We start from the raw sequence: 55360 nt of genomic DNA on the forward strand, positions 1-55360 counted from the left end.
TCGAAGAGGCCCTTCGGGTAGTACTCGATGATCAGCAGCACCCGGGTGAGGTTCTCGGCGAGCGCGTGGAAGGTGACGACGCCCTTCGTCGTCCCCTTGCCGCCCTCGGAGGTCCAGGTGATGCGCTGGTCCGGCACCTGCTCGGTGGTGTGCGCCTTCCAGCTGCGGCTGGACCAGAAGACCTTGAGCTTCCAGTCGGAGTCCGTGTCGTTCGCCACGGTGGCGCCCTTGACGCCCTTCGCGAACGTGGAGAACTCCTGGTACTGCGTCCACTGGTCGTACGCCTCGCGGAGCGGCACGCCCACGTCGACGTACTCCATGATGACCGTCGGCTTCTGGCCCGCGCCGCCCTTCTTGCGCTTGCCGCCGCCGATGTTCTGGACGGCGCCCTTCACGGAGTCCTTCAGGTGGCTGCCGCCGAGTTCCAGCGCGCTGCGCACCGGGCCCTTGCCCTCGGCGACCTTCTTGCCCGCCTGGGCCGCCAGCTTGCCGAAGCCGGGGCTCTTGCCCTCCGCTATGTCGTTCAGCTTGACGGTGGCGTCGCCGAGCCGGTGGCCCACGCCGACGAGCATGCGCTCGACCTGCGCCATCAAGTAGGCCTGCGCCTCTTCCTTCAGGCGGTCGGCGGCCGGGCTGCGCGTGATGTTGCTCAGTGGTGACTCAGCCATGGTCGCTGCCTCCCTTCGCCCTGCCGCCGCTGCGGGCCGACGACGACGCGGCCCTGCGGGCGGTGCCGCGCGCCGCCGCGGTGGACTTCTTCTGCGCGGTCTTACGGGCTGTCTTCTGCGGGCTCTTCTTGGCCGGGGTCTTCTTCGCGGCGGCCTTCGGAGCGGACTTGGCGTCCGGCTTCTCGTCCGGCTTCCTGGCGGTCCGCTTCGACGGCGCCTTCTTGCGCTGCGGCGACCGCTCGGGCTCCGCGTCCTCGTCCCGGTCCTCGTCCTGTTCCCGGTCCTCGTCGCGGCTTTCGGTGTCCTCGTCCTCGTCGGCGTCGTCCGCCTGGCCCGGCACCACGCCGGCGATGCGGTCCTGGACGCCGAGGGTGCGGTCGTGCAGCCGGTCGGCGAGACCTTCGAGCTGCCGGTTGAGGAGCGATCCCGTGGCCGCCTTGCCCACGCCCCGCATGTCCTGGCGGAGCTGGTCGCCGATCTCCTTGAACTGCGGGTTGTTCTGCAGCTGCTGGTTCACGAAGGCGCCCAGCGCCTTGGGGCTCAGGTTGAGCCGCTTGCCGGCCACCATGGTGCCGACGGCGAACGCGAACTTCGCCTTCTTCGTGCGACCGAGGACGTATCCCGCGCCCACGGCGAGGCCCACTGCCATTCGGTTCATTCTCAGAAGTCCTGTCCTGTGCTGTGCTGCAGTCGGTCGAGGAGCTCGTCCTCGCGCCGCTCGAACTCGGCCTCGTCGATCTCTCCCGCCTCCAGGAGCTCCTCGAGGCGGGAGAGTTCACGACGGATCGCCGAGGGGTCGTAGTACTGCCGCTCCGCCTCGTCGACCACCTGCCTGAGCACCCAGAGGGAGCCGCGGGCCGGGGCGAGAGGCAGCAGGAGCAGTTCACCGATCAGGCCCATGCCGTCACTCTCACTCCGCGGACTTGGCGGGTCCCGGGTCGACGAAGCTGTACGGGGGCAGCGGACCGTGCACCCTCAGGTCCAGGTGCGGCTGGGTGGCCCGCAGCTCCTCGACGGCCTGGAGGAAGCCCTCGGCGGACTTGCGGTTCACCAGGAACGAGATGTTCGCCAGCCAGCCGCTGCTCTCCGGGCCGTCCGCGACCGCTTCGGCGGCCGGTTCCAGGGCGCGCCGCACCTCGACGGCGTCGCTCTGCTCGCGGGCCCGCACGTTCGAGGTCACCATCTCGCCGAGCTGCAGCTTCTGTTCGTGGGTGCCGCCGCCCTGGCGCTGGTTGGCCTCGACCATCGCGCGCAGCTCCGGGTTCTCGGCGAGGACCTGGTGCAGTACGGCCTGTTCGTGGTGGGAGGCCTTCACGTTGTACTCGACCTTGCCGTCGAGGGTGCGCAGCCGCTCCAAGTAGTGGTCGGCCCGTTCGCCGAGCACGGAGGTGACCGTCTCGTCGTCCGGGGCCAGACTGCCGAAGCGCATCGGCAGCACGGAGCCCGCGGCGCCGGCCTCCGACAGGACGTTCTGGTGCGCGAGGAGGTCGCGCCGCTTGGGCTTGAGGTCCTCGGGGGCGTCGCTCACGATGGCGGCGAGCTCACCGCTCTTCAGGATGCGCACGGGGCAGGCCGGCCGGCCGATGCCCTCCATGCCCTCGGGCAGCGCCGGGTGGGAGCTGCTCGCGATGCCGTAGACGTAGGTGGTCACTCCTGCTCCTCCTTCCGGCGGGACGTGGTGGAACGGCGCTTCGGCCGGTCCTCGGTCTGGCGCTGGCCTTCCTCACGGGACTGCTTGAAGGCGTCCGATATGGTCTCGGCGGCTCCGGAGAGCGCTCCCTTGGACTTGCCCTTGGCGCCGGACTCGGTGATCTCGCCCACGAGGTCGGGCAGGCCGGGGTCCTTCTTCTTTCCGGTCTCCAGGTCGAGGCGGTTGCACGCCTCGGCGAACCGGAGGTAGGTGTCGACGCTCGCGACGACGACACGGACGTCGATCTTCAGGATCTCGATACCGACGAGCGAAACGCGTACGAAGGCGTCGATGACGAGTCCTCGGTCGAGGATGAGCTCCACGACGTCGTACAGGCCACTGGTGCCGCCTCCGCCGCCGGACTGTTGTGCCGGGACTACGGTCATGCCGACTGTGCCTCCTTGGGTCTTGGGTGCTCTTGTCCTGTCTTGGCTGTCCTGTCTTGGCTTGCCCTTCTCCGGTCCTGTCCTGCGCTGTCCGGTCCGGCCTTCCTGCTAGCGGCCGCCGGTGCCGCGGGGTTCGGAGCGTCCGCGCTCGTAACGGCGGAGCCGTCGGTAGCCCGTCAGCTCGCCCTGCGGGTCCAGCTGCACCTCGTAGCTCGCGAGGAGACTCATCGTGTCGGGGACACGGGAGAGTTCGAGGACCTCGATCTCCAACAGCCAGCCGTCTTCGGTGCGTTCGAAGGACGACACGGACTCGGGCGTCATGCCGGTCAGCTCGGCGAGCTGTTCCCTGGCGTGGCGGAGCACCGCCATGGGGCCGGGGAGCGCCGCCTTCTCACCGTCCGCGGCCTGCGACGCCTTCTCATCAGAAGTCTTTTCGCCTGATGACTTGTTGTCTGTGTCTTCTGTGGTCTTACGTGACGTATTGGCCATGTTCACCTCCTTCACCGGGTTACCCGAAGAGCCTTGGCCAAACGTGATCGCTGCGTGTCCGGCCAGGACGCCGGGCGGTCAGCCGCGCAGTGCGCGGAGTTTGCGGCGGGCGGGGCCGAGCGCGCGCCCGGAGCGCAGAACACCGGCCCACGGGTCGGTGCGGGCCTGCTCCACCGCGTTGTCGATGGTCCAGCTGCGGGCGTGCACCGCCGGGTCGTCGAGCTGTTCCCAGGCGATGGGCACGGCCACCGGGGCCCCGGGCTTGGCCCGCACCGAGAACGGCGCCACCGCCGTCTGCGCGTACGCGTTGCGCTGTACGTCGAGGTAGAGCCGGTCGCCGCGGTCCTTCTTGCGGGCGGCCGTGGTGAGCCGCTCGGGATGTGCTTCGGCGAGGGTGTCGGCGACGTCCTTGGCGAAGGCCCGGGCGTCGTCGAAGTCGTGGTGGCCGTTGAGCGGCACGACGACGTGCAGCCCGCGCGAACCCGTCGTCATCAGGGCGGACGGCAGGTTCATGTGGTCGAGCAGTTCGCCGAGGAGGCGTGCGGCGTCGCGCACCGCGCCGAAGTCGTCCGTCGAGGGGTCCAGGTCGAAGACGATCCGGTCCGGGCGGTCGATCCGGGCCGTGCGGGAGAGCCAGCGGTGCAGGGTGACGCAGGCCTGGTCGGCCAGGAAGAGCAGGGTCGCCGTGTCGTCGCACACGGTGTGGGTGACGGTGCCGCCCTCCTTGGCCACCTCGACGCGGGTGATCCAGTCCGGATAGTGGTCCGGGGTGTCCTTCTGCATGAACTGCGGGCCGTCGACACCGTCCGGGTGGCGCTCCAGCATCAGCGGCCGGTCGCGCAGGTGGGGCAACATGAAGGGGGCGACGGCCCGGTAGTAGTCGAAGAGGTCGGCCTTCGTGTGGCCCGTGCCGCCGTGGTCCCCCTCGGTGCCTCCGCCGCCCTTTCCCTTGCCGTCGAGGCCGGGGAAGAGGACTTTCTGCGGTCGGTGCAGCTCTACGGTGCGGCGGCCGGCCCGCACCGTCCGTACGTCGTTCATGGGGGTCCCTTCGGCTCGGTTCGCCAAGTGCGACGTGACCCGGCGAGTACCCAGCGTCAGGTCCGGTAGTCGCCCCGGCCGCACCGACACGGTGGTGTTCACCCTGGTCGGGAGGGTGGCTGACACCACCCGTAAACCGGGGGACGGCGGGCGTGCCGCACGGGCTCCCGGCCGGAAGGATCGGACCGTGTCGACCAGTCGTCCCGCTCCTGTGAGGCCCGCAATGAAGCACAGCTCTCTGACGCACAACACCCATGTGACGAACGCCTCCGGTCCTGACCGGCGGTCCCCCGGCGCCCCCGTCTCCCACCCCGCCCTGCCCCGAGTCCCCCGCCCCCGGCCCCGCTCCCCCGAACCCGGGCTCCTCGCCCGCATGCTGCCCGGCACCGACGAGCCGCCCGCGCCCGCCGCTGTCAGGGCGGCCTTCGCGCTGTGGCTCACCGCGGCCGCCGCAGGCGTCTTCGCGATGGTGCTCACGGTCGTCAGGGAGGCGTCCGGGGGCAGTGACCTCGACGCGTCCACCGGCGGGTTCATCGGTGGGTTCATCGGTGGGTTCACGGGAGGGCTCCTGCTGCGTATGGCGTTGTTCTCCGCGGTCGTCCTGGTCGCGGTGCGGCTGCGGCGCGGATCCCGCTGGCCGCGCTGGGCATTGACCGGCGCCCTGGGGGCGTTCGGGGCGCTGGCAGCGCCGACCCTGGCGGCCTGGCCCGACCGTTGGCCGGCCGGCACGGGGGTCGTGCTGCACCTGGCCGCCGCGCTCACGGCGACGGCGCTGATGTTCTGCCCGTCGGCCAATGCCTGGTTCAGGGCGGCCGGGCACCGATGATCGCGCTCAGGCTCAGCGGACCACGCCCTGCTCCACCAGGAGCCGCGCCGCCACCACGATCGACTCCGCGTCGATGCCGGCGGCGCGCAGCTGCTCCGCCGGTGACGCCGAGCCCGGCATCGTCCGCACCGCGAGCCGCACCAGGCGCGGCACCGGCCTGCCGTCGGTGAACGCGTCGAGGACCGCGTCGCCGAGGCCGCCCTGCTCCCGGTGGTCCTCGACGGTGAGCAGGCAGCCGGTGCGCTCGGCCGCCTCGCGCAGGGCGTCGCGGTCGACGGGCTTGACGGAGTACAGGTCGACGACGCGCACGGGGACGCCCTCGCGGTCGAGCGCGTCCGCAGCGGTCAGCGCCTCGTGGACGGTCACCCCCGCCGCCACCACGGTCAGCCGGTCCGCGTCACTGGAGCGCAGCACCTTGGAGCCGCCGACCGGGAACCTCTCGTCGGGTCCGTAGATGACGGGCGCGTCCCCGCGTGACGTACGCAGGTAGCGGATTCCGTCGAGTCCTGCCATCTCGGCGACGAGCTGCCCGGTCTGGTGGGCGTCGCACGGGTACAGGACGGTGGAGCCGTGCACCGCGCGGAAGAGCGCCAGGTCCTCCAGGCCCATCTGGGACGGGCCGTCCTGGCCGATCGCGACGCCCGCGTGCGAGCCGACGAGGTTGATGTCGGCGCCGCTGACCGCCGCCATCCGCACGAAGTCGTGGGCGCGGGTCAGGAACGCCGCGAACGTCGAGGCGTACGGCACCCAGCCGCGGGCCGCCAGTCCGACGGCGGCGGCGACGAGTTGCTGTTCGGCGATGTAGCACTCGAAGAACCGGTCGGGGTGCTCCTTGGCGAAGTACTCCGCCCGTGTCGAGTCGCCGACCTCGCCGTCCAGGGCCACCACGTCGCCGCGTGCGGTGCCGAGCGCGGTGAGCGCCTGACCGTAGGCGGTGCGGGTCGCGACGGCGTCGCCCAGGGCGTGGCGCGGCAGTTCGAGGTGGCCGCTGCGCACGGCGTGCAGCGTCCGCGCGGCGGCCGGCCTGCGCACCTCCACGCGAACCTCGTGTGCGCCGCCCAGCTCCTCGACGGCCGCTTCGGCGTCCGGCAGCGGCTTGCCGTGCAGGCCCTCGCGGTTCTCCACGGCGGCGACGCCCTTGCCCTTGACGGTGCGGGCGAGGATCACGGTGGGCTGTCCGGCGGTGGAGCCGGCTTCCTGGCAGGCGCGGTCGACGGCGTCGACGTCGTGTCCGTCGGTCTCGACCACATGCCAGCCGAAGGCCTTGAACCGGTCGGCGTAGGCGCTCAGTTGCCATTCGTGGCGGGTCGGGCCGCGCTGGCCGAGGCGGTTCACGTCGACGATCGCGGTGAGGTTGTCGAGGTGCTCGTACCCGGCGTGCTCGGCGGCCTCCCACACGGAGCCCTCCGCCAGTTCGCTGTCGCCGCACAGCACCCAGACGCGGAACGGGATCCTGTCGAGCCGCTTCCCGGACAGGGCCATGCCGACGCCGACGGGCAGCCCCTGCCCCAGCGATCCGGTGGCGACCTCGACCCAGGGCAGGGTGCGCGGTGTGGGGTGGCCTTCGAGGCGGCTGCCGTGCTCGCGGAAGGTGAGCAGTTCGTCGTCGGTGAGCGCTCCGGCGGCCTTGTACGCGGCGTAGAGGAGCGGCGACGCGTGGCCCTTGGAGAGGATGAAGCGGTCGTTGCCGGGGTGGTCGGGGCGTTCGAAGTCGTAGTGGAGATGGCGGCCGACGAGGACCGCCATCAGGTCGGCGGCGGACATCGACGAGGTGGGGTGTCCGGATCCTGCGGCGGCCGCGGCCCGGACGGAGTCGACACGCAACTGCTGCGCGAGCGCATCAAGTTGTGCGGTGCTGGTCGGCATCGGGGCCCTCCTCAGGCATCGGGGTCGTGGCATTCTCGGGCGGCGTGCTCCCCTTCGTCCGCTGGTGCGGCACGCGGGCCACCTCCGGCGAGGTGGACTCCAGCGGTACGGACCACGAGCGGACGAGCCCCAACTGCACGGCCTGGCGCGGCAGCAGGGAGTCCAGGAGCCAGTCCGCGGCGACCCGCACGCGGTTGCCGGGCATCGCCGCCAGGTGGTAGCCGCGGGTGACGGCTCCGGCGAGCGGCCCGGACAGCGGCACGCCGAGCGGGTTGGCGGCGGCCTGGGCGCCGCCGAGGTCCACGGTGAAACCGAGGTCGCGGTGGCGGTAGGTGCTCCGGGTGCCGAAGCCGAGCGACGCGGCGACGTTGCGTCCCGCCGTCGCGCCCTGGCGCCAGGCGTGCTGGGCGGTCATCGGGGTGAACTCGCCGGGCCTGGTCAGGTCGGGCACGGCCGCGGCGTCCCCGCAGGCGAACACCTCGGGGTGGCCCGGCACCTGGAGGAACGTGTCGACGCGCAGCCGTCCCCGCTCCAGCGGCCGGCCGAGTCCCGCGACGAGCGGATCGGGGCGTACGCCGACGCACCAGACGAGGGTGCGTGTGTCGACGGAGTCCCCGTCGTCCAGAAGTACTCCGTCGGATGTGGCCTCTTTGACGGAGGTCCCGGTGCGGACGTCCACGCCGCGCCGCCTCAGCACGCGGTCGGCGGTGGACGAGAGCCGGTGGTCGAGTTCGGGCAGGACGCGGTCGGCGATGTCGAGCAGCAGCCAGCGGGGCCTGATGCCCTGCCGCAGCGGCTGCCTGCGCACCAGGGCGTCCGTGAACAGGCGGCCGTGGGCGGCGAGTTCGACGCCGGTGTAGCCGGCACCGACGACCACGAAGGTGCAGCGGGCCCGGCAGGTCGCCGCGTCCGGCGCGGTCGCGGCGAGCTCCAGCTGGCGGGTGATGTGGTCGCGCAGGTACAGCGCCTCGGGCATGCCGCGGAAGCCGTGCGCGTGCTCGGCGACGCCCGGCACGGGAAGCAGCTTGTTGACGCTGCCCACGCTCAGGACGAGCCGGTCGTACGGCAGCTCACCGCGCTGTCCCTCCGGGTCGGTGTACGTCACCTCGTGCCGTTCCAGGTCGACGCCGTCGGCCTCGCCGAGCGCGAGGCGTACGCGCGGGAGCGTGCCGGAGAGGGAGACGGTGACGCGCCGCGGCTCCAGGACGCCCGTGGCGACGTGCGGCAGCAGCGGCAGGTAGAGGAAGTAGTCGGTCGGGTTGAGCAGGGTGATGTCGGCCTTGTGCCGGGTCAGCCGGGACAGGGTGCGGGCGGTGCGGTAACCGGCGAACCCGGCTCCGACGATGACGATGCGGGGTCGGCTCACGTGCGCCTCCGGAGGGTCGGGTCCGGCGCGGTCGGACCCCCCGCGTGCCCCTGCGCGGCGGACGCCAAACTCCCGCCCCGGGCCGCGGAATTCACCGCCGCGGATGCCGGGAGCCCGCCGGAGGGACGCCGCCCGAGCGCCGTTTGCCCCGGGCGCCCAGGGGTTACCCGCAGCCGTATTCATCCAGCTCCGCCGCCCACCGGAGGTGCAACCCCCCATGCCCGAGTACGGATATTTCCTGGCGACCGAGGAGTTCGGTCCCGCCGAACTGGTCGAGCAGGCCCGGATGGCCGAACAGGCCGGATTCCAGGCGCTGTGGATCTCCGACCACTACCACCCGTGGAACGCGGCGCAGGGGCAGAGCCCGTTCGTCTGGTCGGTGATCGGCGCACTCGCGGAGGCGGTGTCGCTGCCCGTGGAGACCGCGGTGACCTGCCCGACCGTGCGCATGCACCCGGCGGTCGTGGCGCAGGCCGCGGCGACGAGCGCGGTACTGACGGGCGGCCGCTTCCGGCTCGGCGTCGGCACGGGCGAGGCGCTCAACGAACACATCCTGGGCGGGCCCTGGCCGCCCGCCCACGTCCGCCTGGAGATGCTGGAGGAGGCCGTCCAGGTGATGCGGAACCTCTTCACCGGCGAGGAGGTCAACCATCACGGCACGCACTACACCGTCGAGAAGGCCCGCCTGTACACGGTGCCGGACGAGCCCGTGCCCATCGACGTGTCGGGCTTCGGCCCCAAGGCGACGGCGCTCGCCGCCCGTATCGGCGACGGCTTCATCACGATGACGCCCGACGAGACGCTGGTCTCCCGCTACCGCAAGGGCGGTGGCGGCGGCAAGCCGGTCAGCGGCGGCGTCAAGGTCTGCTACGGCATCGACCGCGAGGCCGCGGTGCGCCGGGCGCGCGAGCTGTGGAGCAGTCAGTTACTGCCCGGCGAAATGGCGCAACTCCTGCCGACGCCGCGCCACTTCGAGCAGCTCGACCCGCTGGTCACCGACGAGATGGCCGCCTCCTCCTTCACGTGCGGCGACGACGTGGACGAACACGTCGGCACGCTCGGCGCCTTCACCGACGCGGGCTTCGACCGCGTGTACGTGAGCCAGATCGGCCCGGACCAGCGGGGCTTCTTCGACTTCTACCGCACGAAGGTCCTGCCGCAGCTCCAGAGCGCCCCGCCCGCCACACCCGGGGACGGTGCGCTGCGATGACACGCACGACCCGGCGCCCCGCGGGTGCCGGCGAAAGCACCCGGCACCCGCTCACCACGCGTCACGACCCAGGACAGACCCGATGAACCACGAAGTTCCCCTCGAACGACCCGTCGTCTCCGCCTACACCGTGCCCGCCGACGCTCCGGAGGCCGACGGCACCTTCGCCTGGGACACCACGACCATCGTCGTCGCCGAGGTCACGGCGGGCGACGCGACGGGGACCGGCTGGACCTACGCCCCCGCGACCGTGGCGGCCCTGGTGGACGAGCAACTCACCCCCGTCATCAAGGGACTCGACGCCCTCGACATCCCCGCCGCGCACGACGCGATGACCCAGGCCGTCCGCAACACCGGCCGCCCCGGCGCCGCCGGGTGCGCGATCTCGGCGATCGACATCGCCCTGTGGGACCTCAAGGCCCGCCTCCTGGAGCTGCCTCTCGTACGCCTTCTCGGGGCGGCCCGCGACGAGGTGCCCGTCTACGGGAGCGGCGGCTTCACGACGTACCACGACACCCACCTGGCGGCCCAGCTGAACGGCTGGGTGCACGGCCAGCACATCCCGCGCGTCAAGATCAAGGTCGGCGAGGCCTGGGGCCGGTCGGCCGCCCGCGACGTGTCCCGGGTCCGCACCGCGCGCGACGTCATCGGCCCGCAGGCCGAGCTGTACGTCGACGCGAACGGCGGCTACACACGCAAACAGGCGGTGCGGGTGGGCCGGGTGCTCGCCGAGCACGGCGTCGGCTGGTTCGAGGAGCCGGTCTCCTCGGACGACCTGCGGGGGCTCTCGCTCGTCAGGGACGCCCTGGTGTGCGACGTGACGGCGGGCGGCTACGGCTACGACCTCCCGTACTTCGCCCGCATGATCCCCTCCGTGGACTGCCTCCAGGTGGACGCGACGCGCTGCGGCGGGATCACGGAGTGGCTGCGCGCGGCGGCCCTCGCCCAGGCGCACGGCCTGGAGGTGTCGGGCCACTGCGCGCCGCACGCGCACGCGGCGGCCGCTGCCTGCGTGCCGAACCTGCGGCACATCGAGTGGTTCCACGACCACGTGCGGATCGAGTCGATGTTCTTCGACGGAGCGCTCGACCCGACCGGGGGCGTGGTCCGCCCGGGCGGCGGCGTCGGCCACGGCCTGCAGCTGCGCACGGAGGACGTGGAGGAGTTCCGGGTCGCCTGAGAGCCGCGCTCTGTCCTGAGGGCCGCGCTCTTTCCTGAGAGCCGCGCTCTGATTTCCGGTCGCGTCGGGCCGGGGCGCCCTGGGAGGCTCGGCCCATGAGGAGAGACGCATGAGTGCGGGCAGGGGCGCGGAAGTGCTGCTCATCGGAGGCCGGTCGGGCGTCGGCAAGTCGTCGGTCGGCCTGGAGGTGGCGGCCCTGCTGCGGGCGGCCGACATCGGCCACGCCCTGATCGAGGGCGACCTCCTGGACGCGGTGCACCCGGCGCCGCCGGACGACCCGGACCGCTCAGGGATCACGGGCCGCAATCTCGCGGCGATCTGGGCCAACTACCGCGCGCTCGGCTGCGGCCGACTCGTCTACACGAATACGGCGAGTGTCCTGGCCGCCGAGGAACACCTCTTCACCCGGGCGCTGGACGGCCCGCGCCTCATCCGCGTCCTGCTGACCGCGACGGACAGCACGGCCGAGCAGCGCCTCACCGCCCGCGAGCGCGGCTCGGAACTCGAACAGCAGCTGCGGAGAAGTACGTTCATGGCCCGCCACCTGGACGAGCACGCCGTCCCCGACACACACCGCGTCACCACGGACGGCCGCGAGGTGAGGGACATCGCGGCGGAGGTGGTGGGCGTCACGGGGTGGGCGGGGCGCTGACGGGGCGGGGGCGGCGCCGACTCGGCGGCGGGACCCCCCAGGCCTACGTCCACGGCTACGTCGTATCGGTGACTCTGCCCGCGTCGCCGGAACTCGTTCGGGTTCAGGTGGTCCGGCGCGGCGGGGTCTCCGGCACCGGCGGGGCGGTGGGGGGCATCGGTGGGGCGTCGGGGACGCCGAGTCCGCCGGGCGGGGTCGCGGGGGCGGCGAGTCCGCTGCCGCCCGGCTCGGGCAGCGCCCCGGCGTCCCCGGCATCCTGTGCGTCCTTGCCGGGCTGCGGTCGCGCCGCGTTGCGCAGCAGGACCGCCGCCGCGCCGAGGAGTCCCGCCACGATGAGGGCCGCCGCCCAGTCGGGCAGGCCGAGGTCGATGACGAGGCCGACGGCCAGGGCCGCCGCGGCACCCGCGTAGAGGGCGGCGGCGCCGGACGCGGCGTACAGCGTGGCCTTGCGACGCTGCTTCTTGGTCTGCTCGCGCAGCTCTTCCCGCAGCTCGGCGCGGATCGTCCGGACCAGTTCGTCGGTCAGGCCCTTGTCGAGGCCGGTCAGTGGTTTCTCCGGGCTGGTCAGTGGCTTCTCCGGGCTGGTCAGTGGTTTCTCGGGGCCAGTCATGGCGGCCGGGTACCCGCTCCCGGGCCCACGAGACACCGCAGCGCGACCCGGACCCGCACGTGACGCGGGACACACCATGGCCGGTTGTCCCCTAGGGTAGGCGGGGCGTGATCGTCCGGATTCGCACCCGGGAAGCACCATCGGAACCACGGAGGTATCCATGTCCTCGAAGCGACGCCGCAAGAAGAAGGCCCGCCGCAAGAACGGCGCGAACCACGGCAGCCGTCCCCAGTCCTGAGGACGGCGCACGGCGAACGGAGGGCGGCACCGCACGGTGCCGCCCTCCGACGTGCGTGCGGGCGTGCGGGCGTGCGGCGGAAGGGAGTTGGGCGCTCTTCTCGCCCGAGGCGGTGGCGGCCGAACGGGCAATCATGAAATCGTTCCGACCATGGAGATCCTGGGAACCACGCTGCGGATCTGCGTCGAGGACCTGGAGTCCTCGGTCGCGTTCTACGAACGGCTCGCGGGCGGCAAGGCCCTGCGCTTCGAACGCGGCGGCGTCTCCGTCGCGGCGGTCGGCTGCTTCCTGCTGATGAGCGGCCCGGAGCACGAGCTGGAGGTGCTCCGCAAGGTCGCGGCGACCATCGCGGTCGAGGACGTCGACGAGGCGTACACGATCCTGAACGCCTCCGGGGCGCGGGTCGTCGCGGGCCCGGTCCCCACCCCGGCCGGCCGGAACCTCATCGCGATGCACCCCGACGGCTCCGTCTTCGAGTACGCGGACCGCCGCGTCACCGGAGGCTGACCCGCCGCCCGCCCGGCTATCCTCCACGGCGGGGCGGACGTCCCCCGGGGCCGCGGGCCCGGACCGAGCGGAGGACGGTGCACGTGGCGGGCAGTACGGCGAGCGGCGCGGCGGACGCCACGGCGGGCGGCGCCGAGCGGACGTCGCTGAGCGCCCAGGCGCGCGAGGCCGTCCGGCAGCGCATCGTCGACCGCCGCTACGCCCTCGGCGCCCGCCTGGTGGAGCGGGAGGTCGCCGAGGAGCTCCGGATGTCCCGCGTTCCCGTCCGCGAGGCCCTGCGCGCGCTGGTCGCCGAGGGCCTGCTGGAGCTGCTGCCGCACAGCGGTGTGCGGGTGCGCCGCCTGGAGCGCGCCGACGTACGGCATCTGTACGAGGTGTGGGAGCCCCTCGCCGTCCAGGCGTCCCGGCTCGCGGCCCGCCGGGTGGCGCGCGACGCCCCGGAGGAACCGCCGGGCCTCGCCGCGCTCCGGGCCACCCTCGACCACGCCGAGCGCGCGTCGGACGCGGACGACGGGGCGCGCGAGGTCGCCGCCCACACCGCGTTCCACGAGGGCATCGTCGCCCTCTCCGGCAATCCGCTGCTTGCCCGCACGATGGAGCAGCTGAGCTGGCAGCTCCAGCTCCTCTTCGGCATGCGCGCCGAGCCCGACCACATGCGGGCCCAGCACCGGCTCATCTACCGGCACATCGCGGCGGGCGACGAGGACACGGCGGCGGCGAGCACGCTGCTCCACGTACGGGACAGCCAGGCGGTGGCCCTGCGGTCGCTCTTCGCAGAGGGCGCGGAGGACACAGCGAGTGCGGAGGGCTTCGAGGGCCGACAGGGCTGATCGAGGGGCCCACCGAACACTCTGTATACCAAACCGCTCAAGCACCCCGCACGGCTGAGCAATCCCCGCCCATACCCACCCTTATATCGCTGCACTTCCGACACACCCTTGCGGCACACCAGGCGCTGGTATACAAACTGCGGACGCCCCCCTTCCGCCGCCCCGCTCCTCCCCCGCCCGAAGGAGTCCCCCATGACACCCCTGTCCCGCCGCGGCGTGCTCGCCGGCGCCGCCCTCGCCGGCGCCGGCGCCGCGCTGTCGACCGGCACCCCCACCGCATCCGCGTCCGCAGCCGCCAAGGCCACCGTGTTCCGCAACGTGCGCCCGCTCGGCCGGCGCACCCCCGTCGACCTCACAGTGGTCGACGGCCGGATCTCGGGCCGGCCCGCGCCCAAGGGCGCCAAGGTCGTCGAAGGCGGCGGCCGGATCGCCCTGCCGTCCCTCGTGGACGCGCACATCCACCCCGACAAGACCACGTGGGGCGGCTCCTGGGTCACGCGGAAGCCGGCCAGTGGCATCGCCGACTACGTGGCCCAGGACGTGGAGCTGTTCAAGAGCCAGTCCCGGCCGGTCGGCGAGCGCGCCTACGGCCTGATGGCGCACGCCGTGACCCGCGGCACGCGCGCGATGCGGGCCCATGCGGACGTGGCACCGGCCTATGACCTGGCGGGGCTCGAAGGCGTCGCGCACGCGCGGGACCGGCTGCGGCACGCGCTCGACGTGCAGATCGTGGCGTTCCCGCAGCACGGCGTGGTCCGCGCGCCCGGCACGGCGGAACTCCTCGAAGAGGCGGCCCGCTCCGGTCTCGTCGACTTCGTCGGCGGCATCGACCCGATCAGCTTCGACGGCGCGATGGACGAGCAGCTCGACGTGGTCTTCGGCCTCGCGGACCGGCACGGGGTGGGGGTGGACATCCACCTGCACGACCGGGACGAGAAGGGCACGAAGGTGCTGCGCGCCATCATCGACCGCACCCGCGCGCTGTCCCTGCGCGGCAAGGTCACGGTCAGCCATGTCTTCTGCCTGCCGAACCTGTCCGACACCGAACTCGGCCGGATGGCAGCCGACTTGGGCGAGCTGGACATCTCCTTGACGACGGTGGCGCCGAACGAGTCGCTGGTCCTGCCGATAGCGAAGCTGCGGGAGCACGGGGTGCGCGTCGGCCTCGGCTCCGACGGCGTGCGCGACGCGTGGAGCCCGTTCGGCAACGCCGACATGCTCCACCGCACGCACATCCTCGGCTGGGTCACCGACGTCCGCCTCGACGAGGAGCTGACGGACTGCTACCGCGTGGGCGCCCACGGCGGCGCGGACGTCATGGGCCTGCGGCACGCCGACTTCACCCCGGGCGCCCCGGCCGACTTCATCCTCGTACGCGGCGAGGGCGTGCCCCAGGCCGTCGTCGACATGCCGCAGCGGGACATGGTGGTGCACGGCGGCCGGATCGTGGCACGCGACGGCGAACTGGTGTGACCCATAGGGTGCCGCCCGCGCAAAGAGCCTAGGGAGTGTGGTCCGGGCGCATCCGGAAGTCGTACCGCGCCGGTACCTCCTCCCCCGTCGCCGCCGTCCACAGGTCACCCAGCGTCTCCGCGCCCTCCCTGAGGTCCGCCGCCTCGAAGCCGGACTCGAAGACGGCGCGCACGCCCGCCATGTCGCCCTCGGCATGGCGCAGTTGCGCCTCCAGGAGGCGGAAGCGGCCCTCGGCGCGGGTCGTCTCGTGCAGGCGGTCCCAGACCGCGCGGGCCGCTTCCGTGCGGTGCGCGGCGAGCAGCGCGGTGATCGCCTCCCTGCCGAGCGCGGCGGTGGCCGCGGTCCAGGCGGGTCCGTCGTCGCGCCGCTCCTGGCACAGGTCGTCGAAGGCCACCGCATACCGGTCGGCGGCCCGCTCGGTGTTGCCCTCGGCGTGGTCGGCGACGGCGAGGCAGCGGAGCAACGGCCAGCGCGAGGGGGCCAGTTCGAGGCCGCGTTCCCAGCTGCGGACGGCCTGGGCACGGTCGCCCGCGTGCCACTGCGCGACGCCCAGGTGGTACTCGGCGACCGGCCGTGCGGGCGCCGTCTCCAGCATGTCCCGCCAGTGCCGCGCGACCAGCGTGGGCCCGGGCGGCGCGACCTTGCGCGGCTCGGGGACGGCGCCCGAGCGCAGCAGCTCCAGCCACGGCTCCTGCTCGGGGCCGAGCGTCGACTCGGGGAAGGGCGTGCCGGGCAACTTGTAGCCCGCGCGCAGGACTTCGAGCGCACCCCAGCCCGAGCCCACGGCGAGCACGTCGGCGGGCTCGGTGTCGGCGGCGGTCAGCCACGCTTCGTGGGCCGCGTCCACGGCTTCCCTCGGCAGCGCGTCGCCGAGCCGCGCGGCGACCTCGTCCCGTGCTCCCGCCCAGTCGCCGTGCACGCGGTCCGCGGACGCGGTCAGGGGCCCGTACACCTCCAGCCAGCTGAACTCGGCCTCCGCTTCCAGGCGGACGTGTTCCAGCTGGGTGCGGGCGAGGCCCGACTGGATCTCCGCGTAGCCGCCGGTGCCCGGTTCGGTGAGCCACTCCTGCCAGCGCCGACCTCCGGTGCCCGTGCCCCAGAGGAAGAGTTTGCGGCCGCGCGGCAGGTCCGTGGAGGTCTGGACGAGCCCGTGCCCGGTGTCGTCGAGCGCGGCGATCCACCGCCGCTCGCCGTCCGGCACGTCGTAGAAGTAGTCGGCGGGGTACTCACTGCGCAGCGGGTACGTCCGGTCGACGCCGTCGGACTCCGGCACGGGCACGCGCCGGAAGCCGCCGGCCTGGTACGCGAAGTGCCACGCCTCGTCGGCGGGGGCGAGCACCCTGCGCTCCTCGGGCACCGCGATGTTCGACCACCAGTAGACGGGCGCGGGCCTCTCGTGCGGATTGCGGACGCGGACACCGACGTGGAGGAAGTCCGATCCCTCGGGCAGCCACAGGTCGACCTGGAAGGGCAGGTCGCGCAGCCGCTCCCACTCCCACAGGCGCAGCATCTCGCCGCCGTCGGGCGCCGGCACGCGGGCCGCGTGCACGGGGGCGCAGGAGAGGGGGGTGTGGCCGGTGGCGCCGATGTTCCACTCGATGCCGCCGGAGATCCACGCGCCGTTGAGCGCGAAAGCGGCGGGTTGCAACACCGGGTTGCGGTACAGGAGTTCGCGTCCGGTCGGCTTGTGCAGGAGCGAGTGGACGCGGCCGCCGTACCCGGGCAGGACAGTGGCGCGCAGCCGGTCGTTCTCGACGACGAGCACGTCGACGGCCGTGTCGGTGCGCTCGCGGCCGTATCCGTCGAGGATCCGGGTGGGCAGCGGTGAGCTCAGCGGCTCGTAACCGATCTGCCGCGCCATGTCGCGCGGCAGCCCTTCCTTGGCGCGTTCGTCGAGGGTGTGCGTTCTCCGCAGCGGCAGCAGGGGCGGCAGCGGGTTCTCGGGCCCCGTCCCCGCGGCGGGCAGAGTCAGTACGTCGCGTCGCACGGTGGTCTTCACGATCACCATGGAACACGGTCCGCGGGGCGGCGGCCAGAGGTCTCCCTGGCCGGGTTGGCGCGAAGGCCGTCACGGCCGCGCGGCGGCGGCCGCTCAGGACGGGACGAGGGCCGAGACAATCACGTCGGTGAGCAGGTCGCCCGCCTTGCCGTCCGGGTCGAGGTCCGGGTCGTAGATGGTGACGTTGAGGCCGACGCAGCGCGGCGAGCGCACGAACGGCCGCAGCAGGTCGAGGAGTTCGTCCGCGAACAGGCCGCCGGGCTCGGGGCTGTCGACGGCGGGCATCACCGAAGGGTCGAGGATGTCCGCGTCCAGATGCACCCAGAACCCGTCGAGTTCGGGCACTTCCAGGGTCTGCGTGACCGCGCGGGCGACGTTCTCCGCGCCCCACTTCCTGAGCTCGCCGACGGTCGCGTTGGCGATCTTCAGGGTGGTGAACTCTGCGCGGTCCTCGTCCCCGTCCCGCAGTCCGAAGAGGCATACGTCCTCGTCGCGCAGGTAGGGCCGCAGCCCCTCCAGGTCGGTGAGGTCGCGCTGCCCGCGGCCCGTCGCGAGGGCGAGCTCCTCGCCGCCCGCGGCGCCGATCCGGTCGGAGTTGCCGGGGTGCCGAAAGTCGGCGGAGCCGTCCAGGGCCGCGAGTCCGTACCGCCCGATGCGGCGCAGCGCCAGCGCGGCGCCCAGCTGGATCGAGCAGTCGCCGCCGAGGACGACGACGAAGTCCTCGGCGCGCACGTGGTGTTCGATGCGGTCGGCGAGCCTGCGGGTGTAGGAGGCGATGGCGTCCGCGTGGAAGACGCCGTCGCCCTCCTGCCAGTCCCCGCGGTCGTAGCGGGGTGGGACCACGACGCCGCCTTCGAAGGCCGCGAGGCGGCGCAGGAGGCCCCGCTCGCGCAGCGCTCCGGCCAGTTTGTGGCAGCCGGGCACGGTGCCGGGGGCGGGCGGGCGCAGGCCCAGGTTGGAGGGGGCGTCGACGACCACGATATTCCGCATGCCGCCCATCCTCCGGGACGTGGCCCGACGCTTTCAACACTGCCGCCACCGCGGGAACTTCCGGCGAACGCGGCCTGGCTCAAATGCGGTTCACGCCTGAGGAGTCGCCGCTCCCGGATGCCGGGGAGGGCCGGAGTCCGCCGAGGCACTCGCCGTCCCGGCGGTGACCGCCCAGCGTTCGTGGTCGCGCCAGGCTCCGTCGATGAAGAGGAAATCCGGCGAGAAGCCCTCGTACCGGAAGCCCGCGCGGCGGACAAGGCCGATCGAAGCCTCGTTCCCGGGCTGGATGTTGGCCTCTAGGCGGTGCAGTCCGAGGTCGCCGAAGGCGTACGCCATGACGAGGCCGAGCCCCTCGCTCATCAGGCCCCGCCCGGCGGCGTGCGCGAAGGCACCGTAACCGAGGGCGCCGCTGCGGAAGGCGCCCCGGACAATGTTGTTGATGTTGATGAACCCGCCGACGGCGCCGCTGTCGCGCTCATACACCAGGAACCCGGCCCTGGCCGGATCCTCGACGAGCGCCCCGGCGTACGCGCGGAAGGTGTCGTCCGTGCAGGGCGGGAAGAGCCAGGGGTGGTGCAGCTCCCGGCTCTCCCTGGCGCGTGCGGTGAACTCGGGGCCGTCCTCCGGCGTGAGGGGGCGTATGCCCACGCGAGGGCCTTCGGCGAGGGGTGCGGTGTGACCGGACATGCGTCCACGCTACGTCGCGGGGCGGCCGCGACCACACCGGCCCCGCACCGCCGACCCTCCTCTCACCTGCGCCTTCGCATGAAGTAGGCGCCGCACAGGGCACCGATGAGCCCCGTGCCGAGGAGGGCCATCCACAGGGGCATGGTCACTTCGGGGATGAGCAGGCGGATCTTGGTGCTGCGGGTGTTCTCGAAGATGAAGACGAGGGTCAGGACGACGATCGCGGCGACGGTCACCCTGCCGGGTGTCATCAGCCCGCCGCCCGGGCCGCCGCCCTTGGAGCCGCCCGTGGAGGTGTTGGGGCTCATGGTGTGGACCCTTCCGTCGGAGGTACGCCGGCCTCCCCCGCCCCCAGCATGGGCAGCCGGGGAGCGGAGCGCGCGCGGTGGGGTGCCTCCGGGGCGGGGCGGTGGGCCGTACGGGTGACGGCGGCGGACGGTCGCGGAGGTCAGTGGCCGACGACCGGCAGGTCGAGGACGCCGGTGTCCCCGGGGGCGCTGGTGACGGTCACGGGCTTGACGCCCTTGTTGCCGCCGTACGCCCCGTCGCTCGCCGCCACCACGAACTGCAACCGGTGGCCCTTCTCGTACCGGTGCACGATGCCGGGCAGCGAGACCGTGAACGGCTTGGTGACGTCCGGCACCCGCACGGGCGCGACGAGGCGGTGGACGAGGGTCTTCTTGCCGTCGGGCGCGACGTCGTACAGCTTGGCGAAGAGGACGAGCTTGTCGGCGGCGTCCCCGGAGTGCTGCACGCGCTCGGTCCGCGGCGAGATCACCTGCAGCGTCGCCCTGGGCGCGCCGACGACGTCCACCGGGCCGGTGAAGGGCTCGGTGGTCCAGTCGAGGTAGGTGCCCCTGGTGTCGTGCGGCCGCGGGTCCGGCAGGCCGAGCATGCCGGCGAGCGAGGACTCCGAATGGCTGGTGGGGATCAGCCAGTTGCGGTACTCGCGGCTGCCGCGGGCCACCTTCTTTCTGTTGTCGACGAGCTTGCCGTCGCCGGAGAGGTAGAACCTGCCGCTGAGAGCGGGCACTTCGGGGGCGGTGGCGTAGGTGTTGTCCGGGCCGGTGATCCAGTCGCGGTAGTAGGCGAAGGCGGGGCCGGTGTCGGTGTCCTTCTTCAGGTGGAGGTAGCGGTCGAACCAGGCGAGGATGCGCTTGCCGACGTACGACGTCTCCAAGTTGCCCTGTTCGAGATTGAGTTCCCCGGAGGCGGGATCGGTCGTGCCGCCGCTGTGTCCCCAGGACTGCCAGATCATCTTGGCCGTGGTGCCCTGGGCCTTGAGTGTGCTGTACGTCGCCTCGGCTTCGTTGAGGTTGAAGAGGCTGTCGGCCTGCCCCTGCACGAGGAGCGTCGGCGCCTTCACCTTGTGCAGGTACGACACCGGGGAGACGCTTCGCGCGAACTCCTGGAGCGCCGCGGTCCTGTCCGCCGGGTAGCGGCCGGAGTTGAGGGTGCGGATCGTCTCGCACGCCTTGGTGACGAAGTGCAGGCAGTCGAGGCGGTTGATGCGGGAGGGGTCCAGGTTGGGGACGAGGAGCGGCTGGCCCTCGCCGATGAGGTAGAAGCCGTTCATCCACTGCCATTTGGCGGCGCCGGGGACGCTGCGGTCGGCCGCGTTGTTCGGGTCGAGGGAGTACGCGAGGTCGTGCCAGGTGATCATCGGGACGAGTGCGTCGACCCGGTGGTCCACGGCGGCGGTCGCCAGCTGGACGGCCCCGCCGTACGAGCCGCCGATCATGCCGACGCGCGGGTCGCCCTTGCCGTCGGCGGTGACGTAGTCGGCCCTTGTGCCGTCGTCGGCGGCCCGCTTGCCGCCGAGGAAGTCGATGAGTCCGGACGCCGCCCTGCCGTCGATCTCCGGATCGTCCAGGGAGATCAGGCACCCCGACTTGCCGAACCCGAGTCCGGAGTAGACGAGAGAGACGTAGCCGCGCTCGGCGAAGGCCTTCCCGGTGGCGGCGGTCCCGTCGGACTTGCTGCCGCCGAAGCCGTTGGTGGTGAGCACGGCCGGCGCGGGGTGCGCGGCGTCCACGCCGGCGGGCCGGTACAGGTCGGCGTCGATCGTGCAGTTCCTGCCGCCCGCCTGGACGGTGAACTTCAGTGCGGTGACGGTGTACTGGCCCGCGGCGCTCGCCGGTGCGGGGGCGGCGAGCGCGAGCGGCGCGGCGAGCGCCGCCGCGGTGGCGAGGGTCAGGGCACGGCGACGGGACAAGGGGACCTCCACGCTGAGGACGGCCGACGACCGGTGACTACTGGCCGGTAAGTACCGGCCGGAGTCATGCTGTGACACGTGTCATGTAGAGGTCAATGCCCGTGACAGCGGTTTCTGTCCGCCCATCAGGCCAGCGCGGGCTCGTCCAGCGTCAACGTCCCCGCGTCCGCGTCGAGTTCGCCCGCCACACCGAACGGCACCGTCAGCGCCCCCTCGCAGTGCCCGAACCCGAACTCCTCGGCCACCGGCACACCGAGCCCGCCGAGCCGGTCCGCGAAGAGCGCCCGCAGCTCGTCGCGGGTCCCGCACTTCTGCCACGAGCCCAGCACGATCCCCGCCACGCCGTCCAGCCAGCGGGCACGCAGGAGTTGGGTGAGGATCCGGTCCAGGCGGTACGCCTCCTCGCCGGTGTCCTCGATGAAGAGCAGGCCGCCGCGGGCGGAGGTCCGGGCCGTGGGCGTGCCGAGGTCGGCGGCGAGCAGCGACACACAGCCGCCGAGCGTGACACCCCTGGCCCGGCCGCCGGCCAGCGGCGCCGCGTCGGCTGCCGCGGTCCGGACGACCTGGGTCTCCTCCGGCGCGAAGAGCGTCGCCCGCAGGTGTTCCTGGGCCCGCGTGTTCTTCAGGAAGTCGGTCGTGGCCGTCATCGGGCCGTGCAGGGTGGCGACGCCGAGCCGCGTGGCGAAGGCCTCGTGCAGGGCGGTGATGTCGCTGTAGCCGAGGAACACCTTGGGCCCGGTGGCCCGTGTCGCCGCCCGCAGCGCCGCCCAGTCGACGAGGTCCACCATCCGCTGGGCGCCGTACCCGCCGCGGGCGCAGAACACGGCGGCCACGGACGGGTCGCACCAGGCCCGCTCCAGGTCGCGGGCGCGGTCGGCGTCCGCCCCCGCGAGGTACCAGAACTCCGGGTGACGCTCGCGCACATGGGGCGCGACCACGGGGTCCAGGTCCCAGCCGCGCAGGATGTCGAGGCCCGCTTCGAGCTGGTCGTCGGGGACGGGTCCGCTCGGCGCGACGACGGCGACCCGCGCGCCGGGGGTGAGGCGGGCGGGCCGCACGAGAGGTGTCACTTGGTGAGCTCCAGGGTGGGCACAGGGCCCGCGAGGTCGAGCCTGAACACCTGCGCGTACAGCGAGAGTTCCGCCTCGAGGGCGCGGACCATGGTGTCGGCGCGGCGGAACCCGTGCCCCTCGCCCTCGAAGGCGATGTGGGCGTGCGGGACGCCGCGCCCCGCCATCCTGGCGAGGAACCGTTCGGACTGGGCGGGCGGACAGACCACGTCGTCGAGCCCCTGGAGCAGCAGGAACGGGGTGGTGATCAGTTCGGCGTGCAGCACGGGCGAGCGCTCGGCGTACCGCCCCGGGACCTCGTCGAGCCGGCCGACGAGGGACTCCAGGTACCGCGATTCGAGGTCGTGGGTCTCCCCCGACGCGAACGCGGCGAGGTCGAGCACGGGGTAGATGATGGTTCCGCAGGCGTAGACGTCCGTGCTGGTCAGGGAGACAGCGGTGGTCCAGCCGCCCGCGCTGCCGCCGCGGATCGCGAGCCGGGCCCGGTCGGCGGTGCCCTCGTCGGCGAGGCCGAGGGCGACGGCCGCGCAGTCCTCGACGTCACCGATGCCCCACTGCTCGCGCAGCCGGTCGCGGTAGGCGCGCCCGTACCCGGTGGAGCCGCCGTAGTTGACCTCGGCGACGCCGATGCCGCGCGAGGTGAAGTAGGCGACGGCCAGGTCGAGCACCAGGGGCGAGCGGCCGGTGGGGCCGCCGTGCGCCCACACCACGTAGGGCGGCAGCTCGTCGTCGGGCGCGATGTGGCCGGGGTGGTGCGGCGGGTAGATGTGCGCGTGGATCTCGCGTCCCGCCGGGCCGTAGAAGGTGCGGATCTGCGGTTCCGGGTAGTACGTGGGGTCGACCGGGTCGTCGTGGGCGGCGCCGATGACGCGGGCGTGGCCGGTGCAGGTGTCCAGTTCCACGACCTCGTACGCGCTGCGGGGGCTCGCGGCGACGCCGATGACGCGTGTTCCGTGTGCGGCGACGGTGGACGCCCACTCCGTCCAGGGGCCCGCCGAGTCGACGACCTCGCCCGTCTCGGGGTCGAGTATGCCGAGTGCGGTGGCGCCCTTGCCGTGCACGACGGCGATCAGTCCGCTCTCCAGGGGGGCGAACCAGTTAAGGCCGATCTGCCACAGGGGCCCGGCGAACTCCTCCTCGCGGGGGCAGAGCGGCCGTACGTCGGCGGTGTGGGGGTCGGCCCGGTACAGGTTCCACCAGCCGGTGCGGTCGCTGGAGAACAGCAGCCGTCCGTCGTGGGCCCACTCGACCTGCACGATCGATTCCTCGGGGCCGCCCGCGAAGGTCCGTGCCGCGCCGAAGGTGCCGTCGTCGCGCACCTCGGCGAGCGTCAGTTCCGTGCCGTCCCACGGCATGCGGGGGTGGTCCCAGGCGATCCAGGCGGCATGGGTGCCGTCGGGCGACAGGCGGGGCCCGGTGACGAACCGGTGCCTGCCGTCGGACAGTTCGCGCACGGCGCCCCGGTCCTCGGCCGCCGACCCGTCGAGCGGCACGGCCGCGATGACGCGCCGCAGGTCGGTGGGCGCTTCGCCGGTGAACTCCTCCAGGACGCACCAGACTTCGCCGCGGTCGGCGTGGAGCACCGGGTCGGCCCAGCGCAGTCCGCCGCCGACGGCCGAGACCGGGGTCAGGGGTCTCGGTTCGGCGCCGGGGGTGTCGGGCTCGTACGCGTACAGGCGCTGGTCGGCGAAGTCGACGAAGACCACCAGGGGCCCCTCGGGGCGCTCGGCGCCGGCCCAGGGGCGGCCGCCGTACTCGACGACGCGGCTGCGCACGTTCCACGGCGCCGGGAGCACCGTGCGCTCCTCGCCGTCGGGCAGCCGCCGCACCAGCGCGCGCCGGCCCGCCTCGGTGGGGCGCGGTTCGGTCCACCAGGTCTCGGCGCCGACGAAGCCCACGTACCCCGGAGCGCCGTCGTGGGTGGCGGCGAGCTCGGCGTCGATCGGCGACGGCCATGATCCGTACGCCCGGGTCTGCATCATGTCCTTCTCTTCCCCCATTTTCCGTCAGGCCGTCCGCAGGAAGCGGTCGAGGACGCGGACGCCGAAGTGCAGTGCGTCGACGGGCACACATTCGTCGACCCCGTGGAACAACGCCTGGTAGTCGAAGCCCTCCGGTGTCCTCAGCGGCGAGAAGCCGTAGCCGGTGATGCCGAGTCGCGAGAACTGCTTGGCGTCCGTGCCGCCCGACATGCAGTACGGCACGACGTGGCCCTCCGGCGCGAACTCCTCGACGGCCGCCCGCATGCGCGCGTACGTCGGCGAGTCGACCGGCGCCTGCAGCGCCACCTCGCGGTGGTGGAACTCCCAGTCGACGTCAGGGCCGGTGAGCCGGTCAAGCGTGCGGCGGAACTCTTCCTCGCCGCCGGGCAGAAAGCGGCCGTCGACGTACGCCACTGCCTCACCAGGGATCACATTGACCTTGTAACCCGACTGCAGCATCGTCGGGTTGGCGCTGTTGCGGACCGTCGGGGCGACGAGGTCGGCGGTCGGACCGAGCTTCTCCAGGAAGGCGTCCACGTCGAAGCCGGGCGCTTCGGGGTCGGTCTCCAGGCCGTAGAGCGTGGCCAGTTCGACGAGGGAGGCGCGGACGGTCGGGGTGAGCCGGACCGGCCAGCGGTGCTCGCCGATGCGGGTGATGGCGCCGGCCAGCCTGCTCACCGCGTTGGCGTGGTTGACCTTGGAGCCGTGGCCGGCCTTGCCGCGCGCGGTGAGCTTGAGCCAGCCGGTGCCGCGCTCCCCCGCCGCGATGGGGTAGATCTGATTGCCCCGGCCGTCGTGGAAGGTGAAGGCGCCCGACTCGCTGATGCCCTCGGTGCAGCCCTCGAAGAGCCCGGCGTGCCGGTCGGCGAGGAATCCGGAGCCGTCGGCGGCGCTGGCCTCCTCGTCGGCGGTGAAGGCGATCACGAGGTCGCGGCGCGGTCGCACCCCGGCCCTGGCCCACATCCTGACCACGGACAGGATCATCGCGTCCATGTTCTTCATGTCGATCGCGCCCCGGCCCCACACGACGCCGTCGCGGACTTCCCCGGAGAACGGGTCGACGCTCCAGTCCGCGGCCTCGGCGGGCACGACGTCCAGGTGGCCGTGGACGAGCAGCGCGTCGGCGCCCGGGTCGGTGCCCTCGATGCGGGCGACGACGTTCGTGCGGCCGGGGGTGCGCTCGAGGAGCGTCGGTTCCAGTCCCGCTTCGGCGAGGCGCTCGGCGGCGTACTCGGCGGCGGGCCGCTCGCGGCAGTCGCCGCCGCCGCGGTTGGTGGTGTCGATGCGGATGAGCTCGGAGGTGAACGTGACGACCTCGTCGAGCGCCCGCGCGTCCACCCGGTCCCCGGGCTCCCGCTCCCCGGACGCCGGCTCCTGCTCCGTCTGCTGGCTAGCCATACTGCTCCTCCACGGCGGCAGAGGCGATCGTCGTAACCGCCTTGAAGGTACGGATCCCCTCGTACATCGTCTCGCTGTCGTACGCGACCTTGCGCTCCCCCGTACGGCGCACGCCCGGCACCACGGTCGCCGCCATGGAGAGGTGCTCGGCGTCGAACTCGACCTCCACGGTGAAAGGACCGCCGACGACCGGCTCGTGGCGCACGGCGAGGGTGGCGGCCTCCTTCGCCGCGGCGCGGATGTCGGCGGCGGTGCGGGCCGGCGTGCGGCAGACCGCCGCGTACCGCGAGACGTGGTCCTTGACGGCGACCTTCAGCGCGCCCGGCGCGTAGCCGAGGGCGTCCTCGCAGGCCAGGTCGTCGCCGGTGACGAGTACGACGGGGACGCCGTACTCGGCGACGACGTGCGAGTTGAGCAGCCCCTCGCTGGCCCGGACGCCGTTGACCCACACGCCGGTGATCTGGTTGGCGAGGTAGGTGTGCGCGAGGACGCCCTCCATGCCGGCGCCCGCGTGGTAGCCGACGAAGGCGATGCCGTCCACGTCGCCGTGCTGCACGCCCTCCACCATGGAGAGCGACTTGTGCCGTCCGGTGAGCATCTCCGCGCGCTCGTCCAGCTGCTCCAGGAGCAGGTTGCGCATGGTCCAGTGCGCTTCGTTGATGAGGACCTCGTCGGCGCCGCCGTCGAAGAACCCGAGCACGGCGGCGTTGACGTCCGAGGTGAACAGGGACCGGCAGCGCTCCCACTGCGGGGTCCCGGGCAGCACGTCGGCCGGCCAGGTCACGCCGGTGGCGCCCTCCATGTCGGCGCTGATGAGGATCTTCATAACCCTCTCCCCTCCCCTCGGCTCGGAGCACCAAACAGCTCACAGTGCCATACGGCTCACACTGCCATCAGGTGCGCAGCGCGAGTGTAGACGGGGGGTGCGGGCAGGCTACTCGGCGCCGGTGGCGGGCGCGTCGTCCCAGGCGAGCGACGACATCCGCCAGCCCGCCGGGGTCCGGAGGTACTGGGTGGTCTTGTGGCCGGAGCCCTCGAACCGTGCGCCGTGGTGGCGGCCGGACTTGCGGTAGGCGCTGAACCGGTGGGCGACCGAGCCGAAGATCTCGGTGCGCGCGGAGACCTCCCACTCCGAGAACTCCGTCAGCGTCCCGTCGGTGAGCATCTTCTGCCGGGGTTCGATGAACGCGTCCAGGTCGTAGATCACCGGCTCGTCCCCGACGTTCGCGATGATCCTGCCCTCCGGGATGAAGACGTCGCGGATGACGCCGAGGTCCGGCACGCGGCCGCCGGTGTTGGTGAAGGCCCCGATGAACACGCCCATCAGCCGGTCGAGTTCGGCCTGGACGCCGGAGCCGGACTCCTCCCCGGTGGGCGGCCACTCGTCGCGGAGGACCGACCAGACCTCGCTGTCCTGGCGCACGCCCCGGTACGGGAAACGCTGCCGCAGCACGCCCTCGCGGGTCATGCCGAGGCGGCGCGCGGCCTCGGTGCTGCGCGTGTTGCCCGACCCCGCCCACCACTCGGCCCGGCTCATCCCGCGTTCGCGGAACGCCCAGTCGATCAGCTCCCGGCAGGCCCGGGTCACCAGGCCGCGCCCCTCGGCGGCCTGCTCCAGCCAGCAGCCGACCTCGCACACTCCCGTTTCGGCGTCGAAGCGGGTGAACATGACGCCGCCGACCAGGGTGTCGTCCAGCCAGATGCCGTAGAGGCGGCCGGTGTCCGCGGCCAAGCGGTCGGCGTAGCGCTGGAGGGTGGCGGTGGCGGATTCGAGGTCGGTGCTGAAGGTCGCCCAGGGTATCCACGGGTCGACGGTGGGCCTCGCGCGGTCCATGTGGGCGAGGAACTCCGGTGCGTGCCAGGGCTCCAGCGGGCGGAGCAGGGCACGGTCGCCGAGCGGCACAGTGAACACGGCAGTCTCGCTCTCTTTGGTGCGTTGGGTGCGGGGGTGCGCGGGTGCGGGGGTGCGCGGGTGCGTAACAAGCGTTCGGTACGTAAGGTAGCAGCATGCCACCCGCACCCGGAGACCGTGAAGCCCGCCGCCAAGACGTCTCGGAGGCGGTGTGGCAGGTCCTCGCCGACAAGGGGTTCGGCGGCCTGACCCTGCGCGCGGTCGCCGCCGCGATGAGTGTGTCGACCGGCATGCTGATGCACTACTTCCCGACCAAGCGGGCCCTGCTCACGCACGCGTTGGACCTGCTGGAGAAGCGCACGGCCGAGCGGCCGCGCCGGACGCGTCCCGCGGCGGGCCTCGCCACCGTGCGCGCCATGCTCCTGGACATCCTGCCGCTGACCCCGGGCGACACCGCCCGCAACCGCGTCTGGGTGAGCTCCTGGGACCTCTCCCTCGCCGACGACGAACTCGCCGCGGAGCAGGCCGGCCGCTACGAACGGCTCCGCGCGACGCTCCGCCCCCACCTCGAAGCCGCCCGCGACCTCGGCGAGCTGCCCGCCGCCGCCGATCCGGAACAGCTCGCCGCCACCGCCGTCGCCTTCACCCACGGCCTCGTCGTCCAGGCCCTCTTCGACCCGGACCGGTTCTCCGTGGGGCGGCAGACCGCGCTGCTCGACGACTTCCTGGCGTCGGTGGCGGCGCCCTAGGGCTTGGGCGTCCAGACGGACGGGCGGATCACCACCGCCTCCGTCCTGACCGTGCCGCCGTGCCGGAAGGTGAGGACGAACGGCACGCGGTCGCCGAGGCGGAGCGGGCCCCGCGCGCGCACCATGATGTCCACGCCGCGCGGCGACATGGTGAGGCCTTCACCGGCCGGGACGGCGGCGGAGCCCACCATGCGCATGCCGGCGGCGCCGCGGCCCGTGGGCGTGTACCGGCTGAGCATCACGTCGTCGAAGGCGGGGGACGTCACCGACGTCAGCGCGTCGTCGGAGCCGCCGGTGTTGGAGATCCGGAAGAACGCGGCGGTCTCCTTCGTGTTCCCCTGCGGCCGGAAGACCGTCCCGGTGGACACCTCGACCCGGGCCGGACTGCCCGCGGCACCGAACCCGACCCACGTGGTGAGCAGCCCGAGCGCGACGGCACAGGCCGCAAGGGGTTCGAGCGCGGCACCGAAGGCCTCGCGGAGCCTCTGGCGGTCCGGCTTCCAGGGGTTCGGGTCGGCGGTCATCGTGTGCCTCCCCGCGTGGCGCGGCGTGGCCCGCCGGGGGACGGGCCGCGGGTGGGGCGCCAGGTGCGCAGGCGCAGGCTGTTGCCGACCACCAGCAGGGAGCTCGCCGACATCGCCGCGGCGGCGACCATGGGGTTGAGCAGGCCGACGGCGGCGAGCGGCACGGTGAGGGCGTTGTAGCCGAAGGCCCACAGGAGGTTGACGCGGATCGTGCCCAGGGTGCGCCGGGCGAGCCGGACCGCGTCCGCGACGGCTTCGATGTCGCCGCGCACCAGCGTCACGTCGGCCGCCCCGATGGCCACGTCGGTGCCGCCGCCCATGGCGATCCCGAGGTCGGCGCCGGCCAGCGCCGCGGCGTCGTTCACCCCGTCGCCGATGACCGCGACCCGGTGGCCGCGCGCCTTCGCCTCCCGTACGAGAGCGGCTTTGTCCTCGGGGGTGCAGCGGGCGTGCACGTCGTCGATGCCGAGCTGCGCGGCGACCGCGCGTGCGGTGGCCTCGCGGTCGCCGGTGGCGAGGACCGGGCGCACCCCGAGGCGCCGCAGCCGGTCCACGGCGCGGTAGCTGCCGGGCCGCACCAGGTCGCCGACCGCGACGACCGCTTCGGGCACGCCGTCCACTCGGACCAGGACGGGGGTGTGCGCGGCGGCCTCGGCCGCTGCCAGCGCGCGGGCGAGCTCGCCGGTCAACTCGTCGCCGGGCGAGCGCACTTCGACGAGGTGCCCGTCGACCTCGCCGCGGACGCCCTGCCCCGCCACCGCGCTGAACTCCCGCACCGGCGGCAGCGCCTGAACGGACAGGGACTTTTTCGCGTACGAGGTGATCGCCCGGCCCAGCGGGTGTTCCGAGCCCTCCTCCACGGCCCCGGCGAGCCGCAGCACCGCCTCCTCGCCGATGCCGTCGGGCACCGCCGTGACCGCGGTGACGCTCATGCGGCCCGAGGTGAGGGTGCCGGTCTTGTCCAGGACGACGGTGTCGATGTGCCGCAGCGCTTCGAGGGCCTGCGGGCCGCTGACCAGGACGCCGAGCTGGGCGCCGCGGCCGGTGGCGGCCATCAGGGCGGTGGGGGTGGCGAGCCCGAGGGCGCACGGGCAGGCGACGACGAGGACGGCCACGCAGGCGGTGACGGCCGCCTGCGGGTCGGCTCCGGCACCGAGCCAGAAGCCGAGGACCGTGGCGGCGAGCGCGAGCACCACCGGCACGAACGCTCCGGCCACCGCGTCGGCGAGCCGCTGCGCGCCCGCCTTGCCCGCCTGAGCCTCCGTCACCATCTGGGTGATGCGTGCCAGTTGTGTGTCGGCGCCGACGGCTGTGGCGCGGACGAGGAGCAGGCCGCCCGCGTTGACGGCGCCGCCGGTCACCCGGGAGCCCGGCCCGACCTCGACGGGTTCGCTCTCCCCGGTGACCAGGGACAGATCCACGGCTGAGCTGCCCTCCACGACGGTCCCGTCGGTGGCGACCCGCTCGCCGGGCCGCACCACGAAGACCTGCCCGACACCCAACTGCCCCAGCGGGACGAGGCGTTCCGTGGCGCCGTCCCGTACGGCGACGTCCTTGACGGTGAGCCCGGCGAGGGAGCGCAGGGCGGCGCCGGTGCCGTGCCGGGCCCGCGCCTCCAGGAACCGCCCGGTGAGGACGAACAGCGGGACGCCGACGGCCGCCTCCAGATAGACGTGCGCGGTGCCGTTGTCGGCGGTGGGCAGCAGGGTGAACGGCATGGTCATGCCGGGGACGCCCGCGCCGCCGAGGAAGAGCGCGTACGCCGACCAGCCGAAGGACGCGGCGACACCGAGGGAGACCAGCGTGTCCATGGTGGCCGCCGAGTGCCGCAGGTTGCGCAGCGCACGCAGGTGGAACGGCCACGCGCTCCAGGTGGCGACCGGCGCGGCGAGCGCGAAGCAGAGCCACTGCCAGTTGCGGAACTGGAGGGCGGGCACCATGGAGAGGACGAGTACGGGCACCGCGAGCAGAGCGGTGACGAGCAGATGCTCCCGCTGCCGCTGCCGTTCCCGGTCGGCCCCGGAATCCGTCGGCTCCGCTCCGTCCGGTGGCCGTTCCCCGGCGGCCGGCTCGGGCGGCGGTGGCAGCTCCGCCGTGTAGCCGGCCCGCTCCACAGAGGCGACGAGTTCGTCCGGTGTGACGTGCGGCGGGTGGCTGATCCGGGCGCGGCCGGTCGCGAGGTTGACCGTCGCGCTCACACCCTCCAGCCGGCCGAGCCGCTTCTCGACCCGGTTCACGCAGGCGGCGCAGGTCATGCCGCCGATGGCCAGATCGGTGGTGACGGCGGCGTCCGCCGCTCCGGTGGCCATCAGTGGCCTCCGCCGTGCGTACCGCCCACGCCGCCGCCGTCTCCGCCGCCGTCACCGGTCCCGGAGTCGGTGGTCGATTCGTGCATGCCGGGCGCGACCGGTCCGGCCGCCCGCCCCACGGCGTACGACGCGGCCAAGATCAGCACCAGCAGCAGGAGGAAGCCGCAGAGCGCGGGCGGCGGCACGAATCTCCGCCGTTGGTGGTCAGCCACCCGGCCTTGGTGTTCAGCCATCGCCCGGCCTTGGTGGTCAGCCATCACCGCTCCCGATCGCGCGCAGGCGCGGACCGGACGGCCCGCACCGCTTCAGGAGTCGGACGCGGTCGCCGTCGAGTTCCCGGGAAGATCAGGACTGGCCAGATCCTTGCGGACCATGGCCATCTGGCCACTCGTGGCCGGTGAGGAGGGCGGCCCAAGATCGGAGGCATGAAGATCCTCTGGGTATTCGCACATCCGGAACGGCGCTCGCTGGGCGGTTCCCTGATGACCGACGGGCTGCGCACGCTGGAGTCCCTCGGGCACGAGCACCGCACGTCGGACCTGTACCGCATGGGCTGGAAGGCCGTGGTGGACGCCGACGACTTCGGGGACCGGCCGCGCGAGCGGCTCTTCGTGGGCGCCGAGCAGGAACGCGCCTACAAGGAGCGGTCGTTGAGCGAGGACATCCGCCGCGAGCAGGAGAAGATCGCATGGGCGGACACGCTGGTCTTCCAGTTCCCGCTCTGGTGGTTCGGGCCGCCCGCGATCCTCAAGGGCTGGTTCGACCGCGTGCTCGTCCAGGGCTTCGGCTTCGGCCTGAAGGGACCCGACGGCCGCACCCCGCGGTACGGGGACGGCGGCCTGGCCGGGAAGCGCGCGCTCGTCGTCACCTCGGTCGGCGCCCGGGAGTCCGGCTTCGGCCCGCGCGGCATCCACGGCCAGCTCGACCAGGTGCTGTTCCCCCTGCTGCACGGCACGTTCTGGTACACGGGCATGGCCGCGCTGCCGCCGTTCGTCGTGTACGGCGCCGACCGGCTCACCGCCGCGGGGTACGCCCGCGAAGCGGCGGAGCTGAGGGAGCGCCTGCGCACCCTGCACACCACCGATCCGCTGCCCTTCCACCACGAGAACGGCGGCGCCTACGACGAGGACCTGGTGCTGCGGCCCGAGCTCGCGCCGGGCCTGTCCGGGGTGGGCGTGCACCGTTGAGCCCGGCCGTGCGGACTCGCCGTCACGGCTCCGGGCGAGGAAGGTGGACAGGCACGCGTCATCCATCCTCTCTCCGAAGGACACGACACGTATGGCGGACCACCTTCCCCCCGTCGGCGTCGAGGAGGAGTACTTCCTCGTCGACGCCTCGCACCGTGCCGTCGTCGCAGCAGCCTCCCGGGTCCTGCCCCGCCTGAAACCGGTGGTCGGGGACCTCGTCACCGGCGAGGCGTCGCAGTACCAGGTGGAGGGCAAGACGCCACCCTGCGGAACGCTGGGCGAACTCCTTCACCAGCTGCGACGCGTCCGCCGGGCCGTCGCCGCCGCGGCGGCCGACGAGGGCCTGCGCCTCGTCGCCTCCGCCACGCCCCTGCTCGGCATGCGCGCGCCGATACCGCTCAGCACTGACCCCCACTACCTCGCCCAGGTCGAGACGTTCCGGTCGCTGTACGACACCTTCGCCTTCTGCGGCCTCCACGTCCACGTGCAGGTTCCCGACCGCGACCACGCCGTCCTCGCCAGCAACCACCTCCGGCCGTGGCTGCCCACCCTCGTGGCGCTGTCGGCGAACTCGCCCTTCTGGGAGGAGCGCGACAGCGGGTACTGCAGCTGGCGGACCCTGGGCGCCACGCGCTGGCCCGTGGCGGGGCCCCCGCCGTACTTCTCCTCGGCCGCCCACTACGACGCGCTCGCGGCCTCGCTGCAGGTGGCGGGCGCGACCCACGGCGAACGCTCGCTCTACTGGGACGTACGCCCGTGCGCGCACCTGCCCACCCTGGAGATCAGGGCGATGGACGTCACCACGAACGTCGAGGAGGGCGCGGTCCTTGCCGTCCTGGTGCGGGCGCTGGTCGTCCAGGCCCTTGAGCGGGTGCGGCGCGGCGACCCCGGCCCCGCCGTGGACGACGCCCTGCTGCGCGCCGCGTACTGGCGCTGCGCCCGGGACGGCCTGACCGGGCACAGCCTCGACCCGCGGACGAGCCGGCTCGTGCCGACCGCGCACCTGGTGCGGCAGCTCCTCGACTACGCCCGCCCGGCCCTGGCGGCGCACGGTGACCTCGGGCAGGTGACCACGGTCCTGCGGCGGCTCGTCACGTACGGCGGCGGGGCCGAGCGACAGCGGGCCGTCCACACGCGGGCGGGCAGTCTGCTCGACGTCGTCGACGATCTGGCCGACCGCACCACTGTGGGTGTGGCGCCGGGCACTGCCCGGGTGCGCCGCGCACCGGTGCGGCCGGATCCGGAACTGGGGGTGCTGGACTGACCCCACGGGTGGGGGTGCTGGGCTGATCCCACGGGCACGGGTCAGAGCCCGACGTTCAGCGTGTGTCGCCGCGTGCGGGTGTGTCGCGGGCGCCTAGGCGCAGGTGCTCGATGTGGTAGACGGCCTCGTCCAGGAGCTGGGCCACGTGGTTGTCGTACAGGCTGTAGACGATGCGGCGGCCCTCGCGGGCGCCCGTGACCAGGCCGAGGGCGCGGAGCAGGCGCAACTGGTGGGAGACCGCCGACTGTTCCATGCCGACCGCCTCGGCGAGCGCGCCGACACCGCACGGGCCCTGGCGCAGCTTGCTGAGGATCATCAGCCGGGACGGCGTGGCCAGCGCCTGGAGCGTGGCGGCGATCGTGGCGGCGGAGTCCGCGTCGAGGTGTGTGGCAGGGCTGATCTCGCTGTCGACTCCGTGTCCCATGCGGCAATCCTACTCGTCATACACTTGAAGACCTCTTCATGTGTTCCGCTATGGTGAGGACCGTTCGCGAGGCCGTCACGGCCCGCGCCGCCGCGTGGCCCCTCCGCTCGCCGCCCGGCCCCTTCGCCCTGCCCCGTCCACGAAGAGGTGTGCCCCGATGCCCTCCACATCTTCTGCGTCCTCCGCGCCCTCCGGGTCCTCTGGGTCCTCCGAGTCCTCTGGGTCCTCCGCCCTGGTGGGCGACCGGCCGGCCCCGCCCCTCACCCCTGCCGCACCCGCACCACCGCGCCGCACCCGCTTCCTCGCCCTGCCCGAGGCCCGTTGGGCGGCGCTGGCCACCGCCGCGTTCCTGCTCGCGTGCCCGCTCGAACTCGCCGGGGCGCCCGGCCTGCTGTGGGGCCCGCTCTACGTCCTCTGTTACGTCGCCGGCGGCTGGGAGCCGACCGTGGCGGGGCTCCGGGCGCTGCGGGAGCGGAGCCTCGACGTCGACCTGCTGATGGTGGTCGCGGCCCTCGGCGCGGCGGCCATCGGGCAGTTCCTCGACGGCGGTCTGCTCATCGTCATCTTCGCGGTATCCGGGGCGCTGGAGGCGCTCGCCACCCGGCGCACCACGGACTCCGTGCGGGGGCTGCTCGACCTGGCGCCGGCCATGGCGGTGCGGGTGACGGAGACGGGCGGGACGGTCGGGGAGGAGCGGGTGGGGGTCGACTCGCTGCGGGTCGGCGACACCGTGCTCGTACGGCCGGGTGAGCGGCTGCCCGCCGACGGCACCGTGCTCGACGGCGGCAGCGAGGTGGACCAGGCCACGATCACCGGCGAACCGCTGCCGGTGCCGAGGGAGCCGGGCGACACGGTGTTCGCCGGCACCCTCAACGGCACGGGGGTGCTGCGCGTCCGCGTCGACCGGGACCCGGCGGACTCGGTCATCGCCCGCATCGTCGCCATGGTCGAGGAGGCCGGTGCGACGAAGGCGCCGACGCAGCTGTTCATCGAGAAGGTCGAACAGCGGTACTCGGTGGGCGTGGTGGTGGCCACCCTCGCGCTCTTCGCCGTCCCGCTCGCGCTCGGCGCCGACTTCGCCGGGACGCTGCTGCGGGCCATGACCTTCATGATCGTGGCGTCGCCGTGCGCGGTGGTCCTCGCGACGATGCCGCCGCTGCTGTCGGCCATCGCCAACGCCGGGCGGCACGGGGTGCTCGTCAAGTCCGCCGTGGTGATGGAGCGGTTGGGCGCGGTGACCAAGGTCGCCCTGGACAAGACGGGGACGCTCACCGAGGGCACGCCCCGGCTCACGGACGTCCGGCGGCTGCCCGGCACGGAGCTGACCGAGGACGAGGTGCTCGCCCTCGCAGCGGCCGCCGAGCACCCCAGCGAGCACCCGCTGGCCCGCGCCGTGGTCACCGCCGCCCGTGAACGCGGCCTGACCCCGGAGCCCGCCCGGGACTTCACCGCGGAGCCGGGACGCGGCGTACGGGCGGTCGTCGCGGGCCACGTGGTCGAGGTCGGCACCCCGGATCGCCTCCTCGCCCCGACGCCGCGGGATCGCCTCCTCACCCCGACGCCGCCGGACCAACTCCGCGCCACGACCACGCCGGAGAAGCTCCGCGCCACGGCCGCGCCGGACCTGCCCCTCGGCACGGCCACACCCGACCGGCTCCTCGGCACGGACGCGCCGGACCTGCCCGAGGACGACGGCCGCACCGTCGCCGTGGTCCGGCCGGGATCCACGCAGGGCTGCACTGCGGAACCGGGTTCCGGCGCACGGGACTTCGGCGCCCAGGCCGGGCCCGGCGAGCGAGCGGTCGTGGCCGGCGGCGAGATGGCGGCCCACAGCCCGGACCGGCCCGTCGCCACGGCCGCGCCGGACCGGCCCGAGGACGACGACGCCCGCACTGTCGCCGTCGTCCTGGTCGACGGCGTGCCCGTCGCGACCCTGCACCTCACCGACCTGCCGCGGCCCGAGGCCGCCGAAGCGGTCGCCGCACTGCGTCGGCTCACCGGCTCCGCACCGGCGTTGCTGACCGGTGACAGCGCCCGGGCCGCCTCGCCGACGGCCCGGGAGACGGGGATCGAGGACGTGCGGGCCGGGCTGCTCCCGCAGGACAAGGTCGCCACCGTGCGACAGTGGGAGGAGCGGGGGGAGCGGGTCCTGGTCGTCGGCGACGGCGTCAACGACGCGCCCGCGCTCGCCGCCGCGCACATCGGCGTCGCCATGGGCGGGACCGGTTCCGACCTGACCCTGGAGACCGCAGACGCGGTCGTCGTCCGCGACGACCTCACCGCGGTCCCGGCGGTCGTGGCCCTCTCCCGCCGGGCCCGGCGGGTCGTGGTGCAGAACCTCGTCATCGCCTCCGTCTGCATCGGCGCACTGGTCGTCTGGGACCTGGCGGGGCACCTGCCCCTCCCCCTCGGCGTCGCGGGCCACGAGGGCTCTACGATCCTGGTCGGCCTCAACGGCCTCCGCCTCCTGAGGACTTCGGCGTGGCGGCCCCAGCCCGACGCTCCCGGCACATCCCGCTGACCCACAGGGCTGCACCCTCCGTCAACTCACCGAGCTCAAGGGTGCACACCAGGCCGACGCAGGCCGAGGAGTAACTGGCAAGCCGGCCTTGCCCCCGGAGGGTGTCGACGGCCACCAGCGACCATGGGTCGCAACGGACCCCGCAGCGCCGGCCTCCAGGTGCCGGGCCGGACTCGGCGGGGGTGTGCACCGGCCTGGCGAAACCCGCACGGGACCGGGCGGTCACGCACCCCCCACCGCCTACGCCCCGCCCGTCCCGGACCCGCACTCCCCGCACACCCCGCTGAGTTCGAGGGTGTGCTCGAGCTCTGCGTAACCCGTGGTCTCTGCCAGGTGCTCCGCCCACGCCTCCACCGCGCCCGCGTCCACCGCTCTGCTGCGGCCGCAGCGGCGGCAGATGAGGTAGTGGCGGTGCTCCTCGGTGGGGCGCCGCAGGTAGAGCCGTTCGCCGGTCTCGTCGCGTACGACGTCGACGAGACCGGCGCGGTCCAGTTCGCGCAGCGCGCGGTAGACGGTGGTGAGACCTACGGCCCTGTCGGAACCGGCGAGCAGGGCGTGCAGTTCCTGTGCGGAGACGAACTCCCCGCAGTGCCCGAGCGTTTCGAGGACGGCGGCACGCTGCCGGGTCCTGCGCACACCGGCCTCGGGCCCCGCGTCGGGACGGCGGCGCTCCTCCCCGCGTCCGAGACGGGATCTCGTCGTCACGGCACGTCGTCCTGTCCGGTTCGGGGGACGGTGGCAGGTATGGCGGGGGCCGTGGCACAAGGGCGGCCGAAGGTGAGGGTGCGGTAGACCGTCACCCCGCCCCCCGCCCGGCCGCCGCCCGTCAGCTCCCCGCACGCCTGCGCCGCCGCGGTGACCCGCCGCGTGTACGCGGGGTCCGTGGCGTCGAGCAGCACCCCCAGCGTCGTACCGCTGTGGCCGACCGCCACGCCGAGGCCGCCGACCTCGCGGCAGATCTCCCGCATGGGCTCCAACGACCTCTTGTGGCGCAGGGTCTGGTTCATGAGGGCGCTGCGCGTGGCGATCCGGCCGACCTCCGCCAGGTCGTGGCGGCGCACGGCGGCGGTGAGCCGTTCGAGCAGGTCGGCGTAGGTGCGCCGGTCGGCGGCCGTGAACGGCTTGGGGATGCGGTTGAAGTCCACCGTGTCCACGGAGCCGCCCTCGTCGATGCCGACCACCGCCATCGGGGGCAGGGAGCCGAGGACCGCGCGGAGCCGGACGCTGCGGTGGTGGAAGGCGACGATCGCGGGGTAGAGCACGCCGTCGGTCGGTTCGATGCGGGACAGGAGCCGCTCGATCCTGGCGGGCGGCATGGGGACGTCGAGGGCGCGGCCGACCGCCCGCGCGGTGGCGACGAGGTCGGCGGACGAGCTGGCGAGCCCCTTGCCCTCGGGGATGACGCTGCTGACGGTCAGCACCCCGCCGGGCGGCGCGCATCCCGGCGCGCGGGGCGCCAACTCCGCGATCATCCGGGCGAGTCGGAGCGCCTTGGTCTTGCGCGGCGGCCAGACCTCCAGCTCGCCCGACGCGGAGCCCTCCCGGAAGGTGGCCATCGTCCACCGGGCCACGGGCAGCGTCACGAGGAAGTCCCCGTCGCCCTCACCACCCTGCCGGCCCTCCGGCAGGACGCCCTGGAGCAGCTCGCCGAAGGTGCCGAACGCGGTACCGACCCCGGCCCTCGGCGGCGGCCCGTGGCGCGGCGGTCGGGTCGGGCGGGACCGGGCTGCGGCCCCCTGGAACAGCTTCACGCGACTCCTCTCGAACGTCGCGGCGCACCCGGCACGGCACCCCGCGCGGACCAGTGTGCCGAACTTACCCGCTCTTGACAATCATTTTCATCTGGTGTGATGCTCTCGGCGTTCCGGGGCCGCTCCGGGGGCTGCCCGCACTCCCCCAGCGCCCCTCCCTGCCCGCTCGTCCCTACGGGGGGATCCCAGTCATGCACGCACACATCGCAGAAGCGGTGAAGAAACCCGATCTCATATCCCTGGCACCGGACTTGGCCTGCCTCCGCTTCGAGACGATGAAGATCTACTCGGCCCTCGGAGCCGTCCGGCACCTGCTCGACTCCGGTGCCGTCCGGCCGGGCGACACCCTCATCGACAGCTCCAGCGGCATCTACGCCCTGGCCCTCGCGCTCGCCTGCCACCGCTACGGAATGAAGTGCCACATCGTGGGCTCCACCACGGTGGACCGCTCGACCCGCGTGCAGCTGGAGATACTCGGCGCCACGCTGGAGCAGGTCGCGCCCTCCAAGGACCTCCGTCTCGACCAGGAGCTGAGGGTGCGGCGGATCGCCGAGATCCTCGCGGACAACCCCTCGTACCACTGGATGCGGCAGTACCACGACGACATCCACTACTACGGCTACCGCGAGGTGGCCGACGAGATCGGCAAGGACCTGCCCGCCGGCCCCCTCGCGCTGGTCGGCGGCGTCGGCTCGGGCGCCTCGACGGGCGCCCTCGCCACCTACCTGCGCGAGGCGGGGCGCGACGTGTCGCTCATCGGCGTGCAGCCCTTCGGCAGCGTCACCTTCGGCTCCGAGCACGTCGCGGACCCGGACATGATCATCGCCGGGATCGGCAGCGCCATCGAGTTCCGCAACGTCCGTCACGAGCTGTACGACCGCGTGCACTGGGTGAACTTCGACAGCGCCGTGTCCGGGGCGGTCTCCCTGCTGCGCACCAGCGGCATCTTCGCCGGGCTCTCGGCGGGCGCCGCCTATCTGAGCGCGCTGTGGGAGCGGCGCAGGGACGACACCCGTACGTACGTCTTCATCGCGGCCGACACCGGCCACCGCTATGTCGAGAGCGCCTACGCCCGGCACGAACAGGCCCTGGACATCGAGACGTTGAAGCCGCACGAGATCACCTCGCTCGGCGACCTCAAGCACCCCTGGTCCACGACGGCCTGGCCGCCCGCTACCTCCTGAACCCGCCCGCCACTTCCTGAACCCGCCCGCCCCCGGAGAGAACACACATGTCACACCCCACGCCCCACACCGTCGCGGAGCTCACCGACGCCGTCCTGTCGGGCGCCCACGGCCCCGACCCGGCCGAGCTCACCGTCACCAGCGCGTTCTGGCTCTACAACACCACCCGGCTCGCCGGCGGCGACGTCACCTACCACAACCACTATTTGCTGCTCCGCGTCGGCGACTCGTTCGGCGCCTGCTCCTTCGAAGCGGGTGAACTCGCCCCGGGCTTCTGCGAGAACGCCTCCGGCCACTCCCTGGACAAGCTGCTGCGCGACGAGTCCGCGCCGGTGCGGACCGCCGCCCTCGACGCCTACCTCGCCCGGGTGCGCCCGCACCGCGACACCGCCGACGCCGAGCGCGTCATGCTGCCTGCCGGCACGCCCGAGGTCCGTGCCGAGGCCCGCGACGCCGCCATCGCCGGGCTGCTCGACATCGAGCCCGGCGCGAAGGTCGCCCTGATCGGCGTGGTCAATCCGCTCGTCGCGGCGATACGGGAGCGGGGCGGCGTCTGTCTGCCCTGCGATCTGAACCTGCGGACGACCGCGTGGGGCGAGCCCGTCTCCGACGACATGACCGAGGTGCTCGCACAGGCCGACGCGGTCGTCGCCACCGGCATGACGCTCAGCAACGGCACCTTCGACCTGATCCTGCGCCACTGCGTCGAGCACGGGGTGCCACTGATCGTCTACGCCCAGAGCGGCAGCGCCGTCGCCCGCGCCTTCCTCGGCGCGGGCGTCACCGGACTCAACGCGGAGCCGTTCACGTTCTCCCAGTTCAGCGCCGACCCCACGCCGATGTACCGCTACCGCGCCGCCCTCGCGTCGAACGGAGCGGCAGCGTGAGCGTCGACGCCGTCAAGAACCCGGCGCAGGACAGCGCCGAGGAACCGGTACCGGGCGATCTGCGGATGGCCCGCACCCTGTGGCCCGTGCTGCTCGCCTCCGCGGTCGGCCTTTTGCCCTTCACCGTCTTCAGCACGTATCTGGTGCCCATCGCCGACGAGGCCGGCAGCAGCGTCGCCGCAATGGGCGGCCTGCGCGGGCTCGGCGGCCTCGCCGCCCTGCTGGTCGGCACCGCGCTGGCGCCGCTGATCGACCGGGTGCCCAAGGAGTGGGCCGCGGCGGGCGCGCTCGTCGCGCTCGGCGGGTCGGCCGCGCTCGGCGCCGCCGGGGACTTCGCCCTGCTCGCCGTGTTCTGCCTGCTGATCGGCGCCAGTACGTCCGTGCTGAACCCGGCGCTGACCGCCGCGGCCGCCGACCGCTTCGGCACCGGCAAGGCGGCGGGGCGCGCGGCCACCCTGGTCACGGCCACCCAGTCCATGACCGCCATGCTCGCCGCCCCCGTCATCGCGCTGCCCGCGCTGTTCTGGGGCTGGCAGGGCGACCTGATCGGCGTGACCGTGGTGTCGCTGCTGCTCGCGGTGGTCTTCGTGGCCCGGCGCAGGCAGCAGCGGGAGTCGGCGGGCGCCGAGACCGCCGAGGACACCCCGCGACTCGGCTACCTCGCCTCGTTCAAGGCCCTCGCGGCGGTGCGCGGCGCGGTGCCGCTGCTGCTGATCGGGTTCCTGCGCACCGCCGTCTTCATGGGCTACCTGTCGTACCTCGCGGCCTTCTACGAGGAGCGGTTCGACCTCGACGCCGGGCTGTTCGCGTTCGTGTGGACGCTGAGCGGCGCCGCGTTCTTCGTCAGCAACCTCCTCACCGGACGGATCACCAACTCGGCTCAGCCGCGCATCGGCACGGAACGCCTGCTCGCCATCGGCCTGGTCGCCGCCCTCGTCTCCGTCGTGGGCTTCTACTTCACGCACTGGCTGCCGCTGGCCCTCGTCATGACCGCGCTGCACGCGGCGAGCCACGCGATCGTCGCCGCGTGCGTGGTCAGCCTCATCGTGCGACGCTGCGGCACCACGCTGCGCGGCTCCGCGCTCAGCCTCAACGCGGCGGGCCAGAGCCTCGGCGTGTTCGTCGGCGCGGCGCTCGGCGGCGCCGGCCTCGGCCTGGCCGGCTACCCGGGAACCGCGGCCGCCTTCGGCACCCTCGTCGTCGTGGCGCTCGGCGCCGCCGCCCTGGTGCTCCGCGGCACGTCGAAGGCGGGCACCGCGTGAGCACCCTCACGCAGGCGCCGCCGGCCGGGGCCCCGAAGAGCCGGGCCGCCGTGCGGGAGCGGCTCGCCTCCCCCAGGGCCCTGGTGCTGACCTGTGTCGCGCTCTTCGCCGTGTTGATCGTGTCGGTCGTCGTGGCGATCGGCCTCGGCGCGGCCTACGTGTCGCCCGCCGACACCACCCGCTATCTGTGGGCTGCGCTCAGCGGCGGCCGCATCGGCGCCGACGAGACGACGACGTACCAGATCATCTGGCAGATCCGGACCCCGCGCGTGCTGCTCGCCGCGCTGGTGGGCGCCGGTCTGAGCGCGGTCGGCGTGGCCATCCAGGCGATGGTGCGCAACGCCCTCGCCGATCCGTTCGTCCTGGGCGTCTCCTCGGGGGCGTCGGTGGGCGCGGTCGGCGTGACGGTGACCGGCGGCCTGGCCGCGCTCGGTGTGTACGCGGTGTCGGCGGGCGCGTTCGTCGGCGCGCTCGTCGCGTCCTTCCTCGTGTACGCCGCGTCCAGCGAACGGGGCGCCCTCTCGCCGCTGCGCCTGGTCCTCACCGGCGTGGCCATGTCGCTCGGCTTCCAGGCCGTGATGAGCGTGATCATCTACTTCGCCCCGGACAACGAGGCGACGTCGATGGTCCTCTACTGGACCATGGGCAGCTTCGGGGCCGCCGCCTGGGGGACGCTGCCCGTCGTCTCCGCGGTCGTGCTGCTCGGCGTCGCCGCGCTGTACCGGTACGGCAGGGCGCTGGACGTCCTGGCGCTCGGCGACGAGACCGCCGCGAGCCTGGGCGTCAGCCCGGACCGGCACCGCAAGTCCCTGCTCGTGCTCGTCTCCCTGATCACCGGCGTGATGGTCGCCGTGAGCGGCGCGATCAGCTTCGTGGGGCTCGTCATGCCGCACCTGGTGCGGATGGTCGTCGGCGCCACGCACACCCGGGTGCTCGCCGTCGCGCCGCTGGTCGGCGCGGTGTTCATGGTCTGGGTCGATCTGCTGTCCCGGACGGTGGTCGCGCCGCGCGAACTGCCGCTGGGAGTCATCACGGCGCTCGTCGGCGTGCCGGTGTTCATCGGCCTGATGCGCCGCAAGGGCTATGTGTTCGGGGGGCGTTGACATGACCGACATGCACGACGAAGCAGCCGAGAGGCCCGTGATGGACCTGCGCATCGACGGGCTCGGCGTCGACATCGACGGCAGGAGCCTGGTGCGGGACCTCTCGCTCGATGTGGGCGAGGGCCAGGTCGTCGGTCTGGTCGGCCCGAACGGCAGCGGGAAGTCGACCGCGCTGCGCTGTGTGTACCGGGCGCTGCGGCCTGCCACGGGCACCGTCCGGGTCGGCGGGGACGACATCTCCCGGCTCTCGATGCGCCGCGGCGCGCAGCTCGTCGCCGCCATGACGCAGGACGGCGCCGTCGACCTCGACTTCACGGTGGCGGAGGTCGTGGCGCTCGGCCGGGCCCCCCACCAGCGCGGCAACCAGGCGCTCACCGCCCGCGAACGCGAGCTGTGCGCACGGGCGATGGAGCGGCTCGACATCCACCACCTCGCAGGGCGCGGCGTCCTGACCCTGTCCGGCGGGGAACGGCAGCGCGTGCTGCTCGCCCGTGCCCTCGTCCAGGAGCCGCGGGTCCTCGTCCTCGACGAGCCGACCAACCACCTCGACGTACGCCATCAGATCGAGGTCCTCTCGCATCTGCGCGGCGCCGGGCTCACCGTCCTCGTCGTGCTGCACGACCTGAACCTCGCGGCGGCCGCCTGCGACCGGCTCGGCGTGCTGTCGCAGGGGCGGCTCGTGGCGTCCGGAACACCCGAGGACGTCCTCACCGAAGACCTGGTGGCCGAGGTGTTCGGCGTGCAGGCCAGCGTCATCAAGCATCCGCTGACGGACGACCCGCAGCTGCTGTACGCGCTCCACCCCACCCTCTGAAAAAACGTCCGTCTGGCACGTCCCTCTGAAACGCCCCTCTGAACGTCCCTCTGAAACGTCCTTCTGAAAGGCACCGACTCTCCATGTCCCACACCCGATCCCTCGCGGCCGGCTCCGCGCTCGCGCTGACGCTGCTCGTCGGCTGCGGCGCCGAGGTCGACTCGGACAGCGCCGCCGATGCGGCCGAGAAGACCACCGTCAAGCGCTGCGGCGAGCCCGTCTCCTACAAGGTCCCGCAGCGGGCCGTCGCGTACGAGGGCGGCAGCGCCGACAAGCTGTTCAGCCTCGGCCTGACCGAGCACGTCCACGGTTACGTGATGCCGCCCGCCAACCCGCCGGTGAGCGAGTCGCCCTGGGCGTCGGAGTACGCCAAGGTGAAGATGCTCAGCGACGACCTGCTCAACAAGGAGGTCGTCGTCGAGGCGAAGTCCGACTTCGTCGTCGCGGGCTGGAACTCCGGCTTCAGCGACCAGCGCGGCATCACCCCGAAGACCCTGGACAAGCTCGGCATCCAGAGCTTCATGCACACGGAGAGCTGCTTCAACTACCCCGGATATCCGGAGAAGGTCACTCCGTTCAAGGCGCTCTACAGCGACCTGGAGCGGCTCGGCAAGATCTTCCGGGTCGAGGAGAAGGCGGACCGGGTCGTCGGGGACCTGAAGAAGCGCGTCGCGGCCGTGGAGAAGAAGGCGCCCAAGGACGGCGAGCGGGTGCCGGTGTTCCTCTACGACTCCGGCACCGACCAGCCCTTCACGGCGGGCAGCCAGGTCCCGCCCAACGACATCATCAAGAGCGCGGGCGGCAGGAACATCTTCGACGGCCTCGACGAGCGGTGGACGCAGGTCAACTGGGAGGCCGTGACGAAGGCCGAGCCCGAGGTCGTCATCATCTTCGACTACGGCGACCAGCCCGCGAAGAAGAAGATCGAGTTCCTCAAGAAGTCCCCGCACACGAAGGAGCTGCCCGCCGTCAAGAAGAACAACTTCTTCGTCCTCGACTACAACGAGGGCATCAGCGGGCCGCGCAACATCGACGGCCTGGAGAAGTTCGGCAAGTACCTCAGGGAGCTCAAGGGCTGATCCCCGCGCCGGAGTTCAGCCCGCGAAGGGGACGCCCGGCAGCCCGCGGCCCGCGTCCGGCACGACCAGGACCGACCCCGACAGGGGGTGCGGCCGGTCGAGGCCGGTGCGGGCCGTGGTGATGTACAGGTCGCGCAGGTCCGGGCCGCCGAAGGCGCAGGCCGTGGGGCGGCGCACCGGGAGCTCCACGGTGCGGTCGAGGCGGCCGTCCGGTGTGTAGCGGCGGACCTGCGCGCCGTCCCAGAGCGCGACCCACACGCAGCCTTCGGCGTCGACGGTGAGCCCGTCGGGGAAGCCCGCGCCCTCTTCGATGTGCGCGAACGGGCGCCTGTTGAGGACGCGTTGCCCGTCGTGGTCGAGGACGTCGATACGTCGCGTGGGGCTGTCGACGTAGTAGACGAGGCGTTTGTCGGGGCTCCAGCCGGTGCCGTTGCTGACGGCCACGTCGCCGAGGAGCTCGGTCGTGGTGCCGTCGTGGCCGACGCGGGTGAGGCTGCCGCCGCCGGGCGCCTCGTCGTAGCGCATGGTGCCCGCCCAGAGCGAGCCGTCGGGCGCGACGGCGGCGTCGTTGCCCCGCCGGCCGGGCGCCGGGTCGTGCACCAGCCAGCTGAAGGGCGCACCACCCGGTCCGTACAGGCCGATGCCGTCGCGGAGGTTGACCACCAGGCCGCCGCCCGCGCGGGGCTTGGCGGCGCCGACGTGCTGCTCGGTCGCCATGACGGTGCGCCGGCCTGCCACGGGGTCGTACGTGTGGACGCGCGAGCCGAGGATGTCGACCCAGATGAGGCGGCCGGCGGCCGCGTCCCAGGTGGGGCCCTCGCCGAGGGCGGCCTCCGCGCGCACCGCCACGTCGTACGCGCGCCTCGTCACGTGCGCCATCGCGCGCCTCGTCGGATGCGTCATCGCGCGCCCCGGTGGCCGAGGCGGACCGACAGGTCGCCGGCGCCCTTGGCGGCGAGCTCGGCCAGTTCGCGCTCGCGCTCCTCGCTCCAGCGGATCATCGGCACGGAGATGGAGAGCGCCGCGACGACCTGTCCCGCGCCGTCCCGCACCGGCGCCGCCACACAGCTGACGTCCGGGTTGGACTCCCGGTGCTCGACGGCGACGCCCCGCTCGCGGATGTCGGTGAGCGCGGCGAGCAGCTCGTCGGGGTCGGTGATGCTGGCGGCGGTCATCGCGGTGAACTCCCGCCCCCGCAGCCGGGATTCGAGCTCGTCCGGGGGCAGCGAGGCCAGCAGCATCTTGCCGACCGAGGTGCAGTGCGCGGGCAGGCGGCGGCCCGCCGCGGAGACCATGCGCACGGCGTGCGTGGAGTCGACCTTGGCGATGTAGATGACGTCGGTGTCCTCCAGGATCGCGACGTGGACGGTCTCGTCGCAGGTCTCGGCGACCTCGCGGGCCACCTGCTGCCCCTCGGCGGCGAGGTCGAGCTGCTCGGCATAGCGGCTGCCGAGCTGGTAGGTGCGCACGCCGAGGCGGTAGCGCCCGGGCTGGTCCGGGATCTGGACGAGATACGAGCGGGCCGCCAGGGTGGTGAGCAGCTCGTGCACGGTGGTGCGCGGCAGCTGGAGTCTGCGGGTGACCTCGGGCGCGGAGAACGTGCCATCCCCTTCCAGGAACAGTTCGAGTATGTCCAGCGACCTGGTCACCGCGGGCACCAGTCGTCCCATGAGTTCGGCCTCCCACCCTGCGCGTCCGAAACCGTCCGAAACTTCGGTCGCTGATCGATATGACGAACACAGGGTAGGCACGGCGCCGTTCGCGGCGCAATGGCCGCCTCCCGCCCGACAGGCGGTTGTGCGCGACCCATTGACACCTTCCGGCCACCGTGAATAACGTCACGCCAGCATTTCGAACGTGTGACGAAATACCGAACAAGTCAAGGGGCAACTGCCTTGCGCATTACGGGAATCAGCACGCATGTGGTCGGGACGCCGTGGCGTAACCTCACCTATGTCCAGGTCCACACCGACGAGGGTCTGACCGGTGTCGGTGAGACCCGCATGCTCGGCCACACCGACGCGCTCATCGGCTACCTCCGCGAGGCGGAGGCCAACCACATCAAGGGGTCCGACCCGTTCGCGGTCGAGGACCTCGTGCGCCGCATGAAGTACGGCGACTACGGCCGGGCCGGCGAGATCGTGATGTCGGGCATCGCCGTCATCGAGATGGCCTGCTGGGACATCAAGGGCAAGGCGCTCGGCGTCCCCGTCTGGCAGCTGCTCGGTGGGAAGGTCACCGACCGCGTCAAGGCATACGCGAACGGCTGGTACACCACGGAGCGCACCCCGGAGGCCTACCACAAGGCCGCCCAGGGCGTGATGGAGCGCGGCTACCGCGCGCTGAAGATCGACCCGTTCGGGACCGGCCACTACGAACTGGACCACGAGCAGAGCCTGTACGCGGTCTCGCTGATCGAGGCCGTGCGCGACGCCATCGGGCCGGACGCCGAGCTGATGCTGGAGATGCACGGCCGGTTCTCGCCCGCCACGGCCGTCCGGCTCGCGCGCGACCTCGCGCCGTTCCGGCCCGCCTGGCTGGAGGAGCCCGTCCCGCCGGAGAACCTGAAGGCGCTGGAGAAGGTCGCCGCCAAGGTCGACATGCCGGTGGCGACCGGCGAGCGCATCCACGACCGGATCGAGTTCCGCGAGCTGTTCGAGAGCCAGGCCGTGGACATCATCCAGCCCGACGTCGGCCACATCGGCGGCATCTGGGAGACCCGCAAGCTCGCGGCCACCGCCGAGACGCACTACATGCTGGTCGCCCCGCACAATGTCGGCGGCCCGGTGCTGACCGCCGCCTCGCTCCAGGTCGGCTTCACCGCGCCGAACTTCAAGATCCTGGAGCACTTCAACGACTTCGCGGACGCGGACATCAAGAAGGTCGTGAAGGGCGCCCCGCAGGTCGACCCGGAGACGGGTTGCTTCGAGCTGTCGCACGCGCCGGGTCTCGGTGTCGAGCTGGACACCGACGCCGCGGCCGAGTTCCCGCAGCAGCGGGCGCGGTTCGACCTGTGGGCCGAGGGCTGGGAGAAGCGGAATCCCGGCGGGGCCGACGCATGACATCGCGCGCCGTCGTCGTCGACCGCCCCGGCAGCCACCGCCTCGTCACCGGGGAGCGCCCCGAGCCGCGCCCCGGTGAGGTCCTGGTCGAGGTGGCCGCCGCCGGGATCTGCATGAGTGACCGCGAGGTGTACGACGGACACCGCGACGCCGCGTACGTCCGCTACCCGGTGATTCCCGGCCACGAGTGGGCCGGGACCGTGGCGGCCGTCGGCGCCGGGGTCGACCCCGGCCTGGTCGGGCGGAAGACCGTCGCCGAGGGCTTTCGCGCGTGCGGCGTCTGCGAGCGGTGCCGGTACGGCGAGACGAGCCTGTGCGGCGGTGGCTACGCGGAGACCGGGTTCACCGAACCCGGCGCCTTCGCCGACCACGTCGTCGTGCCCGCGCGGCTGCTGCATCCGCTGCGTGACGACGCCGATCTGCGGGCCGCGGCCCTGCTCGAACCGTCCGCCGTGATCGCGGCGGCCGTGCGGGCGGGCCGGCCGCGGCCCGGCGAGCGGGTCGCGGTGGTCGGCGCGGGGACGCTCGGGCTGCTCGCGGTGCAGTGGCTCGCGGCGGGCGGCCCCGCGGAGCTGGCCGTCGTCGATCCGCGCGCGGCACGTGGGCAGCTGGCCCTGGGCTTCGGGGCGACCTCGGCGCTCTCCCCCGCGGAGGCGGGGTCCGTGAACGGGTCCTTCGACCTCGTGGTCGAGACGGCGGGTGCGGCCACCACTGCCGCCTCGTCGTGTCTGCTCGCCCGCAGGGGCGGGCGGGTGGTGCTCACCGGGATGTTCACGGAGGGGGCCGTCGGGATCGATCCCGTGCATCTGTCCGTCAGCCAGCTGGAGGTGCGGTCCGTCTTCGGGGCGTCGTCCGGCGCGTGGGCCGATGCGGTGCGGGCGTTCGAACTCGGGCTGCTCGATCCGGCTCCTCTGATCACGCATGAGTTTCCCTTGGAGCGGTTCGGGGAGGCGGTTGCCCTGGTCGGGGGTGGTGATCCCGGGACCGGGAAGGTCTTGTTGCTGCCCTGAGCTCTTCTCTTCGGCTGCGGGGCGGGGGTGGCTGGTCGCGCAGTTCCCCGCGCCCCTGAGCACGCCACACACAGGCCCCCCGCTTGCGCGGCCTCACCGAAGCACACCCCACGACACGAACTTCGTTCGATATCTCGAACCAAGTGATCTCACGCAAAGGACGACCGTGACCGACGACCCCTCCACCTCCCTCCCCCGGCAGCCCGGCGAACCCGCCCTCGCCGCGCTCGGGCTCGCCGCTCCCTCCCCCGATCCCGCCGACGCCTCGGCCCACACGTTCCCCGACGGCGGCACCTGGCGGGTCGAGATTCCGTCGGTCGAGGGGCCCGAGGCGCTCGGCGTCGTGCTCAAGGAGGCCGCGCGGCTCGACGTGCCGATCCACCGCATCAGCCAGGGCAGCGGCGTGTGGATGCTCTCCGACGCCGAGATCACGGAGATGGTGGAGACGGCCGCCGAGCGCGACATCGAGCTCTGCCTGTTCACCGGGCCGCGCGGCACCTGGGACACCGGCGCCTCCGTGCGCACCGACTCGCGCGGCGCGGGGCTGCGCGCCCGTGGCCACGACGCGGTCGCCGGATGCGTCGAAGACGCCCTGCGCGCCACCGAGTTGGGCGTCAAGTGTCTGCTCGTCGCCGACGAGGGCGTCCTGTGGACGCTGCACCGCGCGCGGACCGCGGGGATCATCCCGGCCGACACGACGCTGAAGGTGTCCGCGCTCATCGGCCCGGTCAACCCGGCCGCCTACGCGGTGTACGAGCGGCTCGGCGCGGACTCGCTCAACGTGCCGAGCGACCTGACGCCCGCTCACCTCACCGAGATACGGCGGGTGTCGGGCGCGCCGATGGACATGTACGTGGAGGCTCCGGACGACCTCGGCGGTTACATCCGCATGTACGAGATCGCCGAGCTGATCCGGCGCGGCGCTCCCCTGTATCTGAAGTTCGGTCTGGCGAAGGCGCCCGCCATCTACCCGTACGGAGCGCAGCTGCGCGACGTCACCCTCGACACCGCCCGCGAGCGCGTGCGCCGCGGCCGGCTCGCCCTGGATCTGCTGGCCCGGCACGGCGCCGGTGCCGGGATGTCGCCGCTGGGCTCGCGCCTGCCCGGCGACCTGAACCGCTTCCCGGAAAGGAGCTGACCCATGCGCACCCGCACGCGCCTCACCGCCGCGGTGGCCACGGCCGTCCTGCTCGGCTCGCTCACCGCCTGCGGCCAGGAGGCCAAGGGCGGCAGCCGGTACAAGCCGGACGCCGGAAAGGGCGCCACCATCGGGCTCGCGATGCCGACCAAGGCCTCCGAGCGGTGGATAGCCGACGGCAAGAACATGGCCGAGCAGTTCCGCAAGGCCGGCTACAAGACGGATCTGCAGTACGGCGACGACAAGGTCGAGAACCAGGTCGCCCAGCTGGAGAACATGATCACCAAGGGGCGCAGCCTGCTGGTGGTCGCCGCCATCGACGGCTCCGCGCTGACCGATGTCCTGCAGCGCGCGCACGACGCCGGCATCCCCGTGATCTCGTACGACCGCCTCATCCTCGGCACGAAGAACGTCGACTACTACGCGTCGTTCGACAACGAGCGCGTCGGCCGCCTCGAGGCGCAGTACATCGTCGACAAGCTGAAGCTGGGCAAGCCGGCGAAGGGCGGCGACTCGTACAACATCGAGCTGTTCGCGGGCTCGCCGGACGACAACAACACCAAGTACTTCTGGAACGGCGCCATGAAGGTGCTGCAGCCGTACTTCAAGACCGGGCAGCTGACCGTCCGCAGCAAGCAGACGAGGATGAACCAGGCCACCACGCTGCGCTGGGACGGCGGCACCGCGCAGAAGCGCATGGACGACCTGATCAGCAAGAACTACGGCTCGGAGCGGGTCGACGCGGTCCTTTCGCCGTACGACGGGATCTCGCTCGGCATCATCTCGGCGCTGAAGAGCGCGGGGTACGGCTCCAAGAGCCAGCCGCTGCCGGTGATCACCGGACAGGACGCCGAGCTCGCGTCGGTGAAGTCCATCATCCGCGGCGAGCAGACGCAGACGGTGTTCAAGGACACCCGCAAGCTGGCCGCGCAGACGGTGGCGATGGGCGACGCGGTCCTGAACGACAAGAAGCCCAAGGTCAACGACACCAAGAACTACCACAACGGCAAGAAGACCGTCCCGTCGTACCTCCTCGACCCGGTCAGCATCGACAAGTCGAACACGCAACTCCTCGTCAAAGAGGGGTACTTCACGGCGGGGCAGCTCAAGTGAGCAGGCCCGTGCTCGAGATGCGCGGCATCACCAAGACGTTCCCCGGCGTCAAGGCGCTCTCCGATGTGAACCTGACCGTGCGGGCCGGGGAGATCCACGCGATCTGCGGCGAGAACGGCGCGGGCAAGTCGACGCTGATGAAGGTCCTCAGCGGCGTCCACGAGCACGGCAGCTACGACGGCGAGATCCACTTCGAGGGCGAGCGGATGGCCTTCAAGGACATCCGCGCCAGCGAGCGGCACGGCATCGTGATCATCCACCAGGAGCTGGCGCTCGTCCCGTACCTGTCCATCGCCGAGAACATCTTCCTCGGCAACGAACAGGCCAGGCGCGGCATCATCGACTGGCACGACACGCTGCGCAGGGCGAGCGCGCTGCTCAAGCGGGTGGGCCTGAACGAGAAGCCGCAGACGCCGGTCGCCGACATCGGCGTGGGCAAGCAGCAGCTGGTGGAGATCGCCAAGGCGCTGTCCAAGGAGGTGAAGCTGCTCATCCTGGACGAGCCGACGGCCGCGCTCAACGACGAGGACAGCGCGAAACTCCTCGACCTCATCGTGGGACTGCGCGAGCAGGGCATCGCCAGCATCATCATCTCCCACAAGCTGAACGAGATCCGGGCCATCACCGACTCGGTGACGATCCTGCGCGACGGCCGGACGATCGAGACGCTGACGGTCCGTGAGACGCCGCAATCGGAACCCCAGTTGTCCGAGGACCGCATCATCCGCGGCATGGTCGGCCGCGACCTCGACCACCGCTTCCCCGACCGCACGCCCTACGAGGGTGCGGACGCGGGCTCGCCCGCCCTCGCCGTCGAGGGCTGGACGGTGCGGCATCCGGTCGACCACCAGCGCAAGGTCGTCGACGACGTGTCGCTGACCGTGCGGCGCGGTGAGATCGTCGGCATCGCGGGCCTGATGGGCGCGGGCCGCACGGAGCTCGCGATGTCCGTCTTCGGGCGTTCGTACGGTCAGTACGTGTCCGGGACGGTGTCGGTGGGCGGGCGCGAGGTCGTCACGAAGACGGTGCCCGCCGCGGTCGACGCGGGCATCGCGTACGTCACCGAGGACCGCAAGCAGTACGGCCTGAACCTCATCGACAACATCAACCGCAACATCTCCCTGGCCTCACTGCCGGGCATGCGGCGCCGGGACGGCTTCGTCGACGAGCACCACGAGCGGTCCGTCGCCGAGCGTTACCGCAAGTCGATGAACATCAAGGCTCCCACGGTGTTCGAGCAGGTGGGGCGGCTCTCCGGCGGCAACCAGCAGAAGGTCGTGCTGAGCAAGTGGATCCACGCCGACCCCGAGGTGCTGATCCTCGACGAGCCGACGCGCGGCATCGACGTCGGCGCCAAGTACGAGATCTACACCGTCATCGACAAGCTCGCGGCCGAGGGCAAGGCGGTCCTCTTCATCTCCTCCGAACTGCCCGAGCTGCTCGGGATGTGCGACCGGATCTACACGATGGCCGAGGGCCGGCTGACCGGTGAGGTCGACCGCGCGGACGCCACCCAGGAACTCCTGATGCGCCACATGACCAAGAACAGAAGCTGAGGCATCCGCCATGACCACCACGACCACGCCCCCGCGCGACACCGCGGCCACGCCACCGGCCAAGGCCTCCGTCGGCGAACTGCTGCTGCGCAGCGTGCGCTCCAACATGCGCCAGTACGGCATGCTCATCGCCCTGGCCTTCATCGTCATCCTCTTCCAGATCTGGTCGGACGGCGTCCTGCTGCTGCCGAGCAACGTCTCCAACCTGATCCAGCAGAACGGCTACATCCTCATCCTGGCCATCGGCATGATGATCGTCATCATCGCCGGCCACATCGACCTGTCCGTCGGTTCGCTGGTGGCCTTCGTCGGCGCCATGTCGGCGGTGATGATGGTCAAACACGACATGCCGTGGGTGCTCGCGCTCGTCCTCTCGCTGCTGATCGGCGCGGTCGCGGGGGCGTGGCAGGGCTTCTTCATCGCCTATGTGGGCATCCCGTCGTTCATCGTGACGCTGGCCGGCATGCTGCTCTTCCGCGGCCTCACGCAGATCGTCCTGGAGGGGCAGTCCCTGTCGCCGTTCCCCGACGGCTTCCAGAACATCGCCAAGGGCTTCATCCCTGAGATGGGCCCGTACACGCAGTACCACAACCCGACGTTGGTCATCGGCTTCGCGACGGTCGCGTTCCTCGTCTTCCGTGAATGGCGCAGCCGCAAGCAGCAGCTGGCGTACGACCTCGAGGTCACGCCGACGAGCCTGTGGGTGGCCAAGCTGGTCGCGATCAGCGCCGCCGTCATCGCCTTCACGCTGACCCTGGCGAGCTTCCGCGGTGTGCCCGTCGTGCTGCTCATCATGTGCGGTCTGCTGATCGGCCTCGGCTATGTGATGCGCAACGCCGTCATCGGGCGGCACGTGTACGCGCTGGGCGGCAACAAGACGGCGGCGAAGCTGTCCGGCGTCAAGGACAAGCGCGTCACCTTCCTGATCTTCGTCAACATGGGCGTGCTGGCGGCGCTCGCGGGCTGTGTGTACGCGGCGCGGCTGAACGCGGGCACCCCGCAGGCGGGCCTGAACTTCGAACTGGAGGCGATCGCCGCCTCGTTCATCGGCGGCGCGTCGATGAGCGGCGGCGTGGGGACGGTGATGGGCGCCGTGATCGGCGGCCTGGTGCTCGGCGTCCTCAACCAGGGCATGTCCCTGGTCAACATCGGCACCGACTACCAGCAGGTCATCAAGGGCCTGGTGCTGCTCGCCGCGGTCGGGTTCGACGTCTGGAACAAGCGCAAGGTCGGCCGGTAGTCCCAGTTCAACCCAACCCTATGGAGCGGCACATGGAAACGAGCAGACGCACCGTACTGGCGGCGGCCGCCGCCACGGGCCTCACGGCGGCCGTCGCGGGCACCTCGCACGCGGCGGACGGCGCACGGCCCACCAAGGAGCTCTTCGGCAGGCTCGCCGACGGGACGAAGGTGTACCGCTGGTCGCTGGCGAACGGCGGCACGCGGATGAAGGTCCTCTCGTACGGCGGCATCGTGCAGTCCTTGGAACTGCCCGACCGGCGCGGCCGGTACACCAACGTCTCTCTCGGTTACGACACCATCGAGGCGTACACCGCGGGGACCACGTTCTTCGGCGCGCTCATCGGCCGCTACGGCAACCGCATCGCGCGCGGCCGCTTCACCCTGGACGGCAAGAGCTACCAACTGTCCGTCAACGACGGGGAGAACAGCCTGCACGGCGGCGCGAAGGGCTTCGACACGCGGGTGTGGGACGTGGAGCCGTTCGCCGGGTCCTCCGGTGTCGGCCTGGTCCTCCGGTATGTGAGCGTCGACGGTGAGATGGGCTATCCGGGGACGCTGCGGGTGAAGGTGACGTACACCCTCACCGGCCGCGGCGACTGGCGGATCGACTACAGGGCGACCACCGACAAGGTGACCGTCGTGAACCTCACCAACCACACGTACTACAACCTGGCGGGTGAGGGCAGCGGCGACATCTACGGCCACGAACTGTCTCTGGCCGCAGGGCGGTTCACACCGACCGACGCGGGGCTGATCCCGACGGGCGAGCTGGCTAAGGTGGCGGGCACGCCCTTCGACTTCCGGCGCGCGAAGCGCGTGGGCAAGGACATCCGCGCCGCCCATCCGCAGCTGGTGACCGCCAAGGGGTACGACCACAACTGGGTCCTCGACAAGGGCATCACCCACCGCCCCGAGCCCTTCGCGACCCTCCGCGACCCGGAGTCCGGCCGCACCATGAAGATCGCCACGACGGAGCCCGGCGTGCAGTTCTACTCCGGCAACTTCCTCGACGGCACACTGACGGGCCCCTCCGGACGCACGTACCGCCAGGGCGACGGGCTGTGCCTGGAGACCCAGCACTTCCCGGACTCCCCGAACCAGCCGTCGTTCCCCTCCACGGTGCTGCGGCCGGGCGAGACCTACCGGTCGAGCACGGTCCACGCCTTCTCCGCCCGCTGATCCGGGGCGGCACCTCCGGACTCCGGCGCGACCCGGCCAGGTGGCCGGGTCGCGCTGTTTCTCAGGAGCTGCGGCCGTCGGCCACGGGAATGCCGAAGTCCGGCGTGCCGTCGGTCTTCCAGCCCAGCCGCTGGATGCGGGTGTGCCGGTTGGGGTCGTGCAGCGGGTCGCCGGTGATCTCCTTGTACTGGCGGGCGTGGTAGACGAGGACGTCGGTGCGGCCGTCCTCGGCGACGGTGAAGGAGTTGTGGCCGGGCCCGTACTGCCTGGTGGTCTCGTTGCTGGTGAAGACGGGCTTCGGGGACTTCGTCCACGACTTCGGGTCGAGGAGGTCGCTGCGGGCGTCGGCGGTGAGCAGGCCCAGGCAGTAGTTGGCGTCGGTGGCGCTCGCGGAGTACGTCATGAAGACGCGTCCGTTGCGCTTGATGACCGAGGCGCCCTCGTTCACCTTGAAGCCGACGCACTCCCAGTCGTACTCCGGTGTGGTGACCGCACTTGGGGCCCGGTCACCGTCCAGGGGTTGGCCATGCGGGAGAGGAACACGGCCGTGTTGTTGTCCATGCCGGGCTCGTACTGCGCCCAGGCGAGGTAGCGGGAGCCGCGGTGCGTGAAGGTGGTCGCGTCCAGGGAGAAGGTGTCCCAGGCGGTGACGATCCGCCCCTTCTCCGTCCACGTTCCCTTGAACGGGTCGCGGTGGGAGTTCTCCAGGACCCACATGCGGATCTTCCACACGTCGTCGGCGGGCGCGGCGGCGAAGTACAGGTACCACTTGCCGTCGAT

Annotated in this window: 53 protein-coding genes and 1 pseudogene (2 of these 54 cut by a window edge); 25 read left to right on the forward strand and 29 right to left on the reverse strand. The window is 72.4% G+C overall.

Features of this window, described 5'->3' with window-relative positions; genetic code table 11:
- From ACH4D5_RS07715 to ligD, 7 genes are all read right to left on the reverse strand, one after another.
- A protein-coding gene (locus ACH4D5_RS07715; protein WP_398299648.1) for an SRPBCC family protein crosses the window boundary here: on the reverse strand, positions 1-668 show its 5' portion. The gene continues 496 nt to the left of window position 1, outside the view; the window shows 668 of its 1164 coding nt (coding positions 1-668); its start codon is at positions 666-668; its stop codon lies beyond the left edge, outside the window.
- Positions 661-1326 carry a DNA primase gene (locus ACH4D5_RS07720; RefSeq protein WP_398299650.1) on the reverse strand — a complete coding sequence of 222 codons (666 nt, stop codon included), beginning with the start codon at positions 1324-1326 and terminating at the stop codon, positions 661-663. The genes ACH4D5_RS07715 and ACH4D5_RS07720 overlap by 8 nt, the downstream gene beginning before the upstream one ends.
- A 2-nt stretch (positions 1327-1328) precedes the next feature.
- Positions 1329-1568: a gas vesicle protein GvpG gene (locus tag ACH4D5_RS07725; RefSeq protein ID WP_362992984.1), complete on the reverse strand. Its 240-nt coding sequence runs from the start codon at positions 1566-1568 to the stop codon at positions 1329-1331.
- Between the two features lie 10 nt (positions 1569-1578).
- Positions 1579-2319, reverse strand: a complete 741-nt coding sequence (locus ACH4D5_RS07730) for a GvpL/GvpF family gas vesicle protein (protein ID WP_398299652.1) — start codon at positions 2317-2319, stop codon at positions 1579-1581.
- Positions 2316-2744, reverse strand: a complete 429-nt coding sequence (locus ACH4D5_RS07735; protein WP_398299654.1) for a gas vesicle structural protein GvpA — start codon at positions 2742-2744, stop codon at positions 2316-2318. Before ACH4D5_RS07735 ends, ACH4D5_RS07730 begins: the two co-directional genes overlap by 4 nt.
- 108 nt (positions 2745-2852) lie before the next feature.
- The gene (locus ACH4D5_RS07740; RefSeq protein WP_398299656.1) at positions 2853-3233 is read right to left on the reverse strand and encodes a gas vesicle protein; all 381 of its coding nucleotides are present in this window, start codon (positions 3231-3233) and stop codon (positions 2853-2855) included.
- Positions 3234-3311: 78 nt separating this feature from the next.
- Positions 3312-4271: a non-homologous end-joining DNA ligase gene (gene ligD / locus ACH4D5_RS07745; RefSeq protein ID WP_398299658.1), complete on the reverse strand. Its 960-nt coding sequence runs from the start codon at positions 4269-4271 to the stop codon at positions 3312-3314.
- A 223-nt stretch (positions 4272-4494) separates the two neighbouring features.
- On the opposite strand from ligD, the gene ACH4D5_RS07750 reads away from it, so the two are divergent.
- Positions 4495-5097, forward strand: a complete 603-nt coding sequence (locus tag ACH4D5_RS07750; RefSeq protein WP_398299659.1) for a hypothetical protein — start codon at positions 4495-4497, stop codon at positions 5095-5097.
- Between the two features lie 12 nt (positions 5098-5109).
- Here ACH4D5_RS07750 and ACH4D5_RS07755 read toward each other — a convergent pair whose 3' ends face one another.
- Positions 5110-6963 carry a transketolase gene (locus ACH4D5_RS07755; RefSeq protein ID WP_398299661.1) on the reverse strand — a complete coding sequence of 618 codons (1854 nt, stop codon included), beginning with the start codon at positions 6961-6963 and terminating at the stop codon, positions 5110-5112.
- Positions 6938-8329: an NAD(P)/FAD-dependent oxidoreductase gene (locus ACH4D5_RS07760; RefSeq protein WP_398299663.1), complete on the reverse strand. Its 1392-nt coding sequence runs from the start codon at positions 8327-8329 to the stop codon at positions 6938-6940. Before ACH4D5_RS07760 ends, ACH4D5_RS07755 begins: the two co-directional genes overlap by 26 nt.
- A gap of 217 nt (positions 8330-8546) precedes the next feature.
- Here ACH4D5_RS07760 and ACH4D5_RS07765 point away from each other — a divergent pair, with 217 nt between their 5' ends.
- The 3 genes from ACH4D5_RS07765 to ACH4D5_RS07775 all read left to right on the forward strand — a co-directional run bounded on the left by ACH4D5_RS07765 (position 8547) and on the right by ACH4D5_RS07775 (position 11371).
- Positions 8547-9539 (forward strand): TIGR03557 family F420-dependent LLM class oxidoreductase, encoded by a 993-nt coding sequence (locus ACH4D5_RS07765; RefSeq protein WP_398299665.1) that lies wholly within the window; start codon positions 8547-8549, stop codon positions 9537-9539.
- Between the two features lie 82 nt (positions 9540-9621).
- Positions 9622-10719, forward strand: a complete 1098-nt coding sequence (locus ACH4D5_RS07770) for an enolase C-terminal domain-like protein (protein WP_398299667.1) — start codon at positions 9622-9624, stop codon at positions 10717-10719.
- A 109-nt stretch (positions 10720-10828) separates the two neighbouring features.
- Positions 10829-11371: a hypothetical protein gene (locus ACH4D5_RS07775; RefSeq protein ID WP_398299668.1), complete on the forward strand. Its 543-nt coding sequence runs from the start codon at positions 10829-10831 to the stop codon at positions 11369-11371.
- 103 nt (positions 11372-11474) lie between these two features.
- Here ACH4D5_RS07775 and ACH4D5_RS07780 read toward each other — a convergent pair whose 3' ends face one another.
- Positions 11475-11981, reverse strand: coding sequence for a phage holin family protein (locus ACH4D5_RS07780; RefSeq protein ID WP_398299670.1), 507 nt, complete (start codon positions 11979-11981; stop codon positions 11475-11477).
- Positions 11982-12141: 160 nt separating this feature from the next.
- Between ACH4D5_RS07780 and ACH4D5_RS07785 the strand changes: the two genes are divergently transcribed.
- The 4 genes from ACH4D5_RS07785 (at position 12142) to ACH4D5_RS07800 (ending at position 15029) form a co-directional block, all read left to right on the forward strand.
- Positions 12142-12219 carry a 50S ribosomal protein bL37 gene (locus tag ACH4D5_RS07785; protein ID WP_370443954.1) on the forward strand — a complete coding sequence of 26 codons (78 nt, stop codon included), beginning with the start codon at positions 12142-12144 and terminating at the stop codon, positions 12217-12219.
- 150 nt (positions 12220-12369) lie between these two features.
- The gene (locus ACH4D5_RS07790; protein WP_398299672.1) at positions 12370-12726 is read left to right on the forward strand and encodes a VOC family protein; all 357 of its coding nucleotides are present in this window, start codon (positions 12370-12372) and stop codon (positions 12724-12726) included.
- Between the two features lie 83 nt (positions 12727-12809).
- Positions 12810-13556 carry a GntR family transcriptional regulator gene (locus ACH4D5_RS07795; protein WP_398299674.1) on the forward strand — a complete coding sequence of 249 codons (747 nt, stop codon included), beginning with the start codon at positions 12810-12812 and terminating at the stop codon, positions 13554-13556.
- A 192-nt stretch (positions 13557-13748) separates the two neighbouring features.
- Entirely contained in the window at positions 13749-15029 is a 1281-nt protein-coding gene (locus tag ACH4D5_RS07800; protein ID WP_398299676.1) for an amidohydrolase, read from the forward strand.
- Positions 15030-15057: 28 nt separating this feature from the next.
- Here ACH4D5_RS07800 and ACH4D5_RS07805 read toward each other — a convergent pair whose 3' ends face one another.
- From ACH4D5_RS07805 to ACH4D5_RS07850, 10 genes are all read right to left on the reverse strand, one after another.
- Positions 15058-17037, reverse strand: a complete 1980-nt coding sequence (locus ACH4D5_RS07805) for a DUF5107 domain-containing protein (protein WP_398299678.1) — start codon at positions 17035-17037, stop codon at positions 15058-15060.
- An 84-nt stretch (positions 17038-17121) separates the two neighbouring features.
- Entirely contained in the window at positions 17122-18018 is an 897-nt protein-coding gene (locus tag ACH4D5_RS07810) for an arginase family protein (protein WP_398299680.1), read from the reverse strand.
- A 90-nt stretch (positions 18019-18108) separates the two neighbouring features.
- Complete coding sequence (locus tag ACH4D5_RS07815; protein ID WP_398299682.1) at positions 18109-18705, reverse strand: GNAT family N-acetyltransferase; 597 nt, start codon at positions 18703-18705, stop codon at positions 18109-18111.
- Between the two features lie 62 nt (positions 18706-18767).
- Complete coding sequence (locus ACH4D5_RS07820; protein ID WP_398299683.1) at positions 18768-19013, reverse strand: DUF1049 domain-containing protein; 246 nt, start codon at positions 19011-19013, stop codon at positions 18768-18770.
- Between the two features lie 140 nt (positions 19014-19153).
- A complete protein-coding gene (locus tag ACH4D5_RS07825) occupies positions 19154-20920 on the reverse strand; it encodes a CocE/NonD family hydrolase (protein WP_398299685.1) in 1767 nt (588 codons plus the stop codon).
- Positions 20921-21045: 125 nt separating this feature from the next.
- Positions 21046-21990, reverse strand: a complete 945-nt coding sequence (locus ACH4D5_RS07830; protein WP_398299687.1) for an LD-carboxypeptidase — start codon at positions 21988-21990, stop codon at positions 21046-21048.
- On the reverse strand, positions 21987-23969 hold the full coding sequence (locus ACH4D5_RS07835) for a prolyl oligopeptidase family serine peptidase (RefSeq protein ID WP_398300003.1): 1983 nt from the start codon (positions 23967-23969) through the stop codon (positions 21987-21989). The genes ACH4D5_RS07830 and ACH4D5_RS07835 overlap by 4 nt, the downstream gene beginning before the upstream one ends.
- Positions 23970-23996: 27 nt before the next feature.
- On the reverse strand, positions 23997-25370 hold the full coding sequence (locus tag ACH4D5_RS07840; protein WP_398299689.1) for a M20/M25/M40 family metallo-hydrolase: 1374 nt from the start codon (positions 25368-25370) through the stop codon (positions 23997-23999).
- On the reverse strand, positions 25363-26196 hold the full coding sequence (locus tag ACH4D5_RS07845; RefSeq protein ID WP_398299691.1) for a M55 family metallopeptidase: 834 nt from the start codon (positions 26194-26196) through the stop codon (positions 25363-25365). The genes ACH4D5_RS07840 and ACH4D5_RS07845 overlap by 8 nt, the downstream gene beginning before the upstream one ends.
- A gap of 108 nt (positions 26197-26304) precedes the next feature.
- On the reverse strand, positions 26305-27282 hold the full coding sequence (locus ACH4D5_RS07850; RefSeq protein WP_398299693.1) for a GNAT family N-acetyltransferase: 978 nt from the start codon (positions 27280-27282) through the stop codon (positions 26305-26307).
- A 95-nt stretch (positions 27283-27377) separates the two neighbouring features.
- Between ACH4D5_RS07850 and ACH4D5_RS07855 the strand changes: the two genes are divergently transcribed.
- Complete coding sequence (locus ACH4D5_RS07855) at positions 27378-27971, forward strand: TetR/AcrR family transcriptional regulator (protein WP_398299694.1); 594 nt, start codon at positions 27378-27380, stop codon at positions 27969-27971.
- Here ACH4D5_RS07855 and ACH4D5_RS07860 read toward each other — a convergent pair.
- From ACH4D5_RS07860 to ACH4D5_RS07870, 3 genes are read right to left on the reverse strand one after another with little or no spacing between them, the layout of a single operon-like run.
- Positions 27968-28495: a copper chaperone PCu(A)C gene (locus ACH4D5_RS07860; protein WP_398299696.1), complete on the reverse strand. Its 528-nt coding sequence runs from the start codon at positions 28493-28495 to the stop codon at positions 27968-27970. The two genes, ACH4D5_RS07855 and ACH4D5_RS07860, sit on opposite strands and share 4 nt — an antisense overlap.
- Entirely contained in the window at positions 28492-30804 is a 2313-nt protein-coding gene (locus ACH4D5_RS07865) for a heavy metal translocating P-type ATPase (protein ID WP_398299697.1), read from the reverse strand. The genes ACH4D5_RS07860 and ACH4D5_RS07865 overlap by 4 nt, the downstream gene beginning before the upstream one ends.
- Positions 30804-31037 (reverse strand): hypothetical protein, encoded by a 234-nt coding sequence (locus ACH4D5_RS07870; protein WP_398299699.1) that lies wholly within the window; start codon positions 31035-31037, stop codon positions 30804-30806. The genes ACH4D5_RS07865 and ACH4D5_RS07870 overlap by 1 nt, the downstream gene beginning before the upstream one ends.
- Before the next feature lie 192 nt (positions 31038-31229).
- On the opposite strand from ACH4D5_RS07870, the gene ACH4D5_RS07875 reads away from it, so the two are divergent.
- Complete coding sequence (locus ACH4D5_RS07875; protein WP_398299701.1) at positions 31230-31991, forward strand: NAD(P)H-dependent oxidoreductase; 762 nt, start codon at positions 31230-31232, stop codon at positions 31989-31991.
- 91 nt (positions 31992-32082) lie between these two features.
- A complete protein-coding gene (locus ACH4D5_RS07880; protein WP_398299703.1) occupies positions 32083-33255 on the forward strand; it encodes a glutamate--cysteine ligase in 1173 nt (390 codons plus the stop codon).
- 55 nt (positions 33256-33310) lie between these two features.
- On the opposite strand, the gene ACH4D5_RS07885 is transcribed toward ACH4D5_RS07880, so the two are convergent.
- Complete coding sequence (locus tag ACH4D5_RS07885) at positions 33311-33679, reverse strand: ArsR/SmtB family transcription factor (protein WP_398299704.1); 369 nt, start codon at positions 33677-33679, stop codon at positions 33311-33313.
- Positions 33680-33836: 157 nt separating this feature from the next.
- Here ACH4D5_RS07885 and ACH4D5_RS07890 point away from each other — a divergent pair, with 157 nt between their 5' ends.
- On the forward strand, positions 33837-36200 hold the full coding sequence (locus ACH4D5_RS07890) for a heavy metal translocating P-type ATPase (protein WP_398299706.1): 2364 nt from the start codon (positions 33837-33839) through the stop codon (positions 36198-36200).
- A gap of 240 nt (positions 36201-36440) precedes the next feature.
- Here ACH4D5_RS07890 and ACH4D5_RS07895 read toward each other — a convergent pair whose 3' ends face one another.
- Together ACH4D5_RS07895 and ACH4D5_RS07900 are read right to left on the reverse strand one after the other, a co-directional pair.
- Entirely contained in the window at positions 36441-36905 is a 465-nt protein-coding gene (locus ACH4D5_RS07895) for a Fur family transcriptional regulator (RefSeq protein ID WP_398299708.1), read from the reverse strand.
- Positions 36902-37951 carry a kinase gene (locus ACH4D5_RS07900; RefSeq protein WP_398299709.1) on the reverse strand — a complete coding sequence of 350 codons (1050 nt, stop codon included), beginning with the start codon at positions 37949-37951 and terminating at the stop codon, positions 36902-36904. Before ACH4D5_RS07900 ends, ACH4D5_RS07895 begins: the two co-directional genes overlap by 4 nt.
- A gap of 191 nt (positions 37952-38142) precedes the next feature.
- Between ACH4D5_RS07900 and ACH4D5_RS07905 the strand changes: the two genes are divergently transcribed.
- The 6 genes from ACH4D5_RS07905 to ACH4D5_RS07930 all read left to right on the forward strand — a co-directional run bounded on the left by ACH4D5_RS07905 (position 38143) and on the right by ACH4D5_RS07930 (position 44280).
- Positions 38143-39135, forward strand: coding sequence for a cysteine synthase family protein (locus ACH4D5_RS07905; RefSeq protein WP_398299711.1), 993 nt, complete (start codon positions 38143-38145; stop codon positions 39133-39135).
- A 47-nt stretch (positions 39136-39182) separates the two neighbouring features.
- Positions 39183-40022 (forward strand): Rossmann-like domain-containing protein, encoded by an 840-nt coding sequence (locus tag ACH4D5_RS07910; protein WP_398299713.1) that lies wholly within the window; start codon positions 39183-39185, stop codon positions 40020-40022.
- Positions 40019-41284 (forward strand): MFS transporter, encoded by a 1266-nt coding sequence (locus ACH4D5_RS07915; protein WP_398299715.1) that lies wholly within the window; start codon positions 40019-40021, stop codon positions 41282-41284. Before ACH4D5_RS07910 ends, ACH4D5_RS07915 begins: the two co-directional genes overlap by 4 nt.
- A gap of 50 nt (positions 41285-41334) precedes the next feature.
- Positions 41335-42387, forward strand: a complete 1053-nt coding sequence (locus ACH4D5_RS07920; protein WP_398300005.1) for a FecCD family ABC transporter permease — start codon at positions 41335-41337, stop codon at positions 42385-42387.
- A gap of 40 nt (positions 42388-42427) precedes the next feature.
- The gene (locus ACH4D5_RS07925) at positions 42428-43201 is read left to right on the forward strand and encodes an ABC transporter ATP-binding protein (protein WP_398300007.1); all 774 of its coding nucleotides are present in this window, start codon (positions 42428-42430) and stop codon (positions 43199-43201) included.
- Between the two features lie 83 nt (positions 43202-43284).
- Positions 43285-44280 carry an ABC transporter substrate-binding protein gene (locus ACH4D5_RS07930; RefSeq protein ID WP_398299717.1) on the forward strand — a complete coding sequence of 332 codons (996 nt, stop codon included), beginning with the start codon at positions 43285-43287 and terminating at the stop codon, positions 44278-44280.
- 15 nt (positions 44281-44295) lie between these two features.
- On the opposite strand, the gene ACH4D5_RS07935 is transcribed toward ACH4D5_RS07930, so the two are convergent.
- A complete protein-coding gene (locus tag ACH4D5_RS07935) occupies positions 44296-45159 on the reverse strand; it encodes an SMP-30/gluconolactonase/LRE family protein (RefSeq protein ID WP_398299719.1) in 864 nt (287 codons plus the stop codon).
- 20 nt (positions 45160-45179) lie between these two features.
- Complete coding sequence (locus ACH4D5_RS07940; RefSeq protein WP_398299721.1) at positions 45180-45950, reverse strand: IclR family transcriptional regulator; 771 nt, start codon at positions 45948-45950, stop codon at positions 45180-45182.
- A gap of 225 nt (positions 45951-46175) precedes the next feature.
- Between ACH4D5_RS07940 and ACH4D5_RS07945 the strand changes: the two genes are divergently transcribed.
- The 7 genes from ACH4D5_RS07945 (at position 46176) to ACH4D5_RS07975 (ending at position 54580) form a co-directional block, all read left to right on the forward strand.
- Entirely contained in the window at positions 46176-47342 is a 1167-nt protein-coding gene (locus ACH4D5_RS07945) for a mandelate racemase/muconate lactonizing enzyme family protein (RefSeq protein WP_398299723.1), read from the forward strand.
- Positions 47339-48352, forward strand: a complete 1014-nt coding sequence (locus ACH4D5_RS07950; RefSeq protein WP_398299725.1) for a zinc-binding dehydrogenase — start codon at positions 47339-47341, stop codon at positions 48350-48352. The genes ACH4D5_RS07945 and ACH4D5_RS07950 overlap by 4 nt, the downstream gene beginning before the upstream one ends.
- 166 nt (positions 48353-48518) lie before the next feature.
- A complete protein-coding gene (locus ACH4D5_RS07955) occupies positions 48519-49490 on the forward strand; it encodes a hypothetical protein (RefSeq protein ID WP_398299727.1) in 972 nt (323 codons plus the stop codon).
- A 3-nt stretch (positions 49491-49493) separates the two neighbouring features.
- A complete protein-coding gene (gene chvE, locus ACH4D5_RS07960) occupies positions 49494-50603 on the forward strand; it encodes a multiple monosaccharide ABC transporter substrate-binding protein (RefSeq protein ID WP_398299728.1) in 1110 nt (369 codons plus the stop codon).
- Positions 50604-50620: 17 nt separating this feature from the next.
- Positions 50621-52159, forward strand: coding sequence for a multiple monosaccharide ABC transporter ATP-binding protein (gene mmsA / locus ACH4D5_RS07965; protein ID WP_398300009.1), 1539 nt, complete (start codon positions 50621-50623; stop codon positions 52157-52159).
- Positions 52160-52169: 10 nt separating this feature from the next.
- Positions 52170-53399: a multiple monosaccharide ABC transporter permease gene (mmsB, locus tag ACH4D5_RS07970; RefSeq protein WP_398299730.1), complete on the forward strand. Its 1230-nt coding sequence runs from the start codon at positions 52170-52172 to the stop codon at positions 53397-53399.
- 32 nt (positions 53400-53431) lie between these two features.
- A complete protein-coding gene (locus ACH4D5_RS07975) occupies positions 53432-54580 on the forward strand; it encodes an aldose epimerase family protein (protein ID WP_398299732.1) in 1149 nt (382 codons plus the stop codon).
- Positions 54581-54641: 61 nt separating this feature from the next.
- Here ACH4D5_RS07975 and ACH4D5_RS07980 read toward each other — a convergent pair.
- Positions 54642-55360, reverse strand: a pseudogene (locus ACH4D5_RS07980) (family 43 glycosylhydrolase); it runs 327 nt beyond the window's last position.

It is taken from the genome of Streptomyces sp. NPDC018029 (genome assembly GCF_044327655.1).
In the GTDB taxonomy this organism is placed as follows: Bacteria; Actinomycetota; Actinomycetes; order Streptomycetales; family Streptomycetaceae; genus Streptomyces.

Bases quoted from the DNA above. Each gene is read 5' to 3' on its own strand.
- ACH4D5_RS07720 (WP_398299650.1), bottom strand. From the start codon at position 1,326: ATGAACCGAATGGCAGTGGGCCTCGCCGTGGGCGCGGGATACGTCCTC.
- ACH4D5_RS07725 (WP_362992984.1), bottom strand. From the start codon at position 1,568: ATGGGCCTGATCGGTGAACTGCTCCTGCTGCCTCTCGCCCCGGCCCGC.
- ACH4D5_RS07735 (WP_398299654.1), bottom strand. From the start codon at position 2,744: ATGACCGTAGTCCCGGCACAACAGTCCGGCGGCGGAGGCGGCACCAGT.
- ACH4D5_RS07740 (WP_398299656.1), bottom strand. From the start codon at position 3,233: ATGGCCAATACGTCACGTAAGACCACAGAAGACACAGACAACAAGTCA.
- ligD (WP_398299658.1), bottom strand. From the start codon at position 4,271: ATGAACGACGTACGGACGGTGCGGGCCGGCCGCCGCACCGTAGAGCTG.
- ACH4D5_RS07750 (WP_398299659.1), top strand. From the start codon at position 4,495: ATGAAGCACAGCTCTCTGACGCACAACACCCATGTGACGAACGCCTCC.
- ACH4D5_RS07755 (WP_398299661.1), bottom strand. From the start codon at position 6,963: ATGCCGACCAGCACCGCACAACTTGATGCGCTCGCGCAGCAGTTGCGT.
- ACH4D5_RS07765 (WP_398299665.1), top strand. From the start codon at position 8,547: ATGCCCGAGTACGGATATTTCCTGGCGACCGAGGAGTTCGGTCCCGCC.
- ACH4D5_RS07770 (WP_398299667.1), top strand. From the start codon at position 9,622: ATGAACCACGAAGTTCCCCTCGAACGACCCGTCGTCTCCGCCTACACC.
- ACH4D5_RS07775 (WP_398299668.1), top strand. From the start codon at position 10,829: ATGAGTGCGGGCAGGGGCGCGGAAGTGCTGCTCATCGGAGGCCGGTCG.
- ACH4D5_RS07780 (WP_398299670.1), bottom strand. From the start codon at position 11,981: ATGACTGGCCCCGAGAAACCACTGACCAGCCCGGAGAAGCCACTGACC.
- ACH4D5_RS07785 (WP_370443954.1), top strand. From the start codon at position 12,142: ATGTCCTCGAAGCGACGCCGCAAGAAGAAGGCCCGCCGCAAGAACGGC.
- ACH4D5_RS07790 (WP_398299672.1), top strand. From the start codon at position 12,370: ATGGAGATCCTGGGAACCACGCTGCGGATCTGCGTCGAGGACCTGGAG.
- ACH4D5_RS07800 (WP_398299676.1), top strand. From the start codon at position 13,749: ATGACACCCCTGTCCCGCCGCGGCGTGCTCGCCGGCGCCGCCCTCGCC.
- ACH4D5_RS07805 (WP_398299678.1), bottom strand. From the start codon at position 17,037: ATGGTGATCGTGAAGACCACCGTGCGACGCGACGTACTGACTCTGCCC.
- ACH4D5_RS07810 (WP_398299680.1), bottom strand. From the start codon at position 18,018: ATGCGGAATATCGTGGTCGTCGACGCCCCCTCCAACCTGGGCCTGCGC.
- ACH4D5_RS07815 (WP_398299682.1), bottom strand. From the start codon at position 18,705: ATGTCCGGTCACACCGCACCCCTCGCCGAAGGCCCTCGCGTGGGCATA.
- ACH4D5_RS07820 (WP_398299683.1), bottom strand. From the start codon at position 19,013: ATGAGCCCCAACACCTCCACGGGCGGCTCCAAGGGCGGCGGCCCGGGC.
- ACH4D5_RS07835 (WP_398300003.1), bottom strand. From the start codon at position 23,969: ATGCAGACCCGGGCGTACGGATCATGGCCGTCGCCGATCGACGCCGAG.
- ACH4D5_RS07840 (WP_398299689.1), bottom strand. From the start codon at position 25,370: ATGGCTAGCCAGCAGACGGAGCAGGAGCCGGCGTCCGGGGAGCGGGAG.
- ACH4D5_RS07845 (WP_398299691.1), bottom strand. From the start codon at position 26,196: ATGAAGATCCTCATCAGCGCCGACATGGAGGGCGCCACCGGCGTGACC.
- ACH4D5_RS07855 (WP_398299694.1), top strand. From the start codon at position 27,378: ATGCCACCCGCACCCGGAGACCGTGAAGCCCGCCGCCAAGACGTCTCG.
- ACH4D5_RS07860 (WP_398299696.1), bottom strand. From the start codon at position 28,495: ATGACCGCCGACCCGAACCCCTGGAAGCCGGACCGCCAGAGGCTCCGC.
- ACH4D5_RS07865 (WP_398299697.1), bottom strand. From the start codon at position 30,804: ATGGCCACCGGAGCGGCGGACGCCGCCGTCACCACCGATCTGGCCATC.
- ACH4D5_RS07870 (WP_398299699.1), bottom strand. From the start codon at position 31,037: ATGGCTGAACACCAAGGCCGGGTGGCTGACCACCAACGGCGGAGATTC.
- ACH4D5_RS07875 (WP_398299701.1), top strand. From the start codon at position 31,230: ATGAAGATCCTCTGGGTATTCGCACATCCGGAACGGCGCTCGCTGGGC.
- ACH4D5_RS07880 (WP_398299703.1), top strand. From the start codon at position 32,083: ATGGCGGACCACCTTCCCCCCGTCGGCGTCGAGGAGGAGTACTTCCTC.
- ACH4D5_RS07885 (WP_398299704.1), bottom strand. From the start codon at position 33,679: ATGGGACACGGAGTCGACAGCGAGATCAGCCCTGCCACACACCTCGAC.
- ACH4D5_RS07890 (WP_398299706.1), top strand. From the start codon at position 33,837: ATGCCCTCCACATCTTCTGCGTCCTCCGCGCCCTCCGGGTCCTCTGGG.
- ACH4D5_RS07905 (WP_398299711.1), top strand. From the start codon at position 38,143: ATGCACGCACACATCGCAGAAGCGGTGAAGAAACCCGATCTCATATCC.
- ACH4D5_RS07910 (WP_398299713.1), top strand. From the start codon at position 39,183: ATGTCACACCCCACGCCCCACACCGTCGCGGAGCTCACCGACGCCGTC.
- ACH4D5_RS07925 (WP_398300007.1), top strand. From the start codon at position 42,428: ATGGACCTGCGCATCGACGGGCTCGGCGTCGACATCGACGGCAGGAGC.
- ACH4D5_RS07930 (WP_398299717.1), top strand. From the start codon at position 43,285: ATGTCCCACACCCGATCCCTCGCGGCCGGCTCCGCGCTCGCGCTGACG.
- ACH4D5_RS07935 (WP_398299719.1), bottom strand. From the start codon at position 45,159: ATGGCGCACGTGACGAGGCGCGCGTACGACGTGGCGGTGCGCGCGGAG.
- ACH4D5_RS07940 (WP_398299721.1), bottom strand. From the start codon at position 45,950: ATGGGACGACTGGTGCCCGCGGTGACCAGGTCGCTGGACATACTCGAA.
- ACH4D5_RS07950 (WP_398299725.1), top strand. From the start codon at position 47,339: ATGACATCGCGCGCCGTCGTCGTCGACCGCCCCGGCAGCCACCGCCTC.
- chvE (WP_398299728.1), top strand. From the start codon at position 49,494: ATGCGCACCCGCACGCGCCTCACCGCCGCGGTGGCCACGGCCGTCCTG.
- mmsA (WP_398300009.1), top strand. From the start codon at position 50,621: ATGCGCGGCATCACCAAGACGTTCCCCGGCGTCAAGGCGCTCTCCGAT.
- mmsB (WP_398299730.1), top strand. From the start codon at position 52,170: ATGACCACCACGACCACGCCCCCGCGCGACACCGCGGCCACGCCACCG.
- ACH4D5_RS07975 (WP_398299732.1), top strand. From the start codon at position 53,432: ATGGAAACGAGCAGACGCACCGTACTGGCGGCGGCCGCCGCCACGGGC.